The organism is Yinghuangia aomiensis, from assembly GCF_039542225.1.
Taxonomy (GTDB): Bacteria; Actinomycetota; Actinomycetes; order Streptomycetales; family Streptomycetaceae; genus Yinghuangia; species Yinghuangia aomiensis.
In genome coordinates this window covers 54,425-111,304 of sequence record NZ_BAABHS010000017.1, presented here as the reverse complement: position 1 = coordinate 111,304, position 56,880 = coordinate 54,425, and the positions used below count along the sequence as shown (strand labels likewise).

Genomic DNA, 56,880 nt, shown 5'->3' with positions numbered 1-56,880 from the left:
GTCGCGGATGGCCTGCATCGAGCCGAAGTACGCGGCGATCCGCAGGGACATGGAACGGCCGGTGCCCAGGACTCCCAAGGCGCAGAAGACGCGATTGAGGGGCTTGGCCTTGGCGGCGTCGATCGCGGCCATGAGGTTGTCGGCGCTCTTGTCGCCCATGCGGTCCAGGGTGAGCACTTGGTCGCGGGTGAGCGTGAACAGGTCGGCGAAGTCCTCGATCAGGCCCTTGTCGACGAGCTGCACGATGACCTTCTCGCCGAGCCCGTCCATGTCGAGCGCGTCGCGGGCGACGGCGTACCGGATCGCCTCGGTGCGGCCGCAGGCGCGCCCGCGCTCGCAGCGCCAGCGCTCCTGGCTGCGGTCGATGCCGGAGCCGCAGCGCGGGCAGGCCTCGGGGAACTCGATCGGCTGCTCGTCGCCGGTGCGCAGCCCGGCGACCGCGCCTTCGACGCGGGGGATGACCTCGCCCGCGCGGTAGACGATGACGTGGTCGCCGAGCATGAGGCCGCGGCGGGCGATGTCGGCCGGGTTGTGCAGCGTCGCGTACGTGATCGTGGTGCCCGCGACGTCGACCGGTTCGAGGACGGCACGCGGGGCGATCACCCCGGTGCGGCCCACGCTCCACTCCACGGCCCGCAGCACGGTGATCTTCTGCGCCGCCGGGAACTTGTACGCGGTGGCCCAGTGCGGCGTACGGCTGCCGACGCCGGCCTGTGCCTGGTCGGCGGGGCTGTCGGCCTTGATGACCACGCCGTCGAGTTCGAAGTCGAGTTCCGCGCGCAGGGCGCCGATTTTGTGTACGCGTTCCACGACCTCGTCGAGAGTCGCGCAGGCGGTCGTGGCGATCGGCGTGCCGACCGTGGTGCCCAGCCCGAGGTCGGCAAGGCGGGCGACGAGCCGGGTATGGGTCAGCTCGGCAAGGCCGGGGATGTCGGTGTGCTCGGGGCCGGTGAGCGCGGCGTAGGCCAGGAAGGTCTGCTTGATCCGGTACGCCCGGTCCTTGGCGCGCAGCGAGCCCGAGGACGCGTTGCGGCGGTTGGCGAACGCGGTGGCTCCGTGCGCGGTCCGCAGCTCGTTCGCGGCGGCGAACTGCTCCTCCGTCATGAGGACTTCGCCGCGCACCTCGATCGTGACCGGCTCGGTCAGGGTCTGCGGGATGCCGGTGATGTCGCCGATGGCGTGGGACACGTCTTCGCCGGTGGTCCCGTCGCCGCGGGTGACCAGCTGCGTCAGCCGCCCGTCGCGGTAGCGCGCCGCGAGTGCCACCCCGTCGAGCTTGGGCTCCACAGCCCACCCGGCGACCGCGGCCCCGCCCAGCCGCCGCTCCAGCGAGGCCGCCCAGGCGGTGAGGTCCTCTTCCGAGAAGACGTTCCCCAGGCTGAGCATCGGCACGGTGTGCGCGATGTCGCCGGTCGTGACACCGCCTCCCACCTGCTGGGACGGGGAATCGGCCGCGACCTGCCCGGGGTGCGCCAGCTCCCAGGCGGTGATGCCGCGCAGCAGTCGGTCGTAGGCGTCGTCGTCCAACCCCGACTCGCCGGCACCGTAGTAGGCATCGGCAGCCTTCCGCGCCTGCGCGACGGCTTCAAGGTAGGCGGCCTCGTCGGCGAGGTCGATGGCGGGCGCTGCTGCGGAAGGCGTGGTCATGGGGCACATTGTGCTGCTCGGCACTGACAGAGAGGGAGCCGCTGACGGGCAGAGAGGGACCTGGTGACGGGTCAGCGCCGGTCGAGGGCACCGATGCCACCACGGTGCCCCGGGCATGGTCGCCGCACCTCGCCGCTCAGGGCAGTTTCCACGGGCCGGCGGGGCGGCTGGTGGCGCCGTCGAACTGGACCGTGGTCGCCCGTGCGGTGTCCGGGAGTTCGTAGACGAGATAGCCGCTGAGGGCCTGGGCCGGCGGGATCTTCACGTCGGCGGGGAAGCCGGCGCCCGCGCTGACGTGGGCCGCGGTGGACAGGTGCCACTGGCCGTGGTCGTCGACGATGTGCGTGCTGAAGACTTGGGAAGACGTCAGCGTCTTCGCCCCGGTGTTGGCGATGGTCCACTCGATCGCCACGAAGCGGTCGCCGCTCTTCGGTCCGGCGAAGGCGCTCCCGGGATTCGCCGGCGCGGCCGGGTCCACAATCCGGACGAGGGTCGCGGTGAATTCCATGCCTGCGGGGTCCTGCAGGCCGGCGGTGTCGCCCACCCGGAGGCTCGGCGCCGTCGAGGCGCTCGGCGTCGCGGTGTCGCAGCGTTTGCGCCACTCCGCCATCGGGATGTCCGGGTCGGTGCAGCTCATGGCCGCCGGCCCGGCGGCGTAGGGGCTGTCGTTGACCTTGGTGCCCGAGGGCCTTGCGTTCGAGCCTCCGCTGGAGCAGGCGGCGAGGGCGGTGCTCAGGACACCGGCGACGGCGGCGTAGACGAACGCACGGGTGCGCATGGATCCCCCTGGTGAGTCGGCGTGGTCATCATGCCAAGCCCATGCCGAGCCGGAGTCCGCCGGGGCGGTGGCGCTCCCCCCCGCCGGGTCACCGGCCCGGCGGCGGGGTGATGCGGACGCCGGGGGAGTCCACCGGTGGGTGGCGGGAACGGAGTGGGTGACGCCGTAGTCGGCCTTGAGGCGCCGATTCCGCCATGGTCCCCCTTCCGGTCTCCGCCGCGGCACCGCGGCGACCCGGATCCCGAGCCGGTGCCGCGCGGTTCGGGCGGCCGATGAGAGCAGTGCCCCGACCGGTTGGTGCGGACGCAGAGGCCGCTCGAAAGCGTGAGACGGAGGAGGCCGGGGGCTTGTCGGGGGGGCATCGTGGGGTGCCCCCGGGCGCGTCGTCCGCCGCACGCGGTGCGGTCCGCGCCCGATGGATCACGCCGGCCGGGCCGTCGGCGGGCTGTGCCACGATCGGGTGCCGTCCCAGGAACTCCCCGACGAGAGACGGCAATGTCGACCCATATGTACGGCGTCCGCGTGCTGGATATCGACCCGAAGGAACTGCGCGTTCGCTTCAAGGTGTTCGCGGTCTACTACGACACCGGAAGCGAGATGTTCCCGCCGGTGCCGGACGACCCCGCGTTCTTCTTCTTCCTGCTGTGGGAGGCCGCGCAACCGCACGCGTCGATGGAGCAGCGCGGCGCGCTGGCGCGGATGCTGGACATCGACACCATGCTCGACTTCGTGTGGGTCGAGGAGAACGCGCGCCGGTTCGTCTCGCGCATCGAACGGGTCGCCAGTGCGAACCACCCGCCCACGCCCGACCAGTGGGAGCGGCTGCACGACTTCTACTACGAGCGCGACGGCGCGTGGAAAGACGAAGACCTGCTGGTGCAGTTCGACTACGACGTGTGGGTCACCGACGAACGGTGCATCGAATCGCTCAAGCCCGGCGACGCGTGGGGCTCTGCGATGTTCCCGATGAACGCCGACACGTGGACCGCGTACGACGCCCCGCACATTCCCGACCTGACGGAGCCGGCTCGCCGTATCGCCCCGTTCGCGGGCAAGAAGGGCGACTTCCGACGCAAGCAGATCCGGGACGTGGAGTTCTCCGACGACGGCGCCTACCTCGCGGCGACGACGTGGGACGGGTTCGTGTGGGTGTACGACACCTCCGACTGGTCCGAGGTCGCCCACACGAGGGCCGGGGACCGGAACGTCGCGATGCTGATGTGGGTGCCGGGGGAGCCCGTCCTGACGGTCAAGTCGTACAGCAGGCTGGAGGATCCCGAGCCCTTGGAGCAGTGGGCCTTCGACGTCCGCACCGGGCAGGAGACCACGGCGCCGTACCAGCACGGGCACCTGCGGTCGCTCGACGGCGTCCACCGGATCACCCCCAACGGCGGCGGCGAAGGCGGCTACGACCTGCACGCCACCGACACGCTGCCGCAGCGGACGATCTCGCACGCCGGGGGGTGGGACCCGATCCAGTGCAAGGCCTTCTCGGCCGACGGCACACGGCTCTTCCTCGGCGCGCAGCAGAACCTCTTCGTCGTCGACCCGGTGACCGCCCGCGTGGTCGACCAGGTCCCGGGCGCCTCCGACCGCCTGTTCCAACTGGCCTCGAGCCCGGACGGCACCTACCTGGCCGCCGCCTCCGCCAGCCGCAAGCTCGACTACGCGGGCTCGTTCGGCGACAAACGCCCCCACGAGCTGTGCGTGTGGCGCACCGCCGACCACCGGATCATCCTGGGCCGCCAGATGACGACCTACGTCAACGCCCTCGCCTGGTCCCCGGACGGCCGCCAACTCGTCGCCGCCCTCGAACCCTGCGACGAGAACTTCGCCAACGGCAAAAGCGAACTGGCCGTCTTCGCCATGGACCCGACAAACCCGACGGACCCGCCGTTCCCCGAGGGGTAGCTGCGATACTGGTGATCATGACGCCCGAAGAGCTTCGTTCCGTCTGCCTGGACTTCAACGGCAGCCGTGAGGAGTTTCCCTTCAATCCCGACGTCTCGGTGTTCAAGGTGGGCAAGAAGGTTTTCGCGTTGTCCTCGCTGGGGGCGGTGCCGCTGACGATCAGCCTCAAATGCGACCCGCAGATCGCGCTGCGGCTGCGGGCCGAGTATCCGGCGATCGTCGGCGGCTACCACCTCAACAAGCGGCATTGGAACACGGTCACCCTGGACGGGACGGTTCCCGAGCAACTGGTCCGCGACATGATCGAGGACTCGTACGACCTGATCGTCGCGCAACTCCCGCGCATGGAGCGGCTGAAGCTCGACTGGCCCGGGGACTCCGCGGAGGCGGGCCGGGAAGACGGGCAAACCGAGGGCTAGCGAAGCGGGGGAGTTGCCCGACGGGTCAGCGGTTCTGGATCGCGTCCATGGCGACGGCGACGCAGAGGCCCAGGCGGCGGTCGAGCGTCGGGTCCGGGAACGTCACCATGTACTGGTCGCGGAGCTTCATCTGGCGTTCGACGTGCAGGAGCGGGGTCTTGGTGTCGTCGCCCGCGAAATCGAAGTGGTACGTGGGCGCCGGCAGGTAGCCGCCGATGTAGGGGATGAAGCCCCACACGCGCCGCAGGATCGCGCCGAACAGGCTGCGCTCCTGACCGGTCGCGCGTTCGACGCCCGGACGCTCCAGGTGCCACGTCGAACGCAGGAGCGACTTGCGGAAGTTCTTCGAGAACATGCCCAGAGGGGTGCCGTCGAAGGCGGTCACGTCGTGCTGCGCGTGCATGTCGATGACCTGTCGGGCCTTGAAGCGCGCCAGCTCGTACTGCTTGGTGTCGTCCGTGTAGAGGATGACCTCTTCCTTGAGCTTCCCGCGCTTCTGCTGCGCGTACGCCACGACCGCGCCGTGGGTGCCGTCGGGGTTCACGAGGTGCACGACGTACTGGTTCACGATCAGCCGGAAGTTCTGGCGGATGATGAGCTGGTGCTGTCCCTGGAGCAGGGATATGTCCATGGTTGCAGGCCTTCGCATAAGGGGAATCGCCGTCGCGGCCGCGTCGTGATCAGCGCGATGGTAATGCCTGGGTAATGCGCGTGATAGGCGGAGGTCATACCGGCTTTTTGGGCAGTGCCGCGACGAGCGGATGGTCCCGTTGTGCCGTGCGGACCTTCGCGCTTCCGCCGGGGCTGCCGAGGCCGGCGGAGAACTCCGCGTTCACGGCCGTGAAGTGCTCGAATTCCTCCGGCAGGTCGTCCTCGAAGTAGATCGCTTCGACCGGGCACGCGGGCTCGCAGGCGCCGCAGTCGATGCACTCGTCCGGGTGGATGTAGAGCATGCGCTCGCCTTCGTAGATGCAGTCCACGGGGCATTCCTCGACGCACGCCTTGTCCGTGATGTCCACACAGGGCAACGCAATCACATAGGTCATGGAAATACCGTCCCTTTCAGGGGCGTTCGCGCTTCCTGGAAGTGCTGGGAGTGCCGGATCGCCGACGCACACGACCGTAGGACCTCAAGTAATCTTGAGGTCAAGGAGCTTGAGGTCAAGGAGGCTGCCCATGACGAGCAACCGGCGCGGCAAGCCCCGGGCCCGCCCGGACGATTGGCTGAGCATCGGCGAGGTGAGCGCCCGGACCGGGGCAGCCGTCTCCGCCCTGCGCTTCTACGAGGAAATCGGCCTGATCGCGTCCGAGCGCGACGACCGCAACCAGCGTCAGTACCCGCGGCACATGCTGCGCCGCGTCGCGCTGATCGCCGTCGCCAAACGCATCGGCATCCCGCTGCAGGACCTCCGCGAGGCGTTCGCCGACGTGCCGCTCGACCGGCCGCCCAGCCACCAGGAGTGGCAGCGCGCCTCCCGCGGCTGGAAGCGCCGGCTGGAGGAACGCCGACAGACGATCGAGCGGCTCGAGGCCGAACTGACCGGGTGTATCGGCTGCGGATGCCTCTCGATGAAGGCGTGCGCGCTGCTGAACCCGGACGACACGCTCGGCGGCGAGGGCGTCGGCGCCCTGCGCGTGTGAGCCCCGGCCCGACAATACCCCGACCCCCGACAACACCCCGGCGTCAACGGTCGACCAGCCCTGGACGCGGGGCCTCACCCGTGGATTCTGTGTCGGTGTCGCCGGTGTCGCCGGTGCCGAACGGGCCGCGGGGAAGCATCCTGTCCAGCCACTTCGGCAGCCACCAGTTGGTCCGGCCGAGGAGTGTCATGGTCGCCGGGACCAGCACCATGCGCACGACCGTGGCGTCGATGAAGATCGCGGTGGCCAGGCCGAGCCCGAACATCTTGATGGAGGGGTCCTCGGCGACGACGAAGGACAGGAAGACCGCCACCATGATGAGGGCGGCCGAGGTGATGATCCGGGCGGTCCCCGAGACGCCTTCGACGATCGCCGTGCGGTTGTCGCCGGTGCGCAGGTACTCCTCGCGGACGCGGGACAGGAGGAAGACCTCGTAGTCCATCGACAGGCCGAACAGAATGGCGAAGAGGAACATCGGGATGAACGACACGATCGGAACCGTCGCTTCCAGCCCGATGAGCGCGCCTCCCCACCCCCACTGGAAGACCGCGACCATGATGCCGTAGGCCGCGCCGATGCTCAGCAGATTCATCAGTACCGCCTTGAGCGGTACGAGAATCGAGCGGAACACCAGCATCAGCAGCAGGAACGACATCGCCAACACGGCGGCGACGAACGCCGGAAGCCGTTCACTGGTGCGTTGGCCCACATCGGACAGGCTGGCGGCGGCGCCCCCGACGTACGCCCTCGCCGGGCCGTGCCCGATCGCCGTGGGCAACACGTCGCCGCGCAGCCGGGCGATGGTGTCGGCCGTGGCCTTGTCCTGAGGGCTGGTGGTCGGGAACACCACGAGGGTCGCGATGCCGGTGGCCCGATCGACGTGCGCCGGCGCGACGGAGGCGATGCCCGGATCCGCCGCGACCGTGGCGACGAGCCGGTCCAGCGCCCCCGAATCCCCGGCGGGGTCGGCGGCGATGACGAGGGGACCGTTGGTGCCCGGGCCGAACCCCTCGGCGACGAGGTCGTAGGCCCGACGCTCGGTACGGCTGTGCGGCAGTGAGCCGTCGTCGGGCAGGCCGACGCGCAGCCCGAGCACGGGCAGCGCCGCGCCCAGCAACAGCCCTGCCGCGCCGACCGCGTACGGCACCGGATGCCGGCTGACGTGCCCGATCCAGCGACGCCACCCGGCGGCGCGGACCGCGCCCGCTGCCGGCTCCCGCCGCCGTGCGAGCCGGCCCGGCTTCCGGTTCTGCAGAGCCCGGCCGATCCGGCCGGCCCGGGCCAGGCGTGTGCCGGCGGCGCCGAGGAAGGCCGGCAGCAGCGTCACCGACGCGAGCACCATGATCAGGACGACGATCGAGACGGCGATCCCGCCCACCGCCATGAACGGTACCTGCGCGACCGCCATGCCGAGGATCGAGACGACGACGGTGCCGCCGGCGAAGACCACGGGCCTCCCGGCCGTGGCCACCGCCCGCCCCGCCGCCTCGCGGGGATCGAGGCCGCGCGCGAGGTGCTCCCGGTGCCTGGCGAGCACGAACAGCGCGTAGTCGATGCCCACTCCGAGCCCGACCATGCTGCCCAGGACAGGGGCGAAGGTCGGGACGTCCGTCACCCCCGCCAGTACCGTCATCGTGGCGACCCCGACGGTCAGCCCGAAGACCGCCATGCCGATCGGCAGCGCGGCGGCGACGAGCGAACCGAACGCCAGGAACAGGATCACGGCCGCCGCGAGGATGCCGATCAGTTCCCTCGCGCCGCCGTCGGGGTCGGAGAAGGCGTAGAAGAGGTTCCCGCCCATCTCGATGCACAGGGGCAGTTCGGCGCGCAGCCGGTCGCCGAGACCGACGAGGGTGTCGAGGTCGTCGGCCGACAGCCGGCTCTGGTCGGGGTACTGCACCCGGACGACGGCGATCCGCCCGTCGGCCGAGACAAGGCCGCCGCGCACGATGATGTCCCCGCCCGCGTCGAGCGCCCCCGCCGGGTCGCTCGTGCCGAGCACGTGCGGCAGCCGCCGCACTTCGGTCTGCAGCCGCGCGAGAGCGGCGCGTGCGCTGCCGTGGTCGAAGAACGTCGCACCGCCGTCCAGGGGGGTCACGACCACTTGGGCGGTCATGCCCTCCTGGCCGGTGCCGGCCCGCTCGATCAGGTGCGCTGCCCGTTCGGAGTCCAGTCCCGGAGCGGTCATCGAGTCCGCGGTCCGCCCGCCGATGGCGATCGCGGCGAGGACGGCAAGCGCGGCGGCAGTCAGCCATGCCGCGATCACCCGCCAGGGATGGCGGGCGGCGCCGGCGCCCAAGCGCAACAGGGCTTTCGAGAGCATCGGTTCCTCACATCACCTCGTCGGCCGTCCTTGTGCGGCCGCCGATGCCGAGGTTCGTCGCCACGGCGCTCCGCGGCATCGGCTCGCGGGCCGCGGATCCGTCGGCCCCAGGGCGGGGTGACGCCCCGTCCTTTCGGCCGATGCGCGGCACGGCGCGGTCCCTAGGCTGAGAACTGTGTTGCGAGACGACCTGCGAACCCTGTGGACCGAACCCCGACCGCCCGACGCGCCCGACCGGGTGTGGCGGGACTGGGCACTGCTCGCCGCGGGCCTGGGCGGTGTGGTGCTGGAGGCCACCCTGCGCGAGAACGTCGTGTGGCGGCCGGTGGCGGTGGTGTTCGCCGTATGGCTGTGCGTGCTGTCCCTGTGGCGTCGGCCCCGCCCACTGGCGACGGTCACGTTGGCGTTCGGCTCGGTGGCCGTGCTCCAGCTGGCCTCGCTGGTGGCCGCATCGGGCGAGCCCGTCGGCCTGGACAGCGGCGTGGTCGTGCTCGCCCTGGTGTATGCGCTGCCCCGGTGGGGATCGGGACGGGACATCGTGCTGGGCGGCACGGTGATCCTCACGGCCTTCGCGCTGTGTGCCGTCACGATCGAAACCCCGGCCGGCGAACAGGCCGCGGGCTTCGTCTTCCTGTTGCTGCCCGGCTTGATCGGAGCCGCCGTGCGGTTCCGGGTGACCGCTCGCGAGCGGCAGGTGGACCAGATACGCTCCCGCGAGCGTGAGCAGCTCGCCAGGGAACTGCACGACACGGTGGCCCACCACGTTTCGGCCATCGTGATCCGCGCCCAGGCAGGCCGCGTACTCGCGGTCACCGACCCGGCCGCCGCCGTGGACGCGCTGGACGGGGTCGAGGAGGAAGGGGCGCGCACGCTGGAGGAAATGCGGGCCATGGTCACCGCGTTGCGCAACCCCGGGGCCGGCGCCGAGCTGGCGCCGCCTGCCGGTGTCGCGGACCTGGAGCGCCTGGCGCGCACCGCGGGTGGTCGCCTCAGGGTCGACCTGGGGCTCGACGGCGAACTGGGCACACTGCCCCCGGCGGTGGACGCCGCCGTCTACCGCATCGTGCAGGAGTCGGTGACCAACGCCATGCGCCACGCGGTCGACGCGACCGAGGTCGTCGTCCGGGTCACCGCGGAACGGCACGCGGTGCGGGTGAGCGTGCGCGACAACGGCCACCGCACCGGCCGGGGCCGTGCCGGATACGGACTTGCCGGACTGCGCGAGCGCGCCGCCCTGCTCGGCGGCAAACTGCAGGCCGGCCCCGGGACCGAACAGGGCTGGCATGTCGAAGCCGAGCTGCCCAGAGGGAGGACCGAGAGCGGTGCCCATCCGCGTCCTCGTCGCTGACGACCAGGCCATCATCCGCACCGGGCTGCGGATCATGCTGAACGCCCAGCCCGATATCGAGGTGGTCGGCGAGGCCGCCGACGGACGGGAAGCGGTCCGTCTGGCCCGCGAACTACGCCCCGATGTCTGCCTGTTCGACATCCGCATGCCCGTGGTCGACGGGCTGGAGGCCACCCGGTCGGTCGCCGGCCCGGGCGTCGCCGACCCGCCGGCCGTGGTTGTCATCACCACGTTCGACCTCGACGAGTACGTCTACGGCGCGCTGCGTGCCGGCGCCCGCGGATTCCTCCTCAAGGACACGGGACCGGACCTTCTGGCCCAGGCGGTACGGTCGGCGTCCGGCGGGGAGGCGCTCATTGCGCCCAGCGTCACCGTCCGTCTGCTCCGGGCATTCGCGGACCTGCCCGCGGGCCGGCCCGCGGCCCAGCCGGTTTCCCCCGTCACCGCCCGCGAGGAGCAGGTGCTCCTCGCGGTCGCCCGCGGCCTGACCAACACCGAGATCGCCGACGCGCTGCACATCAGCCTCAGCACGGTGAAGACGCATCTGGCGAGCCTGATGGCCAAACTCGGCGCCCGCAACCGGGTCGAGATCGCGATGTGGGCCTACGAAACGCGCCGTATCCTCCCCGGAACCTGAGCCCGGTGCCGGGCCATGGCTATGAGTCCCCGCCCGGACACGAGGGCACCCCTCACCCGTGCGCCTCCCGATAGCGCGCCGTCAGGTCCTCCGGCTCGACGAGCGGATCCGGGTAGCCGTTCCGGTCCGCCTTCGGCACCTTCCACGGCTCGCGCACGTCCCGGTCGGAAAGGCCGCTCAGTTCCGGCACCCACTGCCGGACGTACGTTCCGTCCGGGTCGAGGCGCCGTGCCTGCGAGAGCGGGTTGAGCACACGGTTCGGGCGGGTGTCGTTGCCCGTTCCCGCCATCCACTGCCAGTTCATCTGGTTGTTGGCGATGTCGCCGTCGACGAGCAGGGACAGGAAGTGCGCGGCACCTTCCCGCCAGTCGTGGCGCAGCGTCTTGACGAGGAACGACGCGGTGAGCAGGCGCGCCCGGTTGTGCATCCAGCCCTCCTGCGCGAGTTGCCGCATCCCGGCGTCCACGAGCGGGTAGCCGGTGCGTCCCTCGCGCCACGCCTTGGCCTCGGCCTCGTCGCGCACCCAGGTGTCGCCGCGTTTCCGGTAGTCGGTGTCCGCGCAGTCGGGGCGGGCAGCCAGCACCTGGTGGTGGAAGTCGCGCCAGGCCAGCTGCCGGACGAACGCCTCCGCGCCCGCGGACTCCGCCGCCGCGGCCTGCGCGGCGATCTCGGTGGCGGAAAGGCAGCCGAAGTGCAGGTACGGCGAGATCCGCGAGGTGCCGTCGGCGCCCAGCGCGTCGTGCGCCTCGTCGTAGCCGGCGAGGCCGCCGCCGTCCACCCACCGCCGCCACACCCGTCGGCCTTCCGACTCGCCGCCCTTCGGCAGGGCGGGAGATGCCGCCCGATACGACGGAAGCGCCGTGCCCGAGGCCGATTCCGGTACGTCGAGGCGTGCCGGGGCCGACAGGACCTTGCGGCCCGGCACCGCCGACCACGCGCGCAGGTAGGGCGTGAACACCGCGTAGTGGTCGCGGCTCGTCGGGGTCACCGCGCCCGGGTCGAGGACGGTGAGGCTCCGGCCGTGCACGTGCAGCCGGTCGTCGAACGCCGCGCGCAGCTCCTCCTCGCGGTGCGCGGCATGCCGGGTCACCCCGGCGGCGACGTGGATGCGCGCGGCGCCGGTCTCGGCCATCAGGCGCTTGACCTCGTGGGCCGTGCTGCCCTTGCGGACCACCAGGCGGCCGCCCCGGGAACGCAACGAGGCGTCGAGGTCGGCGAGGCAGTCGGCGAGGAAGGCCATGCGGTTCGGTGCCGCGAAGGGCGTGCCCGTGATGGCGTCGTCGAGCACGAAGAGCGGTAAGACGTCCGGCCCGTCGGCGAGCGCGGCGTCCAGGACCGGGTTGTCGTGCACGCGCAGGTCCTGGGTGAACAGCACGATCGCGGGCGAAGTGCTGTCTGATTGGCGGGTCATGGGGTCTTTCCGGTAGGGGCGGTCGAGGGGGTCGTCGGAGTGGTGGATGCCGCGACGGCACGCGCCGCGATGCGCCGTGCCATGCCGCCGAACACGATGGCGTGGAACGGCGAGATGGCCCGCCAGTAGGCGTGTCCGGCGAGGCCCCGGGGGTGGAAGAGCGCGCGTTGCAGGTAGACGCTGCCCCGGCCGCGCGGGTCCGGGCGGACGGACAGTTCGAGCCAGGCCAGGCCGGGCAGCCGCATTTCGGCGCGCAGACGGAGGAGCCGTCCGGGCTGGATCTCCTCGACCCGCCAGAAGTCCAGCGCGTCGCCGACCCGCAGGCGGTGGGAGTCGCGGCGGCCGCGGCGCAGCCCGACGCCGCCCACCGCGCGGTCCATGACGCCGCGCAGCGACCAGGCGAGGGGGAAGGAGTACCAGCCGTTCTCGCCGCCGATGCCCTCGATCACCGACCAGACAGCGTCGGTCGGGGCGTCGACGGCCCGTTGCCGGATGTCGCGGTACAGGCTGCCCCCCGCCCACGCGGGGTCGGTGGGCAGCGGATCCGCGGGCACCCCGGGGACGGACGCGGACGACCAGCGCGTCGCCACGTCGTCGTCCCGCACGCGCCTGAGGGCCAAGTGCAGGGCCCGGTCGAACCCGGTGAGGCCGCCCGGCGGGTCGGCGATGTGGTCGGCGATGTCGTGCTCGCTGCAGACGACTTCATGTCGCAGCGATTCCACGAGCGGGCGGGCGAGCGAACTGGGCACCGGCGTGACGAAGCCGACCCAGAGGCTGGACAGCCCGGGGGTGAGGACACCCACCGGGATGATCACCCGCCTGGACAGTCCCTCGGCGGCCGCGTACCGGGTCATCATGTCCCGGTACGTGAGCACCTCGGGGCCGCCGATGTCGAACGCGCGGTTCACCTCGCGCGGCAGATCCGCCGCACCGACGAGGTAGTGCAGGACGTCGCGCACCGCGATAGGCTGCACGGCCGTCCGCACCCACCGCGGGGTGACCATCACCGGCAGCCGCTCGGTGAGATAGCGGAGCATCTCGAACGACGCCGAGCCGGACCCGATGACCACCGCAGCGCGCAGCTCCGCGGTGGGAACACCACTGGCCCGCAGCACGCGTCCGACTTCGGCCCGCGATCTCAGGTGCGGCGACAACTGCGCCGCGGGTACGCGCGCGGGCAGCAGGCCGCCGAGATAGACGATGCGGCCGACGCCCGCCGAACGCGCCACGCCGCCGAACGCCCCGGCGGCCTCGCGGTCGAGGCGTTCGAAATCGGTCCCGGTGCCGAGGGAGTGCACGAGGTAGTACGCGACGTCCACCCCGTCCAGCGCGGGCCCGAGCGTCGCCGGGGTCAGGACGTCGCCGCGGGCGACGTCCACCCGGTCCCGCCACGGCTGGTCGCGCAGCCGTCCGGGATCCCGGGCCAGACACCGCACCCGGTACCCGGCGTCCAGCAATGCGGGCACGAGACGGCCGCCGATGTAGCCCGTCGCACCGGTCACCAGGCACAGCGGGGCGGATTCCTGAGGAGTTGTTCCAGGTTTACTCATCTTGGTTGCGTATTGTCCCGCGGCGCGGCCCGATTTCCGCGCAGGCCGGGTCAGTCGGGCGGGGTGAGCCGCCGCAGTCCGTCCGACGCCTGGTCGACCATCCACCGGTTCGTGATGCGGGAGCCGATCTCCAACGCCTGCGCATAGTGCTCGCGCGCTTCGCCGAGGCGGTCGGCACGCTCCGCGCACCTGGCCACGTTGAACAAGCTCCAGCCCGCCAGTTCGTCCGCGCCGCCGTCCAAGCCGACGCGGGCTGCCGCCGCATAGTGCTCCTGCTCCTGCCGCGGATTTCCCTCCTCGGCGGCGATCTCGGCGAGGTGGTGGTACGTCCACCCCTCCGCCCCGGTGAACTCGTGCTCCTTGGCCAGGGTGAGCGTCCGGGCGAAGAAGTCCTTGGCGGCGGCGAATTCCCCGCGCTTGCGCCGGTACGCGCCGAAGTTGTGCAGGCTCCAGGCCTCCAGAAGCTTGTCGCCCGTCTCCTCGGCGATCTGCGCGGCCCGGGTGAAGAACCGCATGGCCGTCTCGGGGTCGTCGGCGCGCCATCGGCAGGACCCGAGGCCGTCCCACGCCCAGCCCTGCTGCGTCCGGGCCCCGTCCCGGATCGCCAGGTCGAGCGCGGTCCAGTACAGGTCCTCACCCTTCTCACGCGAACCGGTGTCGCGCTCCTTCGCCGCCTCGGCAAGCAGCCGGTCGATCGCGGTCGCCCCGGTGGTCGGCCGACCGGAGTCCTCCACGAGGTCGCGCAGCGCGGCGGCTGCCGCGGTCGCCGTGGGACGGTCGGATGCCGGGAACTGCATGAGGTCGCGGATGAGCGGTTCCAACGGGCCCGCGAGACGCATCGGCTCGGCGACGCCGCGGCCGATGGCCGCGACCACCTGCAGAATCGAGTCGCCGCGGAAGGGCGGGCGTCCCTCCACGGCCCAGTACAGCGTCGCGCCGAGCGACCACATGTCGGAGGCCGCCGACGCCTCGCCGTACAGGTGCTCCGGGGCCATGAACTCCGGCGTTCCCAAGGCCGTTCCCGTGACGGTGAGCGTGATCTCGTCCGGCACCGACGCGATCCCGAAATCGGCGACCACGGCCTGGCCTTCCGCCAGGAGGATGTTGGCGGGCTTGATGTCCCGGTGGACCACGCCCGCGGTATGCGCGGCGGCCAGTGCCGACGCGATCTGCCCGCCGATCCGCGCGACTTCCCCGACCGGCAGCGGCCCGGACGCGAGAGCCTCGCGGAGCGACGGCCCGTCCACGTACTCCATGACGATCCAGGGCAGGCCGTCCGCGTCGGGGAACTGGTCGAACACGGTGACGATGCCCGGGTGCTTGAGGCCCCCGGCCGCGCGCGCCTCCCGCTCCGCCCGGGCTATGCGGACCTTCGTCGGCTCGCCCCCGACGGCACCGGGAGCGAAGAGCCGCTTGAGCACCACCGGCCGGCGCAGCCGCACATCGGTCGCCAGCCATGCCTCCCCCTGCCCGCCGACCCCCAGCTTGCGCTCCAACCGGTACCTGCTGTCGACGATCGGGATCGTCGTGCCGTCTCTCATGCGGTTACGAAACCACACCGCGAACGCACGGGGTCACCGGTTCTCGGACACCGCGGGAACGGCGCCCGCCCGGCCTCCGGGGCGCAGGGAGGCCGGGCGGGTCTGCCGCGCACGGGTGTTCGTGTGGGCCGGTCGGCCCGGTCAGCCGCGGGTGGCCGCCGTGAGCTTGTCCACCTGCGCCTTCACCTGCGCGTCGGGCACGAACTCGGCGCTGTACGAGGTGCTTTCCGGGCGGCCGTCGTACTTGACCAGGTTCGGTCCGACCCGGACGAACTGGAGTGACGCGGACGGCTCCGGGTAATTGGGGTCCGCCATGTTCTTCGGGTCGCCCCAGAGCAGGCTGACCCACACCGAGGCATCGCCCATCTGCGGCTGGTGGTCGCCCCACATCACCTGGTACTCGGTCTTCTGGCCCTTGGTGTTCGTGGCGGTCATCTCCAGACAGTCGTGCGCGTCGCGCAGCTTGGCGACCGCGGCGAGCTGCTTGGAGACCTCGTCCTGGCTCTGGAAGCGCACCAGGTCGAGCGATATCGACGTGTGCTTGTCCGCGGTGGTGGTGAGGATCTCGCCGGCATACGCGGCGGACGCGGGCTTCGCGCCGGCCATCAGGTCGAGCAGCGGCTGGCACTGCGCGTTCGCGGGCACGGCGGTCATCGTGATGCTGCCGTAGACGTCGCTGGTGCTGGGCTTGGCGGTCCAGCCGGTACCCATCTCCTGCGCGGTGAGGAGTGCGGCCTTCAGGTCGGCGGAGGTGAGGGCCTTGCTCCCGGCACCGGGCGAGCCGGGGGACGCCGGACCCGAGGCCGGAGCCGACGGCCCGGAAGCCGCCGCGGAGGGGGCGGAGGAGGCCGAGACGGCGGCGTCCCCGGCTTTCTCGTCCTTGTCGTCGGAGCCGAACTTGCAGGCGCTGACGCCGAGCAGCAGGAAAGACGCCAGAGCGGCATGGGCAAGGCGCGTGCGGGCAGAACGCATCGATGTCCTCTGCGGTGTGTGGTGACGGATCGACCAGTGATCATTGCCGGGGAGAATGTGCCAGAGCCATCGATTTCCGTGCCCGGCGGGGTGGCCCGGCCTACCCGTCAGCGCCTGCGCGCCGGTACCTACACGGCGAAGTGGCGCAGGATCGCCGCATTGAAGGCCGGCAGATCGTCCGGCCTGCGGCTGCTGATCAGCGTGTTCGGCGGGCCCGCGTCGACCACGACCTCGTCGTCGCGCCACGCGCCTCCGGCGTTTCCCGACCCGGACAGCCCGGACCTGCTGATCACGATCACCGCGGAACTCGAGAAGCAGGCCTGGATGTTCCAGGCCGAGAGCGCCTGACCCGGTCCCGCACCGCGTCGCCGACCCCGTGCCGGGGTCGGCGGCGCGGTCCTGCGCGGACTCCGGCCGACGGGGCTCCGCCCGGACCCGGACCCGGTGTGTGGAAAGCGATTTCCTGGGAAGCCGCCCGTCATGATTCCCATCCTTGTGGTTTTCCTGTTGGCGCTGATCCTGTTCGGCGCCGGGTTCGCACTTCATGTGCTGTGGTGGATAGCCCTGGCTGTCCTGGTCATCTGGCTCCTCGGTTTCCTGTTCCGAGGAGCGGGCGCGGGGGGCTCTCGGGGCCGCTGGTACAGATGGTGACCGGTTCATGAAGCATTCCGTGACCGGACGGCGCGGGCCGCGCCGTCCGTGAACCGGACGTGCACCGGACTCAGCCGGCCGACCGCACGGCTTCCGGCACCCGGATCCCGATCAGGCAGGTGTCGTCCCGCGGATTCGGCGCGCCCAAGTCGCGCATGATGCGCGTGATGGACGCCTGGAGGTCGTCGGAGGCATCCTCGCGCAGGCTTCGCACCAGGCGGGACAGGCCGCGGCCCACGTCGTCGCCGGGCCGGGTGACCAGGCCGTCGGTGTACATCAGCAGCATGTCGCCGGGCGCCAAGGCCACCGAGCCGGTGGCGTACTCGGCCTCCGGGGTCGCACCCAGCACCATCCCGCGCGGCGGCGGACGTCCGCGCGGCTACCCGAGGCGCGGGCGGTGGACCGGGGAGCGCGGTCAGGTCACCGGTTCGGGCGAGGGGCCGGGGCCGGGCAGGGGGCCGGGCCGCGGGCCCGGCTCCGGTCCGGGCGCCGGCGGAGGCTCCGGGTCGGGTTCCGGCTGCGGCGGGGCGGGCGGCGCGGGATCGGGTGTACCGGGTCCCGGAATCGGGCCGGGCAGCGGCCCGGGGCCGGGACCCGGGCCGGGGCCGGGGGCGGGCGTGGGGTTCGGCGGGACGGGGTCGTTGGGGGGTGTCGTCATGGCGAGCGCTCCCGGCGGGTGTGGGCACCGGAGTCCGGTGCGGCGTCGGCGTCGGCGTTGGCGAGAAGTTCCAGGAACTCGCCGAAGTCGATCGAATGCGAGCCGTCCGCGTCGTATCGGCGCAGCAGGTGCTCCACACCGGCCGCTTCCGACGCACAGCCGAGGTCCTTCAGCGCCGCCGTCAGCTGTTCGGCGGTGAGGTGCCCGTTCTTCTCGAGGTCGTGGCGCTGGAACGTGTCGAAGTAGCGGACGCGGTCGTCGTGGCTGGTCATGGCCGTTCCCTTCCGGCGGGGCAACGGCACGTGCCGCGGTTGCGCCCTGTCCGCCCGTCGCTACCCGGCTCCGCGCGAAGCATGCCGGGCCGCGGGGCGGGCGCACGTCAGGCGGTCGGCGGGGTGGTCGGCGGGGTGGTCGGGGGTGCAGTCGGCGTCGACGGGGGCGTCGACGGCGGCGGTGTCGCCGTGCCGCGAGGGCGGCGGCGTCGGATGAGCAGGACGGCCGCGATCAGGAGGGCACCGACGATGCCCACGATGACGGGGAGGATGGTGCCCACGAAGTTGATGACGTCGTGGGCGTCCTTGGCGTCGTTCGCCGCGTCGCTCACCGACTTGGGCGTCTGCTGGTAGGTGACGTCCGAGACCGGCAGCAGCGGAAGGAACGTGCCGCTGCCCGGGTCGACGATCCCGGCCACGCGCTGCTGGGCGCGCAGCGTGTCGATCACCAGGCCGGTCTCGGGGTGGATCCAGAACGTGTCGGTGCTCTCCAGCGTGTAGGCGAGCGGCACCGGGTCGGGCATCGTCTGCAGCAGCTGGGCCAGCTGCAGCTTCGCCTGGGGCGTGAGGGTCCCGAGCTGGCCGACGAGCGCCAGGGTCGCCTTCGGGACGGCCGGGGGCAGACTGGCGAGCACCTGGGCGTCGGTGATCCGGGTGGGCGGCAGGTGCGCGTCGTACACGTAGGTGCCGACGCCCGACTTGCTCTCCGAACGCGTGTACGTCAGCGGCGTGGTGGTCTCGGTCTCCGGCCGCCAGCCGACGTACGTCTTCTTCTGCGCGCCGAGCGGCCAACTCACCGTCAGGCCCTTGGCGTCGACCACCTGCCAGCTCGACGGGTGGCTGGTGGTCGCCTCGAGCGTCTTGCGGTCGACGGCGTACTTCCAGTCCGTCTTCTCGACCGTGGTGCCCGCGGCCGCCGTCGTCCGGCTGTCGCTGACCAGGGCCGTGTCGCCCGACGTCTTCTCGACCTTCACGGTCCGCTGGACGGTCAACGGGACGTTGGTCTTGATGGCCCCCGCAACGTTGCCCTTCGCGACTTCCGCGGCGTCCACGAGGGTCTTGAAGGTGCCGGCGTAGGAGCGCGTGGTGTCGGTGTCGTCGGGCAGCCGTTTCACATAGTCCGGCGTGACGACGTACGCGAGCACGAATGCCGCGGCGATCAGGGCCAGACCCACCACGACGCCGATGCCGCGGAACACGGTGTTCATCCGCATGATCCGCTCTCCCACTCAAATAGGCCGCTGATCGCGCTCCTGCTTGAGCCCAGTGTTTCCGGGATGCCTCGGTGCCGCTTCCGCTGAGCGCCCGTCCGTGTGACGCGTCCCGCCGTCCGGGTGACGGGCTGCCCGGTCAGCCCAAGTGCGGGTACGGGCCTTGGCGCCAGTCCCCGGAGACGGCACGCCGCACGATGCGCCAGCCGGCCGCGGTGCGGGCGACGTGGTCGTGGTAGCGGACGCCGACGACCAGGTTCTCGGGGTGCTCGGTGCCGGCCGGTTCGGCCTTGAAGTGGTAGGCCACCGCGTAGGTCTCGATGTGGACGTCCCCGGTGGCGTCGTCCACGTCGGCGAGCTGGTTGCCCATGAAGTGCATGGTGACGGGGAAGAACTCGACACCGGGACGGAGCTGTTCGAGGTAGGCGTCGATCGGGAGCGCGGCGCGCGAGCCGTCGACGAATGCGTCATCAGCGAAGCAGGAGCGGACCAGCGCCCAGTCGCGCCGGTCGATGCCCCGCGCGTACAGGAGGGGAAGGCGCATCGCGGCGTATTCCGCGTCCCGCCGGTCGGTTGGGGTGCTCATTGCCGGGTGGCCTCCAGCCAGTCGAGGGTGCGGCGCAGGCCGTCGTCCAGTCGGAGCGGGGTGTGGCCGAGGCGCGCCTTCGTGAGGGCGTCGGTGTAGTAGGGCGTGGGGAAGGTCCGGTTGGCGAGCGCGACCAGGCTGGGGCCGGACGATCGCTGCAACTCGGCGTCCGCTGCCAGGAGATCGGCGGTGATGTCGCGTACGCGGTGCTGGGCTCCGGCGAGTTCGCAGGCGCGGTTGAGGAACTCGGCCATGCTGCAGACGTCGTCGGGGTGCGCGAACGCCAGGTACTTCTCGCCCGCGACACCGCGGTCGAGCGCCGCGACGGTGACCGCGGCGACGTCGTCCGCGTACGACCACGGAATCGGGAAGTGCACGGTGGCGTCGATGCCGCCGCGCAGCGCGAGCAGGATGCGCAGGTTGTAGCTCGGCGCCTCCAGCGCCCGGCCGGGCACGGGGGAGGGGCCGAACGTGCCGCCGGGGATGACGACGCACGCGTCGAGGCCTTCGGCGGCCCGGCGCATGACCTCCACGAAGGCGGCCTTCTTGGAGACCGAATAGGGGTCGCCGGGCGGGTCGTCGAGCACCGGGGACTGCTCGCTGAGCGGCCGATCGGTGTAGTCGAAGTAGGTCGTCGTGCCGAGGGCGACGACGCGCCGGGCACCGACGTGTGCGGCGGCGTCGAGGATGTGCCCGAGGCCGCCGGTGTTGACCCGCGCGTGCTCGCCGGGATCCTGGTTCGCACCGCCGAGGACCGCGGCGGAATGGACGACGAACTCGGCGTCCTTCGCGGCGGCGAGGACGTCCGCCGCGCTGGTGATGTCGCCTTCGGCGAGCGTGACGCCGAGGTCGCGCAGCGGCCCGCTCTCGCTCCCGGGGCGGACCAGCGCCCGGACGTCGTCGCCGCGTTCGCGCAGGCGCCGGCAGATGTTGGCGCCGATCAGTCCGGTGGCTCCGGTGACGAGGACGGTGGGCACGGGCTCCCCTTCCGTTCGGGCGGGTGGCACTGGCACGACGGGAGGCACCCTAATTTTGTTGCTTGAGGAAAGCAATCATTCGGCGGGGTCGCGGGTGCGGCTGTGTGCATGGGCGGGATGCGGCCGTGCCGCTTTGCGGCGGGCGGGGCGCGGCGGCTGCGGTCCGAGTTCCAGGGTCAGGGCGCTGCGGAGCAGGAAGCGTGCCCTTTCCAGAGGCAGCGAGCCGGCCAGCCATCGTTCGCTCAGGCCTTCGACGAGGGCGGTGAGCCGCTCGGCGGCGTCGGTCGCGGCCACCGTGGAGGCGATGGCGCCGGTGTCCTGGCCGTGGCGTATCAGCGCTTCCGCGTCCCGGACCCAGCGGGCGGTCGCCTCGCGCACCTGGCGGCCCAGGTCCGGTTCGAAGACGGCGCTCGCCCGGAACTCGCCCCAGGCCGTGCTGTTCTCCCGTACCTCGGGGGCGTCCTGGAGTTCGAGCAGCAGCATCTCCTCCAGGCGCCCCCGCGGATCCCGGTCGGGGTCGCTGCCGGAACTCGTGTAGCGCTCGGCGCGCTCGTTGATGAACTCCCAGGTGTGCTGCATGAGGCCGGCCCGGTCGCCGAAGTGGTAGTAGACCAGCCCGACGGACACGCCCGCCTCCGCGGCCAGCTCCTCCACCCGCAGGCCGCGCACCCCGCGCCGCGCGATGAGTCCGGCGGCGGTTTCCAAGATCAATGACTGACGGCTCGACACTGTGGCACCCCACCGGGGTGGCGCCCGGCCGCCCCCTCGTGCTGACTGAATATTCAGTCATCCTAGCGTGCGGACAGCCCTGCGATCACGGGGAACGCCGCCGCGGCCGGTGCCCGGGCGGGGCGCGTGGTGCGCCAGGGGCCGGACGGTAGGGTGGCGAACCATGGCCCAGGACCGTCGTACCGTGATCATGGAAGCCGCGGCGCGGCTCATCGCCCGCCGTGGGGTCCGGGGCCTGCGCATCGAGGAACTGGCCGCCGAGGCCGGGGTATCCAACGGCCTCATCTACTACCACTTCAAGGACCGCGCCGGAGTCCTGCGCGCGACCCTGGAGTTCATCAACAACCGCGCCGAGCGGTACACGGCCGAGCACGTCGCCGCCGAGCACTTGGCGGACCCGCGCGCGGTGCTGGAGCAGACGCTGCTCTTGGAGTTCCAGGACACCGCCGAGGTGCGGGAGAACAGCACGGCGTGGGGCGAGTTGCGGGCCAGCGCGATGTTCGACGTCCTGCTGCGCGCGGACCTCGCGGAGGCCACGCGGGTATGGGACGGCGAGGTCGCCGACCTGATCGCGGCGGTCCTGCCGGCCGTGCCGGGGGACCGGGCGTTGGAAGCCGCACAGCGCCTCACGGCACTCCTCGAGGGGCTGAGCGGCCGCTGGCTGAGCGAGGGGCTCACGCTGGATCGCGCCCGGGCGCTGATACTCGGCGCGATCGACGGGGAGCTGGACGCGCTGGGCCGCGTCTGACGGGGGAGGCGGCTTCGGCTGATCGGTGTGGCGGAGGGAGTGGCCGACCGGCGTCCCTGGGCTGCGGACCTGCCGGCCTGTCTGGCCCGCCTGACCGCCCGACCGCCTGACCGGCTGGCCTGCCGACTCGGCTGATCCGGTCGGGCGAACGACGTGCGACGGGCCGATGGATCCCGGTCGATCCGGTGGACCTGGGGGATCCGCCTGCTCGGGCCGGTCTGCCGGTCCCGCACCGTCGATGGCCGCGACCGCGGCCGAGCCCGCGCCGCTTGGGTGCGCATGGCGCAGCGCGGAAACCCGCCCGCCCCAAGCGCCGTCACCCGTCAACTCCCGTGACCCGCAAGGGGAGCGGTTTCTCCCGCCGGTTCCTCGTGTGGGGTGCACGGGTGCTGGGCGCGTGGCGGTGGGCGGTGGTGAGCCTCGGGTCTGGGGTGTGTCGGGCGTGGGTTGCCTGGCTCGCGGGGGTGCCGACGGGTTCTGGTGTCGGTTCCTTGTGCGGTGTGCGCGCGTGACGGTGGGCGGTGGTGAGGTTCGGCCGCGGGTGTCGCACGCCGGGCGGCAGGGTGCGCCGCGCGGCGATCTGTCTCTGGGCGAACACCGGGCGCACGCCGCGGTCTGTCGGTGCGGCCCGCAGCAAGCCCCGTCGCCTCCTCCGTGGCCGAATCGCCTCCGCGGTATTGACTGACTTTTCAGTCAGTGGAACAGTGTGGGCACACCAGGAGCGGCCTGCCGCCCGGCAACCCGTGGTCGCGGGGACGCGGGGGCGGGAGGCCGGTCCGGTGGCTCGAGAACCGCCGGAACCGCCGAGCGCCGGAACATCCGGAACCGTCTGGCGGGGCTCCGGGTGCCGTGCGCGTCCCCGTGCCGCCGCAGTCCCCTCGTTCACCGAGCGTTCGCCCCTGGGCGTGCGTTCGCCGCAGTGCCCGTCCACCCGGGGTTCGCCCCTTGGGTGTTCGCACGCCCGCGCGTCGTTCACCGCACAGTCCGTCCATCCGGGTGTCCGGTCGCCGCCGCGTCCGTTCGCCCGCACAGCCCGTCCACCCGAGTCCATCCGTGCCGCCCGAACGGCGGAGCTATCACCCGACAGGGAGTCAGCCATGCATGGAGTGCGCAGCAATACCCCCAGCCCCGCATCGGAGGCCGCCGGCGCAGGTCCCTCGCGCCGCAGTGTGCTCGGCGGGGTCCTGCTCGGCGCGGCCGGCCTTGCGGTCGGCGGCCAAGCCGTCCTGGCCCCCGCCGCGCGGGCTGCGGCGGCCCTGCGGGTGCCGTCCGACGACGTCGCGCACGTCCGCACGTGGATGGCGTGGCCCGCGAGTTCCGCCATTTGGGGCCGGCAGCTGACCGGGGTGCAGAACGACATCGCCCTGATCGCCAAGACCATCGCCCGGTTCGAGCCGGTGGTCATGTGCGCGCCGGACGCCTCCAGCGCGAGCGCCGCGCGCGCCAAGTGCGGCTCCACGGTCACCGTCATCAGCTCGATCCCCGTCGACGACCTGTGGGCGCGCGACACCGCGCCGGTCTTCCGTACCGACGGGCAAGGCGGCCGCGACGCCATCGGTCTGGGATTCAACGGTTGGGGGAACAAGCAGACCCATGCCAAGGATGCCCGGGTCGCCGCGAACATCGCCGCCTACGACCGACTCGCCTTCACCCGCGTCGGGTTCACCGGCGAGGGCGGCGCGATCGAGACCGACGGCGACGGCACCGTGATGGCCACCGAGTCCAGCCTGGTCAACAGCAACCGCAACCCCGGAATGACCAAGGCGCAGGTCGAGCAGGCCGTGCTGGCCGCGTACGGCGCGAGCAAGATGATCTGGGTGCCCGGCATCAAGGGGCAGGACATCACCGACGACCACATCGACGCCACGTCGCGCTTCATCGCCCCCGGCGTCGTCATGGTGCAGGTCCCGCCCGCGAACCGCACCGACATCTGGGCGCAGGACGCCCGCAAGCAGCTCGCGATCCTGTCCGCCGCGACGGACGCCCGCGGGCGCCGCCTCCGGGTCATCCGCATCGACGGTCCGGACACCCTCCGCTCGACGAACCCGGACTTCGTCGACTCCTACGTCAACTTCCACGTCTGCAACGGCGGCGTGGTCATGTCCCAGTTCGGCGACCGGACCAAGGACGAGGCGGCCCGCCAGGTCGTCGCCGCCGCGTACCCCGGCCGCCAGGTGGTGCAGCTCGACACCGACCGCGTCGGCGGCGGTGGCGGCGGCATCCACTGCAGCACCATGCAGGAGCCGGTGCCGTAAACCGTCCTCCCGCACCGCACCGAACCGCACCGAACCGCACCGAACCGAAGCACACCGAACCGCACCGCCCCGGGTGCCGGCCGTCTCCGGCGCCCCTCGTACGCCCCTCCCGGAGTTCCCCGTGTCCGCTGTCTTCCCGTCCCGCCGTGCCGTGTTGCGCGGCCTGCTCGGTGCCGGTGCCGTCGCCCTCGGCGCCACCGCCTGTACCGCCGAGGACGCAACACCCGGCGATTCCGGGGAGACCGCCGGTCCGCAGGCTTCGGGAGGGGCGTCCACGGGGTCTCCCGGGTCTCCGGCCCGCCGGATGGGCGCCGAATGGGACCGGCACGAGCGCACGTTCATGGCGTGGCCGGCCTGCACCGGGATCTGGGGCGAGGACCTGCCCGCGGTACGCGACGACATCGCCGGGCTGGCCCGAGCGGTCGCCGCGTACGAGCCGGTCGTCGTCCTGGCCTCCGCGAACCAGCAGGCCGCCGCGCAGAAGGCGTGCGGGAGCGACACCGAGGTCGTCGCCGTCCCCGTCGACGACCTGTGGGCGCGGGACACCGTACCGGTGTTCGTCGAGGACGGCGGCACCGTCACCGGGGTCGACTTCAACTTCAACGGCTGGGGGAACAAGCAGCGCCACGACAACGACGCCCGGGTCGCCCAGGCCGTCCTCGCGCGCTACGGCATCCCCCGCAGCCAAGCACCCCTGGTCGCGGAAGGCGGCTCGTTCGAGACCGACGGCCGCGGCACCCTGCTCGTCACCGAAAGCTCGGTGGTCAACGACAACCGCAACCCGGGCAAGAGCCGGCAGCAGATCGAGGACGAACTCAAGCGGACGCTGGGCGTCACCCGCGTGGTCTGGTTCGCGGGCGTCCGCGGCGAGGACATCACCGACGCGCACGTCGACTGCCTCGTCCGGTGTGCGGCCTCCGGGGCCGTCCTGCTCGACACGCCGTTCCCCGGCGGTCCCGCGGACTCGTGGACGCGCGCCGGCGAGCAGGCCCGCACCGTACTCGAGCGCGAGACCGACGCCCAGGGCAAGCGCTTCCAGGTCGTCGACCTCCCGCAGCCCGACCCGGACCTGATCACCGGACGCGGCGACGCGTTCGTGTCCAGCTACGCCAACTTCTATGTGGCCAACGACGCGTTGTTCATGCCGCGGTTCGGCGACAAGCGCGCCGACGACCGGGCGCGGCAGATCCTGCGCGACCACTTCCCCGGCCGGGAGATCGTGCCCGTCCCGATCGACGCCGTCGCGTCCGGCGGCGGCGGCATCCACTGCGCCACCCACGACCAGCCGGCCGCGCCCGCTCCCCGCTAGACCGCCACCCCTTCAGACCGCCACCCCGCCACCCCGCCAGACCGTCGCGAGTCGGCCGCCCCGAGCCGCCCGCTCTGTTTCGCCTGCCCCGAACCACCTGGAGACACCGTGCAGTTGACCCCGACCGAGCGAGATCGGCTGCTGCTGTTCACCGCGGCCGAACTCGCGCGCCGACGGCGCGACGCCGGGCTGCTGCTGAACATGCCCGAGGCGACCGCGCTGATCGCCGACACCGTCTGCGAGGCGGCCCGCGCCGGGCACCGCTTGGCGGCCGCGATCGCGGCCGGGCGCGGCGTGCTCGGCCCGGACGACGTGCTGCCGGGCGTCGTCGACCTCGTCACCGAGGTCTACGTGGAAGCCGTGTTCCCGGACGGCACCCGGCTCGCCGTGGTGGCCGACCCGTTCGGCCATCCCGGCAACGGCGACGCCGCGCCCGGTGCGGTGATCCCGGCGGTCGCGACCACCCCCGGCCCCGAGCCCGCGCTGCGCCTCACCGTGCGCAACACCGCGGCGGTGCCGGTCAGCGTCACCTCCCACTTCCACTTCTTCGAAGCCAATCCGCGCCTCCGCTTCGACCGGGCCGCCGCCTACGGCATGCGTCTGGCGGCGCCCGCGGGCGCGTCGACGCGGTTCGACCCCGGGGCCGACGTGGAAGTCGGCCTGGTGCCGATCGGCGGCGCGCGCATCGCGATCGGTTTCGCGGGCTTGGTCGACGGGCCGCTGGACGCTCCGGGCGCCAAGGCGGAGGCGCTGCGCCGCGCGGCGGCCTGCGGCTACCTCGGTGCCGAAGCCGACCAGCCCGCCGGCCGCGCGGACTCCATACCCGGCCTCGAACCCGTGCTCGGAAAGGAACTCCCGTGAGCGGCAGCACTCTTGACGGCCATGACTACGCGGCCGTGCACGGCCCCCGGGCCGGCGACCGGATCCGCCTCGGCGACTCCGGGCTCGTCGTCCGCGTCGAGTCCGACGCACAAGCCCCCGGGGACGAGTTCCTGGCCGGGTTCGGCAAGACCGCCCGCGACGGCCTGCACCTCAAAGCCCTGACGGTGCGCGAGACGTGCGACGTGGTGATCAGCAACGTCGTGGTGATCGACGCGATCCAGGGCATCCGCAAGGTGTCCGTCGGCATCCGTGAAGGACGCATCGCGTCGATCGGGCGGGCCGGCAACCCGGACACCCTCGACGGTGTGGACGTCGTCGTGGGCACCGGCACGGCGATCGTGTCCGGCGAGGGCCTCATCGCCACGGCGGGGGCCATCGACACCCATGTCCACCTCCTCAGCCCCCGCATCATGGAGGCGTCGCTGGCGTCGGGCGTCACCACGATCATCGGCCAGGAGTTCGGGCCGCTGTGGGGCGTCGGGGTCAACTCGCCGTGGGCGCTGCGGCACGCCTTCAACTCGTTCGACGCGTGGCCGGTGAACATCGGCTTCCTCGGCCGCGGTTCGGCCTCCGACCCGGCGCCGCTCGTCGAAGCGCTCGCGGAAGGCGGCGCCTGCGGGTTCAAGGTGCACGAGGACATGGGCGCCCACGCCCGCGCCCTCGACACCGCGCTGCGGGTGGCCGAGGACCACGACGTGCAAGTGGCGCTGCACACCGACGGGTTGAACGAGTGCCTGTCGGTCGAGGACACGCTGTCGGTGCTGGAAGGCCGCACCATCCATGCCTTCCACATCGAAGGCTGCGGCGGCGGGCACGTCCCGAACGTCCTGAAGATGGCCGGGGTCGCCAACGTCATCGGCTCGTCCACCAACCCCACGCTGCCGTTCGGGCGGGACGCCGTGGCCGAGCACTACGGCATGATCGTCTCGGTCCACGGCCTCAAGACGGATCTGCCCGGCGACGACGCCATGGCGCGCGACCGCATCCGGGCCGGGACGATGGGCGCCGAGGACGTCCTGCACGACCTGGGCGTCATCGGCATCACGTCGTCCGACGCCCAGGGCATGGGCCGCGCGGGGGAGACCGTGCGCCGCACCTTCGCGGTCGCCGGGAAGATGAAGCGCGAGTTCGGCCCGGCGGACGGGGACGGGCCGGACGACGACAACGCGCGCGTGCTCCGGTACATCGCGAAGCTCACCATCAACCCGGCCATCGCGCACGGTCTTTCGCACGAGATCGGCTCGATCGAGGTCGGCAAGCTCGCCGACATCGTGCTGTGGCGCCCGGCGGCGTTCGGGGCCAAGCCGCAGATGGTCCTCAAGTCCGGGTTCCCCGCCTACGGCGTCACCGGAGACCCGAACGCCGCCACCGACAACTGCCAGCCCCTGGTGATGGGGCCGCTGTTCGGCGGGCACGGCGCGACGCCGGCCGACCTGTCGGTGGCCTTCGTGAGCCGGGCCGCCGCCGAGTCGGGGTCGGCCGACCGGCCTTACGACGGCATGACCACACGCCGCCGCCGGGTCGCCGTCCGCGGCACCCGCGGTATCGGCCCCGCCGACATGGTGCACAACGCGCGCACCGGACACGTGCAGGTCGACGCCCGCACCGGCCTGGTGACCCTCGACGGCACCCCGGTGCACTCCGAAGCCGCGGACGAAGTCCCGCTGAACCGGCTGTATTTCCTCTGAGATCCACCGCACGACATCGACCGCACGACGTCGACCGCACGACGTCGACCGAACGACATCCACCGGCGGATTCCGCCGAACGAACTCCACCGAACGAAACGAGAAGCCCGTGAACTACCGCATGCCCGCCGAGTGGACCCCCCACGACGGCTGCCTCATGGCCTGGCCCACCCGGCCCGAGCTGTGGGGCGACATGTTCGACCACGCCAAGCGCGAGTACGCCGCCGTCGCGCGTGCCATATCCGCGTTCGAGCCCGTCACCATGGTCACCGTCCCCGGCGCGGCCGAAGGCGCCCGCGAACTCTGCGGGGACGGCATCCAGATCATCGAACTCCCCATCGACGACTCGTGGTTCCGCGACTCCGGCCCGATCTTCGTGCTGGACGAAGCGGGTTCGCGGGCGGGTGTCGACTTCCGCTTCAACTCCTGGGGCGGCAAGCACCACCCGTGGGACGCCGACGACAAGATCGCCGCGGCGCTGACCGACGTGCTCGGCGACCCGCGGATCGGCTCGCACATGATTCTTGAAGGCGGCGCCATCACCGTCGACGGCGAAGGCACCCTCATCACCACCGAGCAGTGCCTGCTGCACCCGAACCGCAATCCGGGGATGAGCCGAGCCGAGATCGAGGCCGAGCTGAAGGCCCGCCTCGGCGTCACCAAGATCGTCTGGCTGCCGTACGGCGGGCTGCTCGACACCGAGACCGACGGACACGTCGACGGCGTCTGCGCGTTCACCGCACCCGGCAAGGTCATCGTGCAGCTGCCCGCCGACCCGGAGCACCCCGACTACGCGCGCATGCGGGCGAACCGCGCGGTGCTGGAGGCGTCCACCGACGCCCAGGGACGGCCGTTCGAGATCACCGACGTCACCCAGGCCGCGTTCGTCGAGTGGGGCGGCCAGGAGATCGAGGTCGGCTACCTCAACTTCTACATCGCCAACGGCGGCGTGGTCGTGCCGGTCGCCGACCACCCGGAGGACGCCGGCGCGCTCGCCGTCATCCAGGCCGCGTTCCCCGACCGCAAGGTCGTCGGAGTCCCGACCCGCACCGTCGCGTTCGGCGGTGGCGGCGTCCACTGCATCACCCAGCAGGTCCCCGCCACGCACGCCCGATGACCACCGAAGGAAGACTCCGATGACGAGACCCGCTCCCCACGCCCGCGGCCGCGCGCGCCACCTGCGCCGGACGGTGCTGCCGGTCGCCGCCGCCGCGGCGGCCTTCGCGATGGTCGCCGGCTGCTCCGGGCCGCCCAAGCACGACCCGGCCCAGCAGGCCGCGAACTACCGGCTGTCCCCGGGTACTCCGCCGGCCAAGGGCGACATCGACTCCTACCGCTGGGCGCTGTACGCCGAACCGCTCACCCTGGACTACACCGCGGCGTTCGACTACCCGCAGAACACGGTGCTCTCCAACGTCTGCGAGAGCCTGATGCGCTGGACCCCGCAACTGACCATGGCACCGGGCCTGGCGCAGAAGGCGTCCAACCCGGATCCCACCACCTGGGTGTACGACCTGCGGCCCGGCGTGAAGTTCCACGACGGGTCGGTGATGACCGCCGACGACGTGGTCTACAGCTTCGGCCGCCAGATGGACCCCGAGACCGGCGCCGCGTGGGCCGAGTCGTTCGAGAACGTCGACACGGTCACCGCCACCGGACCGCTCCAGATCACCGTCAAGCTCAAGCAGGCCGACTCGCTGTTCCCGCAGCTCATGGCCACCGCGGCGGGCGTGGTGGCGAGCAAGAAGGGCGTCGAGGCGGCCGGCAAGGACTACGGCACCACCGGCAGCCTCGACTGCACCGGCCCGTACAAGCTGGGCGACTGGGCCAAGGGCCAGTCCCTCAAGCTGGAGCGCTTCGACGACTACTGGGGCACCAAGGCCAAGGCCAAGACCGTCGAGTTCAAATTCCTCACCGACGCCTCGGCGCGCACCAACGCCATGCTCAGCGGCGAGGTCGACGGCGGCTTCCTCATCCCCAGCGAAAGCTACGAGCGGCTGCGCACCAGCGGTGCAGGCACGCTGTACTTCGGCGAGGGCCTGAGCACCCTCAACGTCAACGTCACCAGCATGAAGGGCACCCTCGCCGACATCCGGGTGCGCAAGGCCCTGTCGATGGCGCTGGACCGCCCCGGGATCGTCAAGACCGCCCTCGCGGGGAACGGCACGCCCACCGGCTCCCTCACCCCGCGCGCCGCGTGGGCGGGAGCCCCGGCCGATGCGCAGGCCGCCGCGTTCGACCACCTGCCGCCGAGCACGCAGGACATCGAGCAGGCCAAGAAGCTCGTCGAGGAAGCGGGCGCCAAGGGCAAGACGGTCACCGTCGCCACCAGCCCCATCGGCCAGGACGTCTCCCTCGTCGCCACCGCGATCCAGGACGCCGGCACCCGGATCGGCCTCAAGGTCGAACTGAAGACCATCGCCCCCGACGCGTTCTCGGCGCTGTTCACCGACCCGAAGGCCCGCGAGGGCATCGACATGTTCCCGGAGACGTACTACCTGTCCGTCACCGACCCGGTCGACCTGCTGCGGAACTTCCGCACAGGCGGCTACCAGAACCACGCGGGCTACAGCGACGCGGAGTACGACGCCCTGGTCGCCAAGATCACCGAGACCTACGACCCGGCGCAGCGGTTCGCGCTGGAGGCGAAGCTCCAGCAGAAGGCCGCGGACGACGTGCTGTGGATGCCCATAGCCGAGTGGCCGTCGACGGTCTTCCTGAACAAGAAGATCACCGGCGCGCCGACGACCATCGCCTACATGTACTACCCGTGGGCAGCGGATGTGGGGGCCGCCGGGTGAATTTCGTGAGATTCGCCGTCCGGCGGCTGCTGGAAATGGTCGCCACGCTGCTCGGCGCTTCGTTCGTGGTCTTCGGCGCGATGTACCTCGCGCCGGGCAATCCGGCGAGTTTCCTGCTGGGAGGGCGGTCGGCTTCGCCTGCCGCCCTCGCGGCGATCGACAGGCAGTACCACCTGAACGACCCGTTCATCGAGCAGTACCTGCGCTGGCTCGGCAACATCCTGCGCGGCGACTTCGGCCGGTCGATCGAGTACCGCACCGACGTGTCCCACCTGCTCGCCTCGCGCCTGCCCACCACCTTGCTGCTGGTCGGCATGGCCCTCGTCGTCGTGGTGGTGCTCGGGCTTGCCCTGGGTTGGGCCGGTGCGGTGCGCGGCGGGGCGACCGACTCGGCGATCCTCGTCGGGACCACCTTCGCGATCGGCACCCCGGCGTTCGTCGCCGCGATCCTGCTGCAAGGCTTCTTCGCGGTCGAACTCGGCTGGTTCCCCTCCAGCGGGAGCGGCAGCGGCGACGGCTTCGGCGCCATGCTGTGGCATCTGACGCTCCCGGCCGTCGCGCTCGCGCTCTACCTGGTCGGCATGCTCGCCCGGGTCACCCGCAGCGCCATGCTCGAGGAGCTCAACTCCGAGCACGTCGCGGTCGCCCGCAGCCGCGGCGTGCCCGAACGCCACGTCATCAGCCGGCACGTCTTCCGCAACGCCCTCGGCGCGGTGCTGACCACCGGCGGACTCATCGTCTCCAGCCTGCTGGTGTGCACCGTCCTCGTCGAGACGGCGTTCAGCGTGGGAGGCATCGGGCAGCTCCTCGAACTCTCCTCCACCACGAAGGACTTCCCGGTCGTCCAGGCCATCTCCCTCATCATCGTCGGCCTGTTCATGACGGTGAACCTGCTCATCGACCTCCTCCTGCCGGTCGTCGACCCCCGCATCACCCTGGGAACGAGGGCCACCGCATGAGCATGACGTTGGTACGCCGCCCCGGACTCGCCCGGATCCGCTCGACCGGCCGCAGCCCCTTGTACCTGGCGAGCGCGGGCTTCGTCGCGCTCGTCGTGACGGTCGCCGTGCTCGCGCCGTGGATCGCCCCCCACGACCCGAACACCGTGGAACTGGGCAACGCGCTCGCCGCGCCGTCCGGAGACCACCTGCTCGGCGTGGACGCGGCCGGCCGCGACACCCTGTCCCGGCTCGTGGCGGGCGCCCGCACCTCGCTCCTGGGGCCGCTCGGCGTCGTGGTGCTGTCCACACTCGCGGGCGGTGCCGTCGGCGTGATCGCCGGATGGCGGGGCGGATGGCTCGACTCGTTCCTGTCCCGCACCACCGAACTCACGCTCGCCTTCCCCGGACTGCTGCTCGCCATCCTGTTCACCTCGGTGTACGGCGAAGGGCTCGTCGCGCCGGTCGTGGCGCTCTCGATCGCGTATCTGCCGTATGTCGCCCGGCTGGCCCGCTCCCTCGTCCTGGCCGAACGCGAACGCCCGTACGTGGCCGCCTACCAGGTGCAAGGCCACTCCGGTACCGACATCTGCCTGCGGCACGTCGTCCCCAACATCGCGCCCGTCGTCCTCGCCCAATGCACCGTCAACTTCGGCTACGCCCTCATCGACCTGGCAGGCCTGTCCTTCCTCGGCCTCGGCGTACCCGCCCTCACCCCGGACTGGGGACGCATGGTCTTCGACGGCAAGTCCGCGATCCAGAGCGGCTACCCGCTTTCCGCGATCGTCCCCTGCGCAGTGATCGTCCTGACCGTCGTCGCGTTCAACGTCGTCGGCGAACGCTGGGCCGACAAGGTCGCCGGGAGGAACCGATGAACACCACCCAGCACAGCCCGGCGGGCAAGACGCTCTCCGCGGCCCGCGGAGTCCCCCACGCGGCGCTGGAGATCCGCGGCCTCCGGATGCGCCTGCCGCGCACCGCCCGGCCGGTCCTCGACGGTGTCGACCTGACCGTCGGCACGGGGGAGACCGTGGCCTTGGTCGGCGAATCCGGCTCGGGCAAAACCCTCACCTCGCGCACCGCCCTGCGGCTGCTGCCAGGTGGCGCCACCACGGAAGGCACGGTGCGCGTGGCGGGCGAGGACGTCCTGGCCATGAACACCCGGCAACTGCGCGGCCTGCGCACCCAGACCGCGGCGATGGTCTTCCAGGACCCGCGGGCCGCCGTCAACCCGCTGCGCCGCATCGGCGACTTCCTCACCGAAAGCGTGCGGCTCAACAAGATCATGACACCGGCCGCCGCGGAAGCCCGCGCGGTCGAACTCCTGGAAGCCGTCGGCCTCACCGCGGACGTGCTGCGCCGCCACCCGGGTCAACTGTCCGGCGGCATGCTGCAACGCGTGATGATCGCCGGCGCGCTCATGGGCGACCCGGCCCTGCTGCTGGCCGACGAGCCCACCACCGCGCTGGACGTGACGACGCAGGCCGAGGTCGTCGCTCTGCTCGGCGACCTGCGCGCCCGGTTCGGCACCGGGCTGCTCTTCGTCACCCACGACCTGGGCCTGGCGGCGGCGATCAGCGACCGCGTGTACGTCATGTACGCCGGTCGGATCGCCGAAACCGGCCCCGCGGCATCGGTGTTCGCGCGGCCGAGGCACCCGTATACGAAAGCGCTCCTGGACTCGACCCCCAGCCTGGACGCGCCGCAGGGACGGCTTGCCGCCATCGACGGGCAACCCCCGGACCTGCGGCAGGAACTGGCGGGCTGCCCGTTCGCGCCGCGCTGCGCTTTCGCCACCGACCTGTGCGGCACCGAGGCGCCCCGGCGCATGCCCGCCCGCGGCGAGCCCGCGCACACCGCCACCTGCCACCACAGCGACCGTCTCGAAGGGAGGCGCGGCGATGCCTGACCCCCTGCTCGAAGTCCGCGGACTGTGCCGCACGTTCGGCGAAGTGCGCGCCGTCGACGAGGTGTCCTTCACGCTCCCCGACGGCGGCTCGCTGGGCATCGTCGGCGAGTCCGGCTCCGGGAAGACCACGACCGCCCGCATCGTCGTGGGCCTCGACCGCGCCGATGCGGGGAGCGTCCGGGTCCGCGGCCAGGACCGGACGGCGCAGCCCGGCGGGCGCGCCGAGCGCCTGGCCCGGGCCCGCCAGATCCAGATGGTCTTCCAGGACCCTTACCTGTCACTGGACCCGCGCACCAGCGTCGAAGCCGTGCTCCGCGAGACCCTGAAACTGCACCGGCCCGGCACCGACCCGGCCCCGCGGATCCGCAAGCTCCTCGACCAGGTCGGCCTGGGCACCCGGGCCGCCGACGCGCTGCCCCGCGAACTGTCCGGCGGGCAGCGGCAACGCGTCGCGATCGCCCGGGCGCTCGCCGTCGAGCCCGCCATCCTCGTCCTCGACGAGGCCGTGGCCGCGCTCGACGTGTCGGTACAAGCGCAGATCCTCAACCTCCTCGCCGACATCCGCGCGGAGACCCGCATCGGCTACCTGTTCATCACCCACGACCTCGGCGTGGTCCGGTGCGTCACCGACGACGTCATCGTCATGCGCCGCGGCCGGATCGTCGAATCCGGCCGCACCGCCGACGTCCTGGCCCTCCCGAACCACGCCTACACCCGCCTGCTCATGGACTCCGTCCCCCGCCCGGGCTGGGACCCCCACGCCATCGGCGCTGCCCGGCGCGCGCTGCAGGCGAGCGAGACCGGCACCTGACCATGCCGACGCGGTCCCGCGGGGGAGGCGACGGATGCGGCCGTGACCTCGCGGGCCGCGCCGCGTTGACACGATCATGATCACCACAAAGCGTGCCGTCGGCGCCGCGGCGCCGCGGTGCCGGCCGCGGCCGCCGCCCTCGCCGCTGCCTCCCCTGCCTCCGCTTCCGTCAACAACGACGGGATCTTCGACAACCTCGTCACCACGACCGACGCGGGCAAGGTCCTGTACAAGCCCAAGGCCGCTCCGCAGGTGGAGACGGACGCCGGCAGCACCGTCGTCAGCGGCGGCTTCGTGGACGCCCCGGGCACCCTCGGAGACCCCAACCTGCCGCGGAGCCGTGGCATGCCCGTGCGCAGACGGCGAGGCTCGGTGCGTGTTCTCGCCGACGGCTCTGTCAGAAGACGGAGTAGGTGGACTTCTGCCAGATCGGTGAGTCCATGAGGTCGGTGGTCTCGGCGGAGGGCGGTGGGGCGATGGCGGCGGGCGCGTTGAAGGACGAGTAGTCCACGGTTGTCGAGCGAGGCCAGTCCTGGTGAAGCATCCGCCGGGGGAAGGCTCCGCCGTCCGCGGGGAAGACGAACTCGACCCGGCCGAGCGGGTTCGTGTATGCGAGGTGCCGGGTGCCGTCCGACTCGCGGCTCGGATTCCAGGTGATCCCCGGGGTTGTCAGGATGGGCGCGGGGTCCAGGAGCCGCAGCAGATCCTGGACCAGGATCTGCTTGTAGGGGACCTTCGCGTAGCCGCCGGACGCCACCGGGACGGGGAGGTCCGCGGTGATGGCCTCGTTGGTGAACCGCTTCCAGAACGCGGAATTGCCGCGGGCGTAGACACCCTGGCCGACCTCGATCAACTCGCCGTCGGCCCCCTCCGTGCCAGTGACATGTACGTCGAACGCCGTGGACGTGTCGAAGGTGAACGACGCGTCGACGGTCAGCACCGTGGGCTTCCCGTCGCCGCGGTCCTCGATGATGACGGCATGCGCGGTGAGCGAGGTCGCGGTGTTCGTGAGCCGGGCCGCTTCGTCCGCCAGTCCGCCCAAGTCCCGCTGGGACACGGCGGGGCCGCCCCCCTTGACGCCGGGTGCGGTGCCTTTCGTGCCGCAGGCCGAAATCGCGGCCGTGCAGGCGAACGCCGCGAGGGCGGCGCCGATGCGACGGCGCCGTGACCGCCGCGCCGGTCGACGGTTAGGGGTACGCACAGACAAGGTCGGACGGGGCATCGGCACTCCTCGGGCCCATGATTTGAGCAATTGCTCAAATCCTAGGGAAGCACACGCCGTTCCCAGGGGATCGGACAGGTACCGGCTCCGCTCCGGAGTGCCGCGCAAGCCGCGCCCGGCCGCACGGCGTCCCGGGCTTCCGGCTTCCGGCAACGGGGTGTTCACAACTCTCTGAGACAGTCGTGCCGTGAGTTCGCACCTGGCCCTGGTTTCGCGCCCCCACATCGACTTCTGTCGTGTCGCGGGTGCGCTCTGTGCCGCCTGCTGATGCCCGCCGGGCCCGCGCTCGTGCGCGGGCCCGCCGCTGATCTCGTTCGCTTCCCCTTGCCGTGAGCGCACGCATGCGCCGCCTCGGAAACCGCGGTTGACCGCGTCGTTCCGAGCGCTGCCGCGTGCGGGCTTTCCCGTGCGCCGATCCACCGCCTCGAACCACCCGGAGGAGCACCCTCATGTCTGTTCCCGCATTCGCCACCAGCCGCCGCACGGTGCTGCGCGCCGCCGGAGCGGGCGCCGTCGCGCTCGGTCTGACGGCGTGCAAGTCGGCGGTGGACGACCGGAAGAGCCAGTCGGCCGGGGCCGGTGGGAGCGCGGCGCCGAAGCGGGGCGGGACGCTGCAGATAGGCGCGCTGACCGACTTCACCCCGGCGCTGCTCTTCACCCAAAGCTCGTCGTTCTTCCTGCCGCGGCTGGTGTTCAACACGCTGACCGCGTACGACCCGAAGACCCTCGCCCCGCAGCCGCAGCTGGCGAAATCGTGGCAGGTCGCGCCGGACGGCACGAGCGTGGCCTTGCAGCTGAGAGAAGGCGTGAAGTTCCATACCGGACGGCCGTTCACGTCCGACGACGTCGTCTTCGCGCTCGCCAACCTCAAAGAACCCAAGCGCAGCGCGCAGTTGCGGGCAACCGCCGCGGTGGTCACCGACGTCGACGTGAAGAGCCCCACCGAGCTGACGCTGCGGCTGGCCCATCCGGTCAGCAACCTCTTCGACCTGTTCGAATTCATGATCATCCCGGACAAGGAGACGATCGACGACGCGCTCACCGGAAAGAAGCTCGTCGGCACGGGCCCGTTCGTGTTCAAGAGCTGGACGCCCGGCGCGTCCCTGTCGTTCGCCCGCAACCCCGACTACTTCGTGCCGGACCGGCCGTACTTCGACGGGGTCGAGGTGCGCATCATCGGCCAGAGCGACGCACTCGTCGCCGCGCTGCGCAGCAAGCAGGTACACCTCGCGCTCGGCCTCGGCGGCCGGGACCTCCAACCGGTCAAGGACGACAAGCAGTTCGCCGTCACGCAGTTCGACACCGGAAACGGCGCCTGGTACGTGGGCGCGAACGTCTCGGTCAAGCCGCTGGACGACAAGCGCGTACGGCAGGCCGTCTCGTACGCGGTCAACCGCGACCGCATCGTGCAGCAGGGCCTCGCCGGCTTCGGCCTGGCGTCGTCCGCGCCGTGGCCCAAGTCCTCGCCCGCCTACTCGGACGCGACCGCCAAGCGGTACGCCTACGACCCCGCGAAGGCCAAGGCCCTGCTCGCCGAGGCGGGCGCCGGGAACCTCGACCTGCCCCTGGCCTACCTGTCCTCGGCACAGCAGCTCGCCCAGATGGTGCAGTTCGACCTCCAGCAGGTCGGTATCAAGACCACGCTGGAGCCGCTGGACCCGGCGAAGTTCCAGACGCAGCTCATCGGCCAGACCATGCCCGCGCTGTGGGTCGGCGCGCACGGCTTTGCGCAACTGCACCCGTCGACACTCGCGGTCAGCGCCTATCCGTTCAACGAGGCGAAGAACACCTCGAAGTTCTCCGACCCGCGCTACACCGAGATCGTCCAGCGCGCCTGGCAGCAGGTGGATGCCGACAGCCCGACGGCGCGCGCGGCATACCAGGACCTGACCGAAGTGCTGCTGGACCAGCAGTTCGTCATCGACCTGGTCGTGCTGGCGCAGCTGTACGCCGCCACCGGCGACCTGCACGGCGTGACCCAGAACCAGTTCGCGTCCACCGTCCTCGACGACGCGTATCTGGCGTGAGGCCGCGATGACCGGCTACCTGCTGCGGCGGCTGCCCTCGGCGTTCGGGGTCCTGCTGCTCGCCTCCTTCGTGATCTTCCTCGTGCTGCGCGCGGTGCCGGGCGACCCGGCCGCGACGCTGGCCGGGTCCGACTCGTCGCCGGACGCCGTGGCGGCCATCCGGCACGACCTCGGCCTGGACCGCCCGCTGTTCGCCCAATACGGCACGTGGCTGGCGGACGCGGTGCGCGGCGACTTCGGCCGCTCCTACCTGATCGGCGGCTCGGTGTCCGACCTGCTCGGGCAGCGCATCGGCAACACCGTGGAACTCACGCTCGGCGCACTGCTGTTCGCCATCACCCTCGGGCTGGTGTGCGGGGTGCTGGGGGTGACCGTGAAGAACCGGATCGGCCAGACCCTGCTGTCCGCGTTCAACTCGCTGTCGCTGGTCGTCCCGGGCTACGTCACAGGCTTCCTGCTGGTGTTCGCGTTCGCGGTCACCTGGCGGGTGCTGCCGCCCGGCGGCCACGAGTCGATCCTCGCGGACCCGCAGATCGGCTTCCAATACCTGCTGATGCCCGCGCTCGCCCTCGCCCTGCCGACGGCGGCCGTCCTCGCGCGCTACGTCAAGGACGGCCTCGAACAGGCCCTCGGCGAGGACTACTCCCGGACCGCCAAGTCGCTCGGCATCCCGCCGCGCCGCCTGCTGTGGCGGCACGCGCTGCCCAACGCGCTGCCGCCGGTGCTGACCGCCCTCGGCATGCAGGTCGGCGTGCTGCTCGGCGGCGCGGTGGTCGTCGAGGCGGTGTTCGCGTGGCCCGGCCTCGGCACGCTCGCCGAACAGGCGGTGACCCGGCGCGACTATCCCGTCGTGCAGGCGCTGCTGCTGTTCCTCGTCGCCGTGTTCGTGGCCGTCCAACTGCTGACCGACATCGCGTACGCGCTGCTCGACCCGCGCGTGCGCCTGGGGTGACGCCATGACCGCACCTGCAACCTTCCTCCCCGGCCCCGTCCCGGCCGCGGCCGCCCGCAAACGCCGCGTCCGCAACCGCTACTTGCGCGGCCTGGCCACGCCGCGCGGCATCATCGGCCTCGCCCTGGTCGGCCTCGTGCTGGCGGCAGGCTTGGCCGCACCGCTGCTGACCTCCTACGACCCGAACTTCCAGACCGCGGACGCCCTGCTGTCCCCGGGCTCCGGCGGCCACCCGTGGGGGACCGACGAACTCGGCCGCGACCTGCTGAGCAGGCTCCTGTACGGCATCCGCGCCGACCTCCTCGTGGTGCTCGCCGGGGTGCCGATCGCGGCACTCGCCGGGTGCTCGCTCGCGCTGCTGGCCACCGCGCACCGCGCCGCCGACGTCGCCGTGCAGCGGCTGTTCGACCTCGTCCTGTCCTTCCCCGGCCTGATCCTAGGCCTGACGGTCACCGCGGTGATGGGCGTCGGCCGCGGCACCGTGATCGTGGTCATCGCGCTGGTCGAGACACCCGGGTTCGGACGGCTGCTGCGCGGTGCGATCCTCGTGCACCGCGACCGCGAGTACGCGGTGGCGGCCCGCGTCGGCGGCGCCGGCCCGCTGCGGCTGCTCACCCGGCACGTGCTGCCGAACGCCGCCGACCCGGTCGTCGTCCACTTCGCGCTGGCCATGTCCGTCGCGGTGATCCTCGAAGGCGCGATGAGCTTCATCGGCATCGGGATCCGCCCGCCCGAAGCCGCCCTCGGCGCCACGCTCGCCGCGTCCCGGCCCTACCTGGAGGACCACCCCGCCTATGCGCTGGGCCCGCTCGTCGTCATCACGGCGCTCGTGGTGGGCCTCAACCTGATCGCGGAGGCACTGAACCGAGGAGCCCGACGATGACCATATCCGTGGACAAGCCGCTCCCGGCCGTCCCCGAAGCGCCCGCCGCCGCACCCCTGCTGCGCGTGCGCGACCTGCACGTCTCCTTCGACACGGAGCGCGGGCCCGTGCAGGCGGTACGCGGCGTCGGCTTCGACCTCGCCCGCGGCGAAACCCTCGCCATCGTCGGCGAGTCCGGCTCCGGCAAGTCGACCACCGCGCTGGCCCTGAACCGCATGCTGCCCGCCGCGGGCCGCATCACCGGCGGATCCGTCGTCCTCGACGGCACCCTCGACCTGGCCGCCGCCACCGAAGCCGAGCTGCGCGACATCCGCGGCGCCCGCATCGGCATGGTGTTCCAGGACCCGATGACCTCGCTCAACCCGCTGCTCACCGTCGGCCGCCACCTCGACGAGGCCATGCGCGCCCACGGCGTCGACCGCCGCCGCCGGACCGCCCGCGCCACCGAACTCCTCGACCTGGTCGGCATCCCGGAGCCCGCCAAGCGCATGCGCGACCACCCTCACCAGTTCTCCGGCGGCATGCGCCAACGCGTCATGATCGCGCTGGCCCTCGCCAACGAACCGGACGTCCTGCTCGCCGACGAGCCGACCACCGCGCTCGACCCGACCGTGCAGGACCAGATCCTCACCCTGGTCGAGGACCTGGGCCGCGAAACGGGTACCGCGACCGTGCTCATCACCCACAACATGGGCGTCGTCGCCCGCTCGTCGGCGCGCGTGATGGTGCTGTACGGCGGACGCGTCGTCGAACACGGCCGCACCGCCGACGTGCTGACCGCACCACGCCACCCCTACAGCATCGGACTCCTGCGGGCCGTCCCGCGTCTCGACGCGCCCTACGGCACCCGCCTCGAAGGGATCCCGGGGACACCTCCCGACCTGTCCGCCCCGCCCGCCGGCTGCGCCTTCGCCGACCGCTGCACCCTCGCGACCGACCGGTGCCGCGACGAGCAGCCGCCCGTCCGCGACACGGCGGGCCGCACGGTGGCCTGCTGGGTCGACGACGCGGCGCTGCGGCTCACCGCGGCGGCATCGAAGGCGGTTGCCGACGTTCCGCGGACGGCCGCGGCCGACGGGAAGGCCGAAGCGCAGCCCGTCCTCGCCGTCGCCGGACTCGGCAAGGTGTTCCACTCGCGCCGGAACCGCGTGGTCGCGCTGGACGACGTGTCCCTGGAACTCCGGCGCGGCGAAACCCTGGGCGTGGTCGGCGAGTCCGGCTCCGGCAAGTCGACGCTCGTCCGCACCCTCGTCGGCATCCACGCGCCGACGTCCGGCCGCATCCTGTTCGAGGGCCGCGACCTCACCAAGCCGGGCCGCGCCGAACTGCGCAACCTGCGCCGCCACGTACAGATGGTGTTCCAGGACCCCTACGCGTCGCTCAACCCCCGCATGACCGTCGGCGCGATCATCGCCGACCCGCTCGTGTCCCAAGGCATCGGCACCGCCGCGGACCAGCGCCGCCGGGTCGCCGAACTCCTGGAACGCGTCGGCCTGGACGCGGCCGCCGCCGACCGGCACCCGCGCGACTTCTCCGGCGGCCAACGCCAGCGCATCGGCATCGCCCGGGCCCTGGCCCCGAAGCCGTCGGTGCTCATCTGCGACGAACCGGTGTCCGCACTCGACGTCTCGGTCCAAGCCCAGATCGTCAACCTGCTCGCCGACCTGCAGGCCGAACTCGGCCTGTCGATGGTCTTCATCGCCCACGACCTCGCCGTCGTCCGGCAGATCTCGCACCGCATCGCCGTCATGCGCGCCGGACGCGTCGTCGAGACCGGACCCGCCGAAGAGCTGTGCGCCCGCCCGCGCCACCCGTACACCCGCGACCTGCTGGCCGCCGTGCCCAGCCCCGTCCCCGCCGCCGCGGCCGCCGCCTGAGGAGCCCCGTGACCACGAACCCCGACCCCCGCCGCCGCGACCCGTACGCCGAATTCCCCGGGCGCGCCGGACGCACCTTCGCCGCATCCGAAGCCGCATGGCCGCCACACCGCACCGCGCGGCCCGGCGCCCCCAACATCGTCGTCGTCCTCATCGACGATATGGGCTACAGCGACATCGGCCCCTTCGGCTCCGAGATACCGACACCCACCCTCGACCGCCTCGCCGAAAACGGCCTTCGCCTGACCAACTACCACACCATGCCGCTGTGCTCACCGGCCCGCGCCGCGCTGCTCACCGGCCTCAACCCGCACCGCGTCGGCTACTCCTTCGTCGCCAACGCCGATCCCGGCTTCCCCGGCTACGCCATGGAGATCGCCGAGGACATCCCCACCCTGCCGCAACTCCTCCACGACGCCGGCTATGCGACCTTCGCCGTCGGCAAGTGGCACCTGGTCCGCGACTCCGCGTCCAACGCCGCCGACGACCGGGCCAATTGGCCGCTGCAGAAGGGCTTCGACCGGTACTACGGCGTCCTCGAAGGCCTCACCAGCCTCTTCCACCCGCACCAGCTCGTCCGCGACAACAGCCCGCTCGACATCGACGAACTCCCCGACGACTACTACTACACCGACGACATCACCGACGAAGCCATCGGCATGATCACGTCGCTGCGCGCCCACGACGCCGACAAGCCGTTCTTCCTGTACGTCGCGCACAACGCCGTGCACGGGCCGCTCCAGGCGAAAGCCGACGACATCGCCCGGCACCGCGGCCGCTACGACGAGGGCTGGGACCGGCTCCGCGACACCCGCTTCGCCCGGCAGATCGCCGACGGCCTCTTCCCCGCCGACACCCGCCTGCCGCGCCGCAACTTCGAACGCGGCCACGAAGTCGGCGCCTGGGACGACGTCCCCGCCGACACCCGCGAGCTGTACGCCCGCTACATGGAGGTCTATGCGGCCATGGTCGACAACATCGACCAGAACCTCGGCCGCCTCACCGCCACCCTCGAAGAACTCGGCGAACTCGACAACACCATCATCGTGTTCACCTCGGACAACGGCGGAACCGGCGAAGGCGGCGCGGAAGGGACCCGCGCCTACTTCAAACGCTTCGTCCACCACCCCGGACTGCCCGAGGAGTGGAACGGCGACGTCGACCGCGAACTCGACCTCGTCGGCGGCCCCCGCAGCCTCGTCCACTACCCGCGCGGCTGGGGGATGGCCTCCAACACCCCCTTCCGCCTCTACAAGGGGCAGACATACGCGGGCGGCGTGCGCGTGCCGTTCGTCGTCTCCTGGCCCGCCGGCCTGCCGCGCGACGCCGCCGACGACGGGATCCGGCCGCAGTACCAGTACGTCACCGACGTCCTGCCCACGCTTCTCGGACTGGCCGGCCTGGAACACCCGGCCGAGCGGCGCGGCGTACCGACCCAGGAGCCGGACGGAGTGCCGTTCACGTCCGTGCTCGCCGATCCCGCCGCGGAGTCGACGCACCTCGAGCAGTACAGCGAGATGACCGGCAACCGCAGTTACTACCGGCACCCCTACAAGCTGGTCACCCAGCACCAGTTCGGCGCGGAGTACGACGACGGCGAATGGGCGCTGTACGACATCGTCCGCGACCCCACCGAGATCGACGACCTCGCCGCGGACCGTCCCGATGCGGTCAAGGAGCTGTCGGCGGCCTGGGAGGCCGCCGCCTGGCGCAACGGCGTGTTCCCGCTTGCCGACGCGAGCGGGGCGCTGGTGCTCCGGCACCCGGACGAAGAGCTGCTGCGCCGTCCGGTGCGCATCCTCGCGGGTACCCCCGAACTGGAGCGGTACCGCTCGGCGAAGCTCGTCTCCTTCCGCGACTTCGAGGCGGCGATCGCGATCGCCCGGCACGGTGCGGACGATGCCGGCGTGCTGCTGTCGCACGGCGACCAGGGCGGCGGCTACAGCGTGTACGTCGAGGACGGGCGCCTGTGGTTCGCGTACAACGAGTACGGCGTCCTCCACGAGATCGACGCGGGACCCCTCGCCGCGGGACCGCACCTGGTCACGCTGCGCGCCCGCACCCGCCCCAGGTTCCGCTGGGACTTCACGGTGGCCGTCGACGGCACGGACGTGGCCTGGCTGGAGGGCGTGCACCTACTGATCGGCATGGCGCCGCTGCAGGGCATCAGCGTCGGCGTGGACCGCAAGTCGCCCGTGTCGTGGCCGGTGTACGAGCGGCACGGCTCGTTCCGGTACACGGGCACGCTGCGGGCGGTCACCTACACGCCCGGACCGAGTGCGGCCTACGACCCCGAGACGGTGATCCGCACGCTGCGCGAGGCGGCCGCGACGTACGAGTAGGACCTGGATCGATCCGCGGTGCCCGTGGGCTGCCGCGGATCGATCGCTTTTCACCGCCAACCCTGAGTGGGGCGCCGGGATTTCGTCCCGGCGCCCCACTCGTTTGTCCGACTCGTTGCCCGGCTCAGTTGTCGGCAGGCCGCGGCTTGACCGCCACACTTGCCCGGCCGTCGACGCCCACCGGAACGTCGCCGTCCACGGTCGTGCGGTGCAGCACGCGGCGTGCCCCGCCGAAGTCGGACACGGCACGGTGCTGCGTCGCCCGGTTGTCCCAGATGGCCACGTCGCCCTCGCGCCACGACCAGCGCACCGTGTTCTCCAACCGGGTCACGTGGCCCTGCAGCAGGTCCACGAGCAGCCGCGAGTCCTCGCGGGAGTAGCCGACCAGCCGCTGGACGAACCCGCCCAGCAGCAGCGTGCGTTCGCCGGTGACCGGGTGCACGCGCACCACCGGGTGCTCGGTCTCGTACACGGTGGAGGCGAAGACCTCCAGGTACCGCTTGAACGCCTCCGGGTCCTTGTCCGGCGAAAGGCCGGCGTAGTCGTAGGCGTTGGTGTGGATCGCCCGGAGTCCGTTCGCCAACTCCTGCAGCGCCGGACTGAGTTCGTCGTAAGCTGTGGCGGTGTTGGCCCAGACGGTGTCGCCGCCGTGCGACGGGATGTCGATGGCGCGCAGGATCGACGCCAGCGGGTAGGCGGGTACGAAGGTGACATCCGTGTGCCACTGGTCGGCGGCGCCGCCGTACTCGCTGGTGATGGGCAGGACGTACTGCCCTTCGGTGTTGACGGTCGGGTGGCCGATCGGGGTCCCGAGCAGGCGCGTGAAGGCGAGCTGGATCTCGTCGGTCAGGTGGTCCTGGCCGCGGAAGAAGACGACCTTGTGGGCGTGCAGGGCGTCGCGCACGGCCTGGACGGCGCTGGGGTCGAGGTCCCCGGAGAGGCGTACGCCCTCGACGACGGCGCCGATGCGCCCGGCAACCTTGGTGACGGTGATCTGGTCGAGCGTGGATGCGGTCATGACTGATCGGCCCTTTCACAGGCGGACGTCGGGAAACCCGACGAAGACACGGATGGCGGAATCCCCAGCCCGCAAGGGCCCGGCAGGGGATGGCGGCACGCGCGACCGCCGCGCCACGGGCGCGGTGACAACCGAACGGGACGAGCGGGCAACGGAGAAGAACCGGCCCGCACATGGCGGCGCGCGTCGTTCAGCGACAGTGCGCGCCGGGGGGCACCGGCATGTGGGAAATGCGGTGGCGACTGATCACGTGTCGATTCTGTGCGGCGCCGAAGGCAGGCGTCAATTGTGAACAGCAGGGCAAACAGCAGTATTTGATGGAGAAACGGGCAATGCCGCTGGAAACGCGAAACGTGGGCGTCACAAGTGGGTTGAGCGGGTGTGTCGGGGTGAACGGCCGCGGCGGAGCGCGCACTTGCGCAAGCCGGGCAGACCATTTGGTTGTACCTGATCGTGATCATTAAGGTTTGGTCTCGGGCGACCGCCGAGTCGTCCGCCTTGACCGGGGCGGACAGCGGGCGCCTCCGCCGAATCCGGCGAGGTCTCCCCGGGCCGAGCCGGAGCCGGGGAACCACCGTTCCTCGGGGTGAATCGGCGCGGTCCGCCGCGCTGTAGGGCCTCCTTCCGGCCCGAACCCGTCAGCTCACCCGGTAGGCGGCCGAGGAAGAAGGAGGCCGCCCGAGTGCCGTCCCACCGACGGCTCAAGAAACCGAGCAAAGCGCGAATAGGTGTTGTCACCGCCGCGGCCGCAACCGCGGTCGCCCTGTCCTCCGGCGTGAGCCACGCCGACCCGGCTCCTTCCAAGGACCAGGTCAAGGCGCAGATCAACGACCTCCAGCACGAGGCGGAGATCGCCACTGAGGAGCTGAACGGTTTCCAGGAGGAGACCGAGCAACTGCAGAGCCAGGTCGGCGAGATCCAGGACCGCATCGCCCAGGAGCAGTCCGACCTCATCGCGTTGCAGGACGGCATGGGCGCCCTGGTGAGCGCGCAGTACAAGAACGCGGGCATCGACCCGACGCTCGCGCTGCTGCTCTCCGAGAACCCGGACGACTACCTGCGCAAGGCTGCCCAGCTCGACCAGATCACCGCGCACCAGGCGGAGGTGATCCGGCAGATCCAGGCCAAGAAGCGCTCGCTCGACCAAGAGCGCAGCGAAGCGTCCCGGAAGCTCGGCCGGCTGGAGGACACCCGCAAGAACCTCGAGTCGAAGAAGACCGAGGTCGACGCGAAACTCCAGAAGGCGCAGCAGCTCCTCAACACGCTGAGCGCGGCCGAGCGCGCCGCGCTCCTCGCCCAGGAGGGCCACGGCGAGGACACCCGCGCGTCGCGCGACGACACCCGCACCCCGAACACGCCGGGCTCGACCGCGGGCGACAAGACGGACAGGGCGGACAGGGCGGAGAAGGAAGCCCCGCCGGCGAACGTCCCGGCGAGCGGCCGTGCCGCCGCCGCGATCGCCGCGGCGAAGGCGAAGCTCGGCAAGCCGTATGTGCGCGGCGCCACCGGCCCGGACTCCTTCGACTGCTCGGGCCTGACCGGCTTCGTCTGGCGCCAGGCCGGCGTCTCGCTGCCCCGCACCTCGCAGGCCCAGGCGGGCATCGGCCCGAACATCCCGAAGAGCCAGGTGCAGCCGGGCGACCTGATCATCTACTACGAGGGTTACTCGCACGTCGCGATCTACATCGGCAACGGGCAGATCATCCACGCGCCGAAGCCGGGCACCAACGTGCGCACCGCGCCGTGGGACTCGATGCCGATCACCAAGATCGTCCGCCCGTCCTGACCTCGGCGCCGCGGCCGACCGGGACTGGAGTGTCCGGGTCGGCCGCGGCGTCATTCCTTGGTGGGCCCGGTCCGCCGGTGACCGCGTGTCACGTCGGGCGTTCCGGATAAAACGGGCATGATGGCCGCCGTGAGTGTCTGGGAGCCGGCCCTGGTGCTGCTCGGCGTGGCCGTCGCCGGGGTCGCCGCGGTCTACGGGATGAACACGCTGTTGAGCGCGCAGCGGTCGCCACTGGCATCCCCGGCGTTCTCCGGCGGCGTACCGCCGCGCGAGCACGCCCTGTCCCGCTTCCATGTGCGCTGGTACGCGGTGACCATGATCTTCCTGGCCTTCGACATGGAGATGCTCTTCATGTACCCGTGGGTCAGGACGGTCCGCGAGGTGGGGACGCCGGCGGTCGTCGAGATGTTCCTCTTCCTGGGCATCCTCTTCGCGGCGGTCGTCTACGCGTGGCGGGAAGGCGCCCTGCGGTGGGCCTGAGCACGCGGCTTCGCGCGGCGTCGGCGCGCCGTCCGGCCGTCCTGCCGGTGACGCTGCCCGGCGCGACCCGCCAGCGCCTCGCACTGGAGGCGGAACTCGGCGCGCACGGACCGGGGTTCGCCGACAGGCCGGCGGCGGCATCGGCCCTGGTGGTCTGCGGAGTGCCGGGTGCGGGGCACCACGACGTCCTCGCCGCGGTGTGGGCGGCGGTGCCCGGGCCCAAGGCGTACGCGGTGGTCCCGCATGCGACGAGGGTCGGCGACGCGTTGGCGGACGTCCGCCGGGACTTGGCGGCGGGCGGGGACGGCCCGGGGCCCGTCGACGTCGCGAAGCACGGCCACACCGAGCACGAACACGGCCACGCGGAACATGGCCACGCGGAACACGGTCAGGAAGACGGCCACGCGGAACACGGCCATGCCGAGCACGGTCAGGAACACGGCCCAGAACACAGCCGAGAACACGGCCACGGCCACGGCCACCATCACGGTGGTCTCGTCGCCGGGCTCCCGATGGCCGATCGCGCCGACGACCGCGACGGGCTGCGGCTGGACCGCCTGCACCTGACGCTCGGTCCGGCGCTGCCGGACTGGCCCACGGGACTGCTGGTCGACGTCGCGCTGCAGGGCGATGTGATCCAGGAAGCCGCCGTGCGCTGGTGGGCCTCCGAGCCGCCGGCCGACCTGCCGTTCTGGACCGAGCCGTGGCTGCAGGCCGCGCACGGCCTGCCCGTCCCGGAGGGCGCGGCCGCGCGCCGGTCCTGCGCGGCGCACCTGGACAGCCTTGCCCGGCTGCTCTCGGTCGCGGGCCGGCCGCAACCGGCGGCCCGCGCCCGGCGCTTGCGCGACGCGCTGCTCGGCGGCGCCGCGGCGGTGACGGTCGCTGCCGAGTTACCCCGGCTCGTGCGTTCCGTCCGCCGTTCGGCGGCGTTGCGCCATCTCACCGCCGGGATCGGCGAACTTCCCTCCCCCCAAGCCGAATCGGCCGGGCTCATGGGACCCGCCGCAGCCGGCGACGTGCACCGTCGGGTGCTGGCGTGGTTGGACGCGATCGAGGCCGCCGCGGCGCGTCTCGACGACCGGAACCCGCTGCCCCCCGACGCGGCGGACGGGCCGCGCGGCCGCCTCGACGGACGCCCGCCGTCGCAGGCCCTGTTGGACGTCCTCCCCGGCCTGCTGGCCGGCGCCGAGTTCGCGTGCGCCCGGCTGATCGTCGCGAGTCTCGATCCGGACGTGGACGAGGTGCTCGGCATGGCGGCGGCCCATGGCTGACACGGCACCGCTCGGGGCGGTCCTCGCCGTGCCGTTCGCCCTGGCCGTGCTCGCGACCGCGGCCGCGGGCTTCGACGCCGTGCTGTCCGCGCGGGCCGAACGCGGCAGCGGGGGACGGGCGTTGCGCGAGGCCGCGGCGCCCATGCGGGAAAGCGTGCGGCTGCTCGGGCAGCAGCGGCGCCGGACGAACGCCGCGGATCCGCTCCTGGGCCGCCTCGGTATCGCCCTGGTGCCGGTCGCCGCGGTGCTGGCGGCGGCGGTGCTGCCGTGGGGGTGGGGTGCGGCGACGGACCCGGCGGTAGGCGTGGTCTGGTTCAACGCCATGGAGGCGCTCGCCTGGGCGGCGGTGTGGCTCGCCGGGTGGGGTCCGAACTCGGCGCTGTCGCTGATCGGCGGATACCGCTTCCTGGCCCAGGGGCTGGCGTACGAGCTGCCGCACATGTTCGCCCTGACCACCGCGGCGCTCGGCGCGGAATCCCTCGGCGTGGGCGACGTGGTCCGTGCGCAGCAGGGGCTGTGGTTCGTCGTGTGGATGCCGGTGGCGTTCGTCGTCTACCTGCTCAGTGCGATGGCGATGGCGTTCTGGGGCCCGTTCGGCCAGCCGCTGGGGCGCGACCTCGCGGGCGGTGCGGTGCTGGAGTACAGCGGCGCCGACCGGCTCCTGCTGATGGGCGGCCGGTGGCTGCTGTTCGCGGTGACCGCCGCGTTCAGCGTGCCGCTGTTCCTCGGCGGCGGCAACGGGCCGCTCCTCCCGCCGTGGCTGTGGACGCTGCTGAAGACGGCCGCGGTGCTGGGGCTCCTGGTCGCCGGACGCCGCCTGGTCCCGGCGGTGCGCATGGAGCGCTACATGGAGGTGGCCTGGATGGTGCTGGTCCCGCTGACGCTGCTGCAGGCGCTGGCCGTCGCCGTTGTCGTGCGGAACCGGTAGGGGAGCGGAAGGGAGCGAGACGAAGGATGCTCGGCGACACCGTGTTCTGGGTGCTGTCCGTGGCGGCGGTGGTGAGCGGGGCCATGGTGTTCCGCTTCGACTCGATGCCGCGGGCGACGTACGCGCTGCTGCTGTCGCTGCTGTGCGTCGGCGGTCTCGTGATCCAGCTCGGCCTGGACTACCTCGGCGTGGTCGTCATCCTCATGATGACCATCGAGATGGCCATCATGGCGGTGTTCATGGTCATGTTCATGATGAACCCGGCCGGCCTCATGCCGATGTCCATGGTGCACAACACCAAGGGCGCCGCGGCCGTGTGCGCGGGCGTGTTCGCCGCGCTGGCCGTCGGCATCCTGCTGGCGCCGTGGCCCGGGCGCGCCGGGACGATGCCGGACGCGGACCCCACCAAGGCCCTCGGACTGGCCCTGATGGGGCCGCAGATGCTGACCATGATGACGCTGGGCGTCACGCTGTTCGCGACCATCGTGTCCACGGTCGTGCTGGCCACCCGCCGCGGCCGGTACGACCGGTTCGGCGACGATCTGCGGACCAGGCCCGCCGACGACCCGGTTCGCGGAGGCGTCGGCCGGTGAACCTCGAACTGTTCCTCCTGGTCGCCGCCGCCCTGTTCAGCGTGGGGTTGTTCGGGGCGCTCACCCAGCAGTCGATCGTCATGCTGATGATGGGCCTGGAGCTGATGATCGGCGGCGTGATCCTGGCCGCCGCGGCGATCTGGCACTACATCGCACCCGCCTCCTCCGACGGGCAGGTCCTGATCGTGCTCGCGGTGACCGTGATGGCGGTCGAGATGGCCGTCGGGTTCGCCGTCGTCACCGCGCTGTTCCGGCAACGCGAGGTCGACATGACCGACGAGGCCGCGGAGTTGCGCGGGTGACCGCGCTGCCGTGGGCGCTGGTCGCGGTCCCGCTGACCGCCGGTGCGCTGCTGGCCGGGGCCGGGGCCGGGGCCGGGGCCGGACGCCGCGGCGACCGGTTCGCGCCGGGCGCGGCGACGGCGGTCGCGGCCGCGGACACCGTCCTCGCGGTCGTCGCCGCCTTCCGGCATCCGCACACGGCCGTGCCTTTCCTGGAAGGCGCGCCGTTCGGCCTGGCCGTGGACGGGCTGTCCGGACTCCTGGTGGTGACCGTTGCCGCGGTCACGACAGCCGTCCTGATGTTCGCCGTCCACGACATCGGCCCCGACGAAGCCCGCTGCCGCTTCTTCGGGCTCATGCTGCTGTTCAGCGGCGCGATGCTCGTGACCGTCACCGCGACCACACTGCCCGCGCTGCTCATGGGCTGGGAGGTCATGGGCGCCACCTCGTGGGCGCTCATCGGGTACTGGTGGCGCGAGCCCGTCCGCGTGCGTGCCGCCTACACCGCCTTGATCACCACCCGCGCGGCCGACCTCGGCCTCTACCTCGCCTTCGGCGCCGCCGTGGCGGCCGGGGGAGGGACGGCACTCGACCGGCTGGCCGGCGCGCCGAGCCCGTGGCTGCACGTCGCGGCGGGCGGCGTGATCGCGGCCGCGCTCGGCAAGTCGGCGCAACTCCCGTTCAGTTTCTGGTTGTCGAAGGCCATGCAGGGTCCGAGCCCGGTGTCCGCGCTGCTGCACTCCGCGACGATGGTGGTGGCGGGTGCCTATCTGCTCATCCGGGTGCAGCCGCTGCTCGGCGCGACCGGGTGGGCGGACGACACGGTGGCGTGGACCGGCGTCGCCACCGCCCTCCTGCTCGGCCTGGTCGCGGTGGCGCAGACCGAGCTGAAGCAGCTTCTGGCGGCGTCGAGTTGTGCGCAGATCGGCTTCATGGTGCTGGCCGCGGGCGTCGGCTCCACCACCGGCGGCACCTCGCAGCTCATGGCGCATGCCGCCGCCAAGAGCCTTGCCTTCCTGGTGGCGGGACTCTGGCTCACGGCACTCGGCACCCAGAACCTCGCCCGGCTGCGCGGCGCGGCCCGGCGGCAGCGCGCGGCGGGTGCCGCGCTCACCGTGGCGGCATTGTCGTTGGCGGGCGTTCCTCCGCTGTCACTGTGGGTCGCCAAGGACACCGTGCTGGCGGCCGCGCTGGAGAAGGAACCGGCGCTGTACGCGGCGGGGTCGGCGGCGGCCGTGGTGTCGGCGGTGTACGCCGTCAAGGCGCTCTGGTACGTGTGGCAGCCCGCGGCCCAGGAGTCTTCGCCGCAGGAGTCTGCGTCTCAGGGGCCTGCGTCTCAGGAGAACGGCCGCCTGCCGCTCGCGGTCGCCGTGCCGTTCACCGTCCTGGCCGTCGCCTGCGCCGCCTTGTCCGCCGTCGCGCTCCCGCCGGTCCACGCCGCATTCGCCCGCACGCTGGACGCCGTCGGCGAACCCACCGCGGCGGGCTGGGAGTACGCGCTCAGCGGGGCCTTGGCGGTGGCGACCTCCGGAGCCGTCTGGGCCTGGGCCGACCGGCACCGCCGCGCGCGGGCGTCGTCCCCGGCCGTCCTGCACGACTGGCTCGGCCTGGAAGCCGCCGCGCACGCCGTCGCGGTCGCGCCCGTCCGGGGCATGGCGGCCTGGGCGGCCCGCTTCGACGACCGGGTCCTCGACCGCGGGACCGAGGTACTCGCGCACGGCACCGTGCGGCTGGCCGGTGCCGTCAACCGCCGCCTGGAAACCGCGATCGACGGATCCGTCGGCGGCGTCGCCGCGGCCTGCCGGGCGCTGGGGCGGCTCGCCCGGCGGCCGCAGACCGGGCAGCTCCACCAGTACCTCGCCCAGGCCGTCGCGGCGTTCACGCTGCTCGCCGTCGTCTTCGTTCTCGTGAGGTGACCGCGGTGCTCACCGCCCTCGTCTTCCTGCCCGCCGCCGTCGCGGCCGTCCTGGTGTGCCTGCCCGCCCGAATCCCGCGGTGGGTGGTCACGGCCGTGTGGGCCGGCACGGCCGCCGCGGTCCTGGTCCTCACCTGCATCATGTGGGGCCACTACGCCGACGACGGCGGCATCCAGTACGAGACGCAGGCGCGCTGGATCCCCAGCGTCGGCATCAGCTACCACGTCGGCGTCGACGGGCTGTCGCTGCCGCTGATCGCGGTGACCGCCGTCCTGTTCCTCGCCTGCGCCGTCTTCGCCGCGCGCCGGAACCACCGCATCCGCGACTTCGCCGCCCTGTTCCTGTTCCTGGAGACCACCTGCCTGGGCTTGTTCGCGGCGCTCGACCTCATCGTCTTCTTCGTCTTCTTCGACCTGTCGATCGTCGCGATGTACTTCGTCATCGCGGGCTGGGGCCACGCCGACGCGGCCCGCGCGGCCCTGAAGTTCTTCCTCTACACGTTCATCGGATCGCTGGCGCTGCTGCTCGGCTTCATCGGCCTGTACCTGGCCGCGGAGCCGCACACCTTCGACATGGTCGAACTGACCCGGCAGGACCCGCTGGCCGGGCGCACCGCCTACGGGGCGCTCGTCCTGCTCGCCGTCGCCGTCGGCCTGGCCGTCAAGACGCCCACCGTCCCGTTCCACACCTGGCTGCCGCCCGCCCACACCGAAGCACCCGCGGAAGGATCGGCGATCCTCGCCGGGGTGCTGCTGAAGATGGGCACCTACGGATTCCTGCGGATCGCCCTGCCGATGCTGCCGCAGGCATGGCGGTCGTACGGCCTGGTCTTCGTCGTCGTCGGCGTGGTCTCCGTGCTCTACGGCGCCCTCGTCGCGCTCGCCCAGACGAACTTCAAGCGCATGGTCGCGTATACGTCGGTCAACCACATGGGCTACATCCTCCTGGCGATCGGCGCAGCCGCCGTCACCACCGCCGACACCCGGGCCGCGCGGCAATTGGCCGTCACCGGGGCCACGTACCAAATGGTGAGCCACGCGCTGCTCACCGGCGCCCTGTTCCTGCTCGCGGGCGTGCTCCACGAGCGCGGCCACACGTACACCATGACCGCCTACTCCGGGATCGCCGCGCGGGCACCGCTGTTCGCGGCGCTGACCGGACTGGCCGTGTTCGGGTCCCTCGGCCTCCCCGGATTCTCCGGCTTCATCGCCGAGTTGCAGATCCTCGCCGGCAGCCTCGACCCGAGGCCGCTCGCCGCGGGCTTGGCCGTGCTCGGAATCCTGCTCACGGCGGCCCTGCTCGTGCGCGCCCTGCAGGGGATGTTCCTCGGCCCGCTGCGCCTCCCCGGCGGTCCCGGCGCCGCGCCCGCGTTCCCGGACCTGCACCGCCACGAAGCCGCGGCCATCGTGCCGTTGCTCGGGCTCGCGGTCGTCCTGGGCCTCGCTCCCCGCTTCCTGCTCGACGTCGTCGAGCCCGCGTCGCACGGCGTGCTGGAGCTGCTCGCGCGATGACGGGAATGAACGAGAACCCGGCCGAGCTGCTGCCCGAGATCTTCGTCGGTGCCTCGGCCCTCGTCGGGCTCCTCCTCGGCGCCTGGCTGCCCCGCCACCGCCAATGGCCGGGCGCCGCGCTGGCGGTGATCGCCTGCACGGCCGGGCTGGCCGCCGCCGGGGTCGCGGCCGCGGACACCCCGTCGACGGTCTTCGGCGGCGGCTACGCGATCGACGCCGTGTCGTCGACCGTCCGCATCGTCGTCCTCGGCGGCACCCTCGCCGTCGTCCTGCTGGGACGACCGTGGTTCCGCGCCGACCTCCGCGAGACCGAGTTCTACGTGCTCGTCCAACTCGCCGCGCTGGGCGCCCTCATGCTCGGCGGCGCGCACGATCTGCTGCTGCTCGCCGCCGCCTACCTGCTGGCGAGCGTCCCGGTCTACACCCTGGTCGGCTTCCGCAAAGACCGGCCCGGCACCGAAGCCGCGCTCAAGTACTACGTGGTCGGAGCGGCCCTCGGCATCCTCTTGCTCACCGGCATCACCGTCCTGCTCGCGGCAGCGCGCGGCACCGCCTACCCGGCGCTCGCCGCGGCGTTCCCGACCGCGCCGGAAGGGCTCGTCGCGGCCGGTGCCGTGGGCGTGTTCGCCGGTCTGACGTTCAAAGCCGGCGCCGTCCCCGCGCACTTCTGGGTCCCGGATGCGGTGCAAGGCAGCACGCCGCCGGTCGCCGCACTGATCACCACGCTGCCCAAGATCGGGGCGCTCGCCGCCTTCTACCGGTTCGCGGCCGAGCCGCTCGTCCCGTCGACCGTCCCGTGGCCCGAACTGGTCGCCGCGCTGTCCGTCGCGGCGATGAGCCTGGGGAACCTGGCGGCGTTCTTCCAGACGGACGCCAAACGGCTGCTCGCGTACTCCAGCATCAGCCAAGTCGGCTACCTGCTCATGCCGATCGCGGTCGCCGGCCGGGCCGACAACGCGCAAGAGGCCCTGCTGTACTACCTGGCGGCGTACGCCGTCACCAACCTCGGCGCCTTCGCTGTCGTCTGCGCCCTGCCGCAGGCCCGCACCCTCGACGACTACCGCGGCCTCCTCCGCCGACGCCCCGCCCTCGCGCTCGGTCTGGTCGTCTGCCTGCTGGGCCTCGTCGGCACGCCCCCGACGGCGGTGTTCCTCGGCAAGCTCGGGATCTTCACCGCCGCCGTCGACGGCGGCTTCGCCTGGCTCGCCGTGGTCGCCGCGGTGAACACGGTGGCCTCGCTGTTCTACTACCTGCGCTGGATCCGCCCCGCGGTCTCCGGCCGCCCCGGTCCGGCGACCGCGGCGGTCGACCGGTCCGCCGCGGTGCTCGCCTACGTCCTCGCGGCGGCATCCGTCGCCCTGGGGATCGCCGGCGAACCCGTCCTCGACGCGCTCGGCGGGGCGCTCGGGCGATGACCGGCAGCACGGCCGCGCACGGCCGAGGGGCGATCAGTCCGCGTCGTCGCCCGCGTTCGCGTCGCCCACCCGCGGCCAGGGCCGCCCCACCAGGTCCTCCACCCGCCGGTTGAACCGCAGCAGGTAGTCGGCGAACCGTGCGACGTCCTCGGCGCTCCAGTCCTCCAGGACCTTCTCCAAGCCGTTGACGGTCGCCGAGCGTTCGTGGTCCAGCCGCCGTTCGCCCTCCGCCGTCAGCCGGAACTTGCGCGCGATCCCGCCCTCGTCGTCGGGGATGCGCTCCAGCAGCCCGTCGCGCTGCAGCGCCGCGGTCTTCCGGTTCAGGGTCGACACGTCCAGCCCGAACGCCTCGCTGAGCAGGCGCAGCGACATCGGCCCCTGGATGCGGAGCCGGCTCAGGAGCACATACGAACTGCTGTCCAGGAAGCCCTCGTCGCCCTTGGCGCGCGCGGTCATGATGAAGTGCCGCCCGAGCAGCATCGTCTCGTATTCGACCAGCTGCGTCGGCTTCTCCGTGTCCATGTCCGTGTCCATGTCCATGTGCGCCCCTTTGCCTCCCCTTGCACCCTACGCGTGTTGTGCAGTTCACATGAGGTGTGTGTACTGCACATGATATGTGTAATGCATGACATGTGCATGATGCACATCATGTGCATCCCGCACATGCCGCTTGGCTCGAAGGCCGCGCACGGCCGCGAAGAGCCGCGGGGGACCGCAACCCCCTCGAAAGACACGGGAGAACAGCGTGGACAGCTCCACCCCGGCCGTCCGCAGCAGCGGCGTGGTCGGCGTGCTCGCGTTCGCCGGCATCATCGCGTCGCTGATGCAGAGCATCGTCGTGCCGCTCATCGGCGAACTTCCGCACATCCTCGGCACCACATCCGCCAACTCCGCGTGGATCGTCACGGTCACGCTGCTGACCGCCTCCGTCGTCACCCCGGTCAGCGGCCGGCTCGGCGACATGTACGGCAAGCGCCGCATGCTGCTGCTCTGCACCGTCCCGCTCATCGTCGGCTCGATCGTGTGCGCGCTCGCCACCTCGCTCGTGCCGATGATCATCGGCCGCGCGCTGCAAGGCATGGGCACCGGCATCGTGTCGCTCGGCATCAGCGCGCTGCGCGACATCCTGCCGCCCGAACGCCTCGGCTCCGGCATCGCGCTCATCAGTTCCTCGATGGGCATCGGCGGCGCCCTCGGCTTGCCGGTCGCCGCGCTCGTCGTGGAGAACTCCAACTGGCGCGCGCTTTTCTGGAGCGCCGCCGGACTCAGCGCCCTCGCCGCCGTCCTCATATGGTTCTACGTCCCCGCCACCCCCAAAGCCGCCGCCAAACCCGGCCGCTTCGACTTCGCCGGCGCGATCGGCCTCGGCCTGGCACTGATCTGCCTGCTCCTGGCCGTGTCCAAGGGCGCCGACTGGGGCTGGGGGAGCGCCACCACGCTCGGCCTGCTCGCCGCCGCCGTCGTCCTGCTCCCGGTCTGGGGCTGGTGGGAACTGCGCGCCACCGCCCCGCTGGTCGACCTGCGGGTGACCGCCCGGCCGACCGTCCTGCTCACGAACGCCGCCTCGATCGTGCTCGGCCTCGCCATGTACGCGCAGGCGCTGATCCTCCCGCAGCTCCTCCAGTTGCCGAAGGAGACCGGCTACGGCCTCGGCCAGTCCATGGTCGCCATGGGCCTGTGGATGGCGCCGTCCGGCCTGATGATGATGGTGGTGTCGCCGCTCGGCGCGAAGCTGTCCGCCGCACGCGGCCCCAAGGTCACGCTGGTCTGCGGCT

51 protein-coding genes, 1 pseudogene and 1 riboswitch (2 of these 53 only partly in view) are annotated in these 56,880 nt (G+C 72.0%); of the genes and pseudogenes, 34 read left to right on the top strand and 18 right to left on the bottom strand.

Annotation, left to right across the window (positions count from 1 at the left end; all coding sequences use genetic code 11):
• Positions 1-1,647 carry the 5' portion of an NAD-dependent DNA ligase LigA gene (ligA, locus tag ABEA93_RS23720; protein ID WP_345677735.1) on the bottom strand. 450 nt of this gene lie to the left of the window's left edge, so the window shows 1,647 of its 2,097 coding nt (coding positions 1-1,647); it begins with the start codon at positions 1,645-1,647; its stop codon lies beyond the left edge, outside the window.
• Positions 1,648-1,783: 136 nt separating this feature from the next.
• Complete coding sequence (locus ABEA93_RS23715; protein ID WP_345677734.1) at positions 1,784-2,425, bottom strand: DUF4352 domain-containing protein; 642 nt, start codon at positions 2,423-2,425, stop codon at positions 1,784-1,786.
• A 495-nt stretch (positions 2,426-2,920) separates the two neighbouring features.
• Here ABEA93_RS23715 and ABEA93_RS23710 point away from each other — a divergent pair, with 495 nt between their 5' ends.
• Both ABEA93_RS23710 and ABEA93_RS23705 read left to right on the top strand, forming a co-directional pair.
• Positions 2,921-4,336 (top strand): hypothetical protein, encoded by a 1,416-nt coding sequence (locus tag ABEA93_RS23710; protein WP_345677733.1) that lies wholly within the window; start codon positions 2,921-2,923, stop codon positions 4,334-4,336.
• 17 nt (positions 4,337-4,353) lie between these two features.
• Positions 4,354-4,755, top strand: a complete 402-nt coding sequence (locus ABEA93_RS23705; protein WP_345677732.1) for an MmcQ/YjbR family DNA-binding protein — start codon at positions 4,354-4,356, stop codon at positions 4,753-4,755.
• 25 nt (positions 4,756-4,780) lie between these two features.
• Here ABEA93_RS23705 and ABEA93_RS23700 read toward each other — a convergent pair whose 3' ends face one another.
• Complete coding sequence (locus ABEA93_RS23700) at positions 4,781-5,386, bottom strand: LURP-one-related/scramblase family protein (protein WP_345677731.1); 606 nt, start codon at positions 5,384-5,386, stop codon at positions 4,781-4,783.
• Between the two features lie 94 nt (positions 5,387-5,480).
• Entirely contained in the window at positions 5,481-5,801 is a 321-nt protein-coding gene (fdxA, locus tag ABEA93_RS23695; RefSeq protein WP_345677730.1) for a ferredoxin, read from the bottom strand.
• A 130-nt stretch (positions 5,802-5,931) separates the two neighbouring features.
• Between fdxA and soxR the strand changes: the two genes are divergently transcribed.
• On the top strand, positions 5,932-6,396 hold the full coding sequence (soxR, locus tag ABEA93_RS23690; RefSeq protein WP_345677729.1) for a redox-sensitive transcriptional activator SoxR: 465 nt from the start codon (positions 5,932-5,934) through the stop codon (positions 6,394-6,396).
• A gap of 43 nt (positions 6,397-6,439) precedes the next feature.
• On the opposite strand, the gene ABEA93_RS23685 is transcribed toward soxR, so the two are convergent.
• Positions 6,440-8,719 (bottom strand): MMPL family transporter, encoded by a 2,280-nt coding sequence (locus ABEA93_RS23685; RefSeq protein ID WP_345677728.1) that lies wholly within the window; start codon positions 8,717-8,719, stop codon positions 6,440-6,442.
• Between the two features lie 175 nt (positions 8,720-8,894).
• Here ABEA93_RS23685 and ABEA93_RS23680 point away from each other — a divergent pair, with 175 nt between their 5' ends.
• Positions 8,895-10,067 carry a sensor histidine kinase gene (locus tag ABEA93_RS23680; RefSeq protein ID WP_345677727.1) on the top strand — a complete coding sequence of 391 codons (1,173 nt, stop codon included), beginning with the start codon at positions 8,895-8,897 and terminating at the stop codon, positions 10,065-10,067.
• On the top strand, positions 10,042-10,704 hold the full coding sequence (locus tag ABEA93_RS23675) for a response regulator (RefSeq protein ID WP_345677726.1): 663 nt from the start codon (positions 10,042-10,044) through the stop codon (positions 10,702-10,704). The genes ABEA93_RS23680 and ABEA93_RS23675 overlap by 26 nt, the downstream gene beginning before the upstream one ends.
• A 52-nt stretch (positions 10,705-10,756) precedes the next feature.
• Here the strand turns inward: ABEA93_RS23675 and ABEA93_RS23670 are convergent, their stop codons facing one another.
• The 4 genes from ABEA93_RS23670 to ABEA93_RS23655 all read right to left on the bottom strand — a co-directional run bounded on the left by ABEA93_RS23670 (position 10,757) and on the right by ABEA93_RS23655 (position 16,178).
• Positions 10,757-12,115 (bottom strand): cryptochrome/photolyase family protein, encoded by a 1,359-nt coding sequence (locus ABEA93_RS23670; RefSeq protein WP_345677725.1) that lies wholly within the window; start codon positions 12,113-12,115, stop codon positions 10,757-10,759.
• Entirely contained in the window at positions 12,112-13,665 is a 1,554-nt protein-coding gene (locus ABEA93_RS23665) for an SDR family oxidoreductase (protein WP_345677724.1), read from the bottom strand. The genes ABEA93_RS23670 and ABEA93_RS23665 overlap by 4 nt, the downstream gene beginning before the upstream one ends.
• 50 nt (positions 13,666-13,715) lie before the next feature.
• Positions 13,716-15,206, bottom strand: a complete 1,491-nt coding sequence (locus ABEA93_RS23660) for a serine/threonine-protein kinase (RefSeq protein ID WP_345677723.1) — start codon at positions 15,204-15,206, stop codon at positions 13,716-13,718.
• A gap of 141 nt (positions 15,207-15,347) precedes the next feature.
• Positions 15,348-16,178 carry a hypothetical protein gene (locus ABEA93_RS23655; RefSeq protein ID WP_345677722.1) on the bottom strand — a complete coding sequence of 277 codons (831 nt, stop codon included), beginning with the start codon at positions 16,176-16,178 and terminating at the stop codon, positions 15,348-15,350.
• Positions 16,179-16,439: 261 nt separating this feature from the next.
• On the opposite strand from ABEA93_RS23655, the pseudogene ABEA93_RS23650 reads away from it, so the two are divergent.
• Positions 16,440-16,526, top strand: a pseudogene (locus ABEA93_RS23650) (DNA starvation/stationary phase protection protein); the annotation flags it as partial.
• Between the two features lie 132 nt (positions 16,527-16,658).
• Positions 16,659-16,829, top strand: coding sequence for a hydrophobic protein (locus tag ABEA93_RS23645; RefSeq protein WP_345677721.1), 171 nt, complete (start codon positions 16,659-16,661; stop codon positions 16,827-16,829).
• A 70-nt stretch (positions 16,830-16,899) separates the two neighbouring features.
• On the opposite strand, the gene ABEA93_RS23640 is transcribed toward ABEA93_RS23645, so the two are convergent.
• From ABEA93_RS23640 to ABEA93_RS23615, 6 genes are all read right to left on the bottom strand, one after another.
• Entirely contained in the window at positions 16,900-17,181 is a 282-nt protein-coding gene (locus ABEA93_RS23640; RefSeq protein WP_345677720.1) for a SpoIIE family protein phosphatase, read from the bottom strand.
• A 302-nt stretch (positions 17,182-17,483) separates the two neighbouring features.
• The gene (locus ABEA93_RS23635) at positions 17,484-17,759 is read right to left on the bottom strand and encodes an EF-hand domain-containing protein (RefSeq protein ID WP_345677719.1); all 276 of its coding nucleotides are present in this window, start codon (positions 17,757-17,759) and stop codon (positions 17,484-17,486) included.
• A gap of 107 nt (positions 17,760-17,866) precedes the next feature.
• The gene (locus ABEA93_RS23630; protein ID WP_345677718.1) at positions 17,867-18,973 is read right to left on the bottom strand and encodes a porin PorA family protein; all 1,107 of its coding nucleotides are present in this window, start codon (positions 18,971-18,973) and stop codon (positions 17,867-17,869) included.
• Positions 18,974-19,109: 136 nt separating this feature from the next.
• Positions 19,110-19,556 carry a nuclear transport factor 2 family protein gene (locus tag ABEA93_RS23625; RefSeq protein WP_345677717.1) on the bottom strand — a complete coding sequence of 149 codons (447 nt, stop codon included), beginning with the start codon at positions 19,554-19,556 and terminating at the stop codon, positions 19,110-19,112.
• Positions 19,553-20,533: an NAD-dependent epimerase/dehydratase family protein gene (locus ABEA93_RS23620; RefSeq protein ID WP_345677716.1), complete on the bottom strand. Its 981-nt coding sequence runs from the start codon at positions 20,531-20,533 to the stop codon at positions 19,553-19,555. Before ABEA93_RS23620 ends, ABEA93_RS23625 begins: the two co-directional genes overlap by 4 nt.
• A gap of 75 nt (positions 20,534-20,608) precedes the next feature.
• Positions 20,609-21,262, bottom strand: coding sequence for a TetR/AcrR family transcriptional regulator (locus ABEA93_RS23615; protein WP_345677715.1), 654 nt, complete (start codon positions 21,260-21,262; stop codon positions 20,609-20,611).
• A 163-nt stretch (positions 21,263-21,425) separates the two neighbouring features.
• On the opposite strand from ABEA93_RS23615, the gene ABEA93_RS23610 reads away from it, so the two are divergent.
• From ABEA93_RS23610 to ABEA93_RS23560, 11 genes are all read left to right on the top strand, one after another.
• The gene (locus ABEA93_RS23610; RefSeq protein ID WP_345677714.1) at positions 21,426-22,010 is read left to right on the top strand and encodes a TetR/AcrR family transcriptional regulator; all 585 of its coding nucleotides are present in this window, start codon (positions 21,426-21,428) and stop codon (positions 22,008-22,010) included.
• Positions 22,011-23,107: 1,097 nt separating this feature from the next.
• Positions 23,108-24,265 (top strand): agmatine deiminase family protein, encoded by a 1,158-nt coding sequence (locus ABEA93_RS23605; RefSeq protein ID WP_345677713.1) that lies wholly within the window; start codon positions 23,108-23,110, stop codon positions 24,263-24,265.
• A gap of 121 nt (positions 24,266-24,386) precedes the next feature.
• Entirely contained in the window at positions 24,387-25,574 is a 1,188-nt protein-coding gene (locus tag ABEA93_RS23600; RefSeq protein ID WP_345677712.1) for an agmatine deiminase family protein, read from the top strand.
• Between the two features lie 108 nt (positions 25,575-25,682).
• Entirely contained in the window at positions 25,683-26,435 is a 753-nt protein-coding gene (ureA, locus tag ABEA93_RS23595; protein WP_345677711.1) for an urease subunit gamma, read from the top strand.
• Positions 26,432-28,144 carry an urease subunit alpha gene (locus tag ABEA93_RS23590; protein ID WP_345677710.1) on the top strand — a complete coding sequence of 571 codons (1,713 nt, stop codon included), beginning with the start codon at positions 26,432-26,434 and terminating at the stop codon, positions 28,142-28,144. Before ureA ends, ABEA93_RS23590 begins: the two co-directional genes overlap by 4 nt.
• 109 nt (positions 28,145-28,253) lie before the next feature.
• On the top strand, positions 28,254-29,261 hold the full coding sequence (locus ABEA93_RS23585; protein ID WP_345677709.1) for an agmatine deiminase family protein: 1,008 nt from the start codon (positions 28,254-28,256) through the stop codon (positions 29,259-29,261).
• A gap of 19 nt (positions 29,262-29,280) precedes the next feature.
• Positions 29,281-30,945: an ABC transporter substrate-binding protein gene (locus ABEA93_RS23580; protein WP_345677708.1), complete on the top strand. Its 1,665-nt coding sequence runs from the start codon at positions 29,281-29,283 to the stop codon at positions 30,943-30,945.
• Positions 30,942-31,904 carry an ABC transporter permease gene (locus tag ABEA93_RS23575; RefSeq protein WP_345677707.1) on the top strand — a complete coding sequence of 321 codons (963 nt, stop codon included), beginning with the start codon at positions 30,942-30,944 and terminating at the stop codon, positions 31,902-31,904. The genes ABEA93_RS23580 and ABEA93_RS23575 overlap by 4 nt, the downstream gene beginning before the upstream one ends.
• Entirely contained in the window at positions 31,901-32,758 is an 858-nt protein-coding gene (locus ABEA93_RS23570) for an ABC transporter permease (protein WP_345677706.1), read from the top strand. Before ABEA93_RS23575 ends, ABEA93_RS23570 begins: the two co-directional genes overlap by 4 nt.
• Positions 32,755-33,792, top strand: coding sequence for an ABC transporter ATP-binding protein (locus tag ABEA93_RS23565; protein WP_425585059.1), 1,038 nt, complete (start codon positions 32,755-32,757; stop codon positions 33,790-33,792). The genes ABEA93_RS23570 and ABEA93_RS23565 overlap by 4 nt, the downstream gene beginning before the upstream one ends.
• Entirely contained in the window at positions 33,785-34,603 is an 819-nt protein-coding gene (locus ABEA93_RS23560; protein WP_345677705.1) for an ABC transporter ATP-binding protein, read from the top strand. The genes ABEA93_RS23565 and ABEA93_RS23560 overlap by 8 nt, the downstream gene beginning before the upstream one ends.
• A gap of 397 nt (positions 34,604-35,000) precedes the next feature.
• On the opposite strand, the gene ABEA93_RS23555 is transcribed toward ABEA93_RS23560, so the two are convergent.
• Positions 35,001-35,660, bottom strand: a complete 660-nt coding sequence (locus tag ABEA93_RS23555) for a hypothetical protein (RefSeq protein ID WP_345677704.1) — start codon at positions 35,658-35,660, stop codon at positions 35,001-35,003.
• Between the two features lie 352 nt (positions 35,661-36,012).
• Between ABEA93_RS23555 and ABEA93_RS42165 the strand changes: the two genes are divergently transcribed.
• The 6 genes from ABEA93_RS42165 to ABEA93_RS23530 all read left to right on the top strand — a co-directional run bounded on the left by ABEA93_RS42165 (position 36,013) and on the right by ABEA93_RS23530 (position 43,906).
• Positions 36,013-36,093 carry a putative leader peptide gene (locus tag ABEA93_RS42165; protein WP_423530623.1) on the top strand — a complete coding sequence of 27 codons (81 nt, stop codon included), beginning with the start codon at positions 36,013-36,015 and terminating at the stop codon, positions 36,091-36,093.
• A 181-nt stretch (positions 36,094-36,274) separates the two neighbouring features.
• Positions 36,275-37,852, top strand: a complete 1,578-nt coding sequence (locus ABEA93_RS23550; protein WP_345677703.1) for an ABC transporter substrate-binding protein — start codon at positions 36,275-36,277, stop codon at positions 37,850-37,852.
• A gap of 7 nt (positions 37,853-37,859) precedes the next feature.
• A complete protein-coding gene (locus ABEA93_RS23545) occupies positions 37,860-38,804 on the top strand; it encodes an ABC transporter permease (protein WP_345677702.1) in 945 nt (314 codons plus the stop codon).
• Positions 38,805-38,808: 4 nt separating this feature from the next.
• Positions 38,809-39,687 carry an ABC transporter permease gene (locus ABEA93_RS23540; protein ID WP_345677701.1) on the top strand — a complete coding sequence of 293 codons (879 nt, stop codon included), beginning with the start codon at positions 38,809-38,811 and terminating at the stop codon, positions 39,685-39,687.
• Positions 39,684-41,564, top strand: coding sequence for a dipeptide ABC transporter ATP-binding protein (locus ABEA93_RS23535; RefSeq protein WP_345677700.1), 1,881 nt, complete (start codon positions 39,684-39,686; stop codon positions 41,562-41,564). The genes ABEA93_RS23540 and ABEA93_RS23535 overlap by 4 nt, the downstream gene beginning before the upstream one ends.
• An 8-nt stretch (positions 41,565-41,572) precedes the next feature.
• Positions 41,573-43,906 (top strand): arylsulfatase, encoded by a 2,334-nt coding sequence (locus tag ABEA93_RS23530; protein ID WP_345677699.1) that lies wholly within the window; start codon positions 41,573-41,575, stop codon positions 43,904-43,906.
• Between the two features lie 124 nt (positions 43,907-44,030).
• On the opposite strand, the gene ABEA93_RS23525 is transcribed toward ABEA93_RS23530, so the two are convergent.
• Complete coding sequence (locus ABEA93_RS23525) at positions 44,031-44,924, bottom strand: TauD/TfdA dioxygenase family protein (RefSeq protein WP_345677698.1); 894 nt, start codon at positions 44,922-44,924, stop codon at positions 44,031-44,033.
• A 515-nt stretch (positions 44,925-45,439) separates the two neighbouring features.
• Positions 45,440-45,596: riboswitch (cyclic di-AMP (ydaO/yuaA leader) on the top strand.
• A gap of 10 nt (positions 45,597-45,606) precedes the next feature.
• Between ABEA93_RS23525 and ABEA93_RS23520 the strand changes: the two genes are divergently transcribed.
• The 9 genes from ABEA93_RS23520 (at position 45,607) to ABEA93_RS23480 (ending at position 55,105) form a co-directional block, all read left to right on the top strand.
• A complete protein-coding gene (locus ABEA93_RS23520; RefSeq protein ID WP_345677697.1) occupies positions 45,607-46,710 on the top strand; it encodes a C40 family peptidase in 1,104 nt (367 codons plus the stop codon).
• Positions 46,711-46,827: 117 nt separating this feature from the next.
• Complete coding sequence (locus ABEA93_RS23515; protein ID WP_345677696.1) at positions 46,828-47,190, top strand: NADH-quinone oxidoreductase subunit A; 363 nt, start codon at positions 46,828-46,830, stop codon at positions 47,188-47,190.
• Positions 47,181-48,461, top strand: a complete 1,281-nt coding sequence (locus ABEA93_RS23510) for a hypothetical protein (RefSeq protein ID WP_345677694.1) — start codon at positions 47,181-47,183, stop codon at positions 48,459-48,461. Before ABEA93_RS23515 ends, ABEA93_RS23510 begins: the two co-directional genes overlap by 10 nt.
• Positions 48,454-49,389, top strand: coding sequence for an NADH-quinone oxidoreductase subunit H (locus tag ABEA93_RS23505; RefSeq protein WP_345677693.1), 936 nt, complete (start codon positions 48,454-48,456; stop codon positions 49,387-49,389). The genes ABEA93_RS23510 and ABEA93_RS23505 overlap by 8 nt, the downstream gene beginning before the upstream one ends.
• Before the next feature lie 26 nt (positions 49,390-49,415).
• The gene (locus ABEA93_RS23500) at positions 49,416-49,982 is read left to right on the top strand and encodes an NADH-quinone oxidoreductase subunit J (RefSeq protein WP_345677692.1); all 567 of its coding nucleotides are present in this window, start codon (positions 49,416-49,418) and stop codon (positions 49,980-49,982) included.
• Positions 49,979-50,284: an NADH-quinone oxidoreductase subunit NuoK gene (gene nuoK / locus ABEA93_RS23495; RefSeq protein WP_345677691.1), complete on the top strand. Its 306-nt coding sequence runs from the start codon at positions 49,979-49,981 to the stop codon at positions 50,282-50,284. The genes ABEA93_RS23500 and nuoK overlap by 4 nt, the downstream gene beginning before the upstream one ends.
• A complete protein-coding gene (locus ABEA93_RS23490; protein ID WP_345677690.1) occupies positions 50,281-52,179 on the top strand; it encodes a proton-conducting transporter transmembrane domain-containing protein in 1,899 nt (632 codons plus the stop codon). Before nuoK ends, ABEA93_RS23490 begins: the two co-directional genes overlap by 4 nt.
• A gap of 5 nt (positions 52,180-52,184) precedes the next feature.
• The gene (locus tag ABEA93_RS23485) at positions 52,185-53,690 is read left to right on the top strand and encodes a complex I subunit 4 family protein (protein WP_345677689.1); all 1,506 of its coding nucleotides are present in this window, start codon (positions 52,185-52,187) and stop codon (positions 53,688-53,690) included.
• Positions 53,687-55,105, top strand: coding sequence for an NADH-quinone oxidoreductase subunit N (locus tag ABEA93_RS23480; protein ID WP_345677688.1), 1,419 nt, complete (start codon positions 53,687-53,689; stop codon positions 55,103-55,105). Before ABEA93_RS23485 ends, ABEA93_RS23480 begins: the two co-directional genes overlap by 4 nt.
• A 33-nt stretch (positions 55,106-55,138) precedes the next feature.
• On the opposite strand, the gene ABEA93_RS23475 is transcribed toward ABEA93_RS23480, so the two are convergent.
• Entirely contained in the window at positions 55,139-55,645 is a 507-nt protein-coding gene (locus ABEA93_RS23475) for a MarR family winged helix-turn-helix transcriptional regulator (protein WP_425585058.1), read from the bottom strand.
• Positions 55,646-55,850: 205 nt separating this feature from the next.
• On the opposite strand from ABEA93_RS23475, the gene ABEA93_RS23470 reads away from it, so the two are divergent.
• Positions 55,851-56,880: the 5' portion of an MFS transporter gene (locus ABEA93_RS23470; protein WP_345677687.1), read on the top strand. Its footprint extends 425 nt past the window's final position; only the first 1,030 of its 1,455 coding nucleotides appear in the window; the start codon lies at positions 55,851-55,853; the stop codon falls past the right edge of the window.

Excerpts from the sequence above, each read along its gene's own strand:
- ABEA93_RS23505 (WP_345677693.1), top strand. The coding sequence starts at position 48,454 with ATGGCTGACACGGCACCGCTCGGGGCGGTCCTCGCCGTGCCGTTCGCC.
- ABEA93_RS23570 (WP_345677706.1), top strand. The coding sequence starts at position 31,901 with ATGAGCATGACGTTGGTACGCCGCCCCGGACTCGCCCGGATCCGCTCG.
- ABEA93_RS23545 (WP_345677702.1), top strand. The coding sequence starts at position 37,860 with ATGACCGGCTACCTGCTGCGGCGGCTGCCCTCGGCGTTCGGGGTCCTG.
- ABEA93_RS23480 (WP_345677688.1), top strand. The coding sequence starts at position 53,687 with ATGACGGGAATGAACGAGAACCCGGCCGAGCTGCTGCCCGAGATCTTC.
- fdxA (WP_345677730.1), bottom strand. The coding sequence starts at position 5,801 with ATGACCTATGTGATTGCGTTGCCCTGTGTGGACATCACGGACAAGGCG.
- ABEA93_RS23535 (WP_345677700.1), top strand. The coding sequence starts at position 39,684 with ATGACCATATCCGTGGACAAGCCGCTCCCGGCCGTCCCCGAAGCGCCC.
- ABEA93_RS23665 (WP_345677724.1), bottom strand. The coding sequence starts at position 13,665 with ATGAGTAAACCTGGAACAACTCCTCAGGAATCCGCCCCGCTGTGCCTG.
- ABEA93_RS23685 (WP_345677728.1), bottom strand. The coding sequence starts at position 8,719 with ATGCTCTCGAAAGCCCTGTTGCGCTTGGGCGCCGGCGCCGCCCGCCAT.
- ABEA93_RS23475 (WP_425585058.1), bottom strand. The coding sequence starts at position 55,645 with ATGGACATGGACACGGACATGGACACGGAGAAGCCGACGCAGCTGGTC.
- ABEA93_RS23640 (WP_345677720.1), bottom strand. The coding sequence starts at position 17,181 with ATGGTGCTGGGTGCGACCCCGGAGGCCGAGTACGCCACCGGCTCGGTG.
- ABEA93_RS23710 (WP_345677733.1), top strand. The coding sequence starts at position 2,921 with ATGTCGACCCATATGTACGGCGTCCGCGTGCTGGATATCGACCCGAAG.
- ABEA93_RS23645 (WP_345677721.1), top strand. The coding sequence starts at position 16,659 with ATGATTCCCATCCTTGTGGTTTTCCTGTTGGCGCTGATCCTGTTCGGC.
- soxR (WP_345677729.1), top strand. The coding sequence starts at position 5,932 with ATGACGAGCAACCGGCGCGGCAAGCCCCGGGCCCGCCCGGACGATTGG.
- ABEA93_RS23550 (WP_345677703.1), top strand. The coding sequence starts at position 36,275 with ATGTCTGTTCCCGCATTCGCCACCAGCCGCCGCACGGTGCTGCGCGCC.
- ABEA93_RS23580 (WP_345677708.1), top strand. The coding sequence starts at position 29,281 with ATGACGAGACCCGCTCCCCACGCCCGCGGCCGCGCGCGCCACCTGCGC.
- ABEA93_RS23525 (WP_345677698.1), bottom strand. The coding sequence starts at position 44,924 with ATGACCGCATCCACGCTCGACCAGATCACCGTCACCAAGGTTGCCGGG.
- ABEA93_RS23635 (WP_345677719.1), bottom strand. The coding sequence starts at position 17,759 with ATGACCAGCCACGACGACCGCGTCCGCTACTTCGACACGTTCCAGCGC.
- ABEA93_RS23610 (WP_345677714.1), top strand. The coding sequence starts at position 21,426 with ATGGCCCAGGACCGTCGTACCGTGATCATGGAAGCCGCGGCGCGGCTC.
- ABEA93_RS23630 (WP_345677718.1), bottom strand. The coding sequence starts at position 18,973 with ATGCGGATGAACACCGTGTTCCGCGGCATCGGCGTCGTGGTGGGTCTG.
- ABEA93_RS23660 (WP_345677723.1), bottom strand. The coding sequence starts at position 15,206 with ATGAGAGACGGCACGACGATCCCGATCGTCGACAGCAGGTACCGGTTG.
- ABEA93_RS23700 (WP_345677731.1), bottom strand. The coding sequence starts at position 5,386 with ATGGACATATCCCTGCTCCAGGGACAGCACCAGCTCATCATCCGCCAG.
- ABEA93_RS23565 (WP_425585059.1), top strand. The coding sequence starts at position 32,755 with ATGAACACCACCCAGCACAGCCCGGCGGGCAAGACGCTCTCCGCGGCC.
- ABEA93_RS23560 (WP_345677705.1), top strand. The coding sequence starts at position 33,785 with ATGCCTGACCCCCTGCTCGAAGTCCGCGGACTGTGCCGCACGTTCGGC.
- ABEA93_RS23655 (WP_345677722.1), bottom strand. The coding sequence starts at position 16,178 with ATGCGTTCTGCCCGCACGCGCCTTGCCCATGCCGCTCTGGCGTCTTTC.
- ABEA93_RS23540 (WP_345677701.1), top strand. The coding sequence starts at position 38,809 with ATGACCGCACCTGCAACCTTCCTCCCCGGCCCCGTCCCGGCCGCGGCC.
- ABEA93_RS23625 (WP_345677717.1), bottom strand. The coding sequence starts at position 19,556 with ATGAGCACCCCAACCGACCGGCGGGACGCGGAATACGCCGCGATGCGC.
- ABEA93_RS23500 (WP_345677692.1), top strand. The coding sequence starts at position 49,416 with ATGCTCGGCGACACCGTGTTCTGGGTGCTGTCCGTGGCGGCGGTGGTG.
- ABEA93_RS23515 (WP_345677696.1), top strand. The coding sequence starts at position 46,828 with ATGATGGCCGCCGTGAGTGTCTGGGAGCCGGCCCTGGTGCTGCTCGGC.
- ABEA93_RS23705 (WP_345677732.1), top strand. The coding sequence starts at position 4,354 with ATGACGCCCGAAGAGCTTCGTTCCGTCTGCCTGGACTTCAACGGCAGC.
- ABEA93_RS23605 (WP_345677713.1), top strand. The coding sequence starts at position 23,108 with ATGCATGGAGTGCGCAGCAATACCCCCAGCCCCGCATCGGAGGCCGCC.
- ABEA93_RS23670 (WP_345677725.1), bottom strand. The coding sequence starts at position 12,115 with ATGACCCGCCAATCAGACAGCACTTCGCCCGCGATCGTGCTGTTCACC.
- ABEA93_RS23715 (WP_345677734.1), bottom strand. The coding sequence starts at position 2,425 with ATGCGCACCCGTGCGTTCGTCTACGCCGCCGTCGCCGGTGTCCTGAGC.